Annotated in this window: 49 protein-coding genes and 1 tRNA gene (1 of these 50 cut by a window edge); 19 read left to right on the plus strand and 31 right to left on the minus strand. The window is 59.9% G+C overall.

Going from position 1 to position 57,189, the window contains the following annotated elements; translation table 11 throughout:
- Positions 1 to 140: 140 nt before the first annotated feature.
- The 9 genes from Q0X23_RS09210 to Q0X23_RS09250 all read right to left on the minus strand — a co-directional run bounded on the left by Q0X23_RS09210 (position 141) and on the right by Q0X23_RS09250 (position 13,349).
- Positions 141 to 1,094: a response regulator gene (locus tag Q0X23_RS09210; protein WP_297860011.1), complete on the minus strand. Its 954-nt coding sequence runs from the start codon at positions 1,092 to 1,094 to the stop codon at positions 141 to 143.
- Between the two features lie 176 nt (positions 1,095 to 1,270).
- The gene (locus tag Q0X23_RS09215; RefSeq protein ID WP_297860012.1) at positions 1,271 to 2,008 is read right to left on the minus strand and encodes a DUF4388 domain-containing protein; all 738 of its coding nucleotides are present in this window, start codon (positions 2,006 to 2,008) and stop codon (positions 1,271 to 1,273) included.
- A 96-nt stretch (positions 2,009 to 2,104) separates the two neighbouring features.
- Positions 2,105 to 4,873 carry a response regulator gene (locus tag Q0X23_RS09220; RefSeq protein WP_297860013.1) on the minus strand — a complete coding sequence of 923 codons (2,769 nt, stop codon included), beginning with the start codon at positions 4,871 to 4,873 and terminating at the stop codon, positions 2,105 to 2,107.
- 8 nt (positions 4,874 to 4,881) lie between these two features.
- Positions 4,882 to 7,200, minus strand: coding sequence for a methyl-accepting chemotaxis protein (locus tag Q0X23_RS09225; protein WP_297860014.1), 2,319 nt, complete (start codon positions 7,198 to 7,200; stop codon positions 4,882 to 4,884).
- Between the two features lie 14 nt (positions 7,201 to 7,214).
- Positions 7,215 to 9,482 (minus strand): methyl-accepting chemotaxis protein, encoded by a 2,268-nt coding sequence (locus Q0X23_RS09230; protein ID WP_297860015.1) that lies wholly within the window; start codon positions 9,480 to 9,482, stop codon positions 7,215 to 7,217.
- The gene (locus Q0X23_RS09235; RefSeq protein ID WP_297860016.1) at positions 9,479 to 10,234 is read right to left on the minus strand and encodes an MHYT domain-containing protein; all 756 of its coding nucleotides are present in this window, start codon (positions 10,232 to 10,234) and stop codon (positions 9,479 to 9,481) included. The genes Q0X23_RS09230 and Q0X23_RS09235 overlap by 4 nt, the downstream gene beginning before the upstream one ends.
- A gap of 12 nt (positions 10,235 to 10,246) precedes the next feature.
- Positions 10,247 to 10,717 (minus strand): chemotaxis protein CheW, encoded by a 471-nt coding sequence (locus Q0X23_RS09240; protein ID WP_297860017.1) that lies wholly within the window; start codon positions 10,715 to 10,717, stop codon positions 10,247 to 10,249.
- A 54-nt stretch (positions 10,718 to 10,771) separates the two neighbouring features.
- A complete protein-coding gene (locus tag Q0X23_RS09245) occupies positions 10,772 to 11,128 on the minus strand; it encodes a response regulator (protein ID WP_119342155.1) in 357 nt (118 codons plus the stop codon).
- Positions 11,129 to 11,702: 574 nt separating this feature from the next.
- Complete coding sequence (locus Q0X23_RS09250; protein ID WP_297860018.1) at positions 11,703 to 13,349, minus strand: dynamin family protein; 1,647 nt, start codon at positions 13,347 to 13,349, stop codon at positions 11,703 to 11,705.
- A 713-nt stretch (positions 13,350 to 14,062) separates the two neighbouring features.
- On the opposite strand from Q0X23_RS09250, the gene Q0X23_RS09255 reads away from it, so the two are divergent.
- Entirely contained in the window at positions 14,063 to 14,416 is a 354-nt protein-coding gene (locus Q0X23_RS09255) for a hypothetical protein (RefSeq protein ID WP_297860019.1), read from the plus strand.
- Between the two features lie 524 nt (positions 14,417 to 14,940).
- Here Q0X23_RS09255 and Q0X23_RS09260 read toward each other — a convergent pair.
- The 3 genes from Q0X23_RS09260 to Q0X23_RS09270 all read right to left on the minus strand — a co-directional run bounded on the left by Q0X23_RS09260 (position 14,941) and on the right by Q0X23_RS09270 (position 18,750).
- Entirely contained in the window at positions 14,941 to 16,866 is a 1,926-nt protein-coding gene (locus tag Q0X23_RS09260; RefSeq protein ID WP_297860020.1) for an AMP-binding protein, read from the minus strand.
- A gap of 305 nt (positions 16,867 to 17,171) precedes the next feature.
- Positions 17,172 to 18,032: a serine/threonine-protein kinase gene (locus Q0X23_RS09265; RefSeq protein WP_297860021.1), complete on the minus strand. Its 861-nt coding sequence runs from the start codon at positions 18,030 to 18,032 to the stop codon at positions 17,172 to 17,174.
- Between the two features lie 40 nt (positions 18,033 to 18,072).
- Positions 18,073 to 18,750: a metal-dependent hydrolase gene (locus Q0X23_RS09270; RefSeq protein WP_297860022.1), complete on the minus strand. Its 678-nt coding sequence runs from the start codon at positions 18,748 to 18,750 to the stop codon at positions 18,073 to 18,075.
- 141 nt (positions 18,751 to 18,891) lie between these two features.
- On the opposite strand from Q0X23_RS09270, the gene Q0X23_RS09275 reads away from it, so the two are divergent.
- Positions 18,892 to 19,521 carry a transposase family protein gene (locus Q0X23_RS09275; protein ID WP_297860023.1) on the plus strand — a complete coding sequence of 210 codons (630 nt, stop codon included), beginning with the start codon at positions 18,892 to 18,894 and terminating at the stop codon, positions 19,519 to 19,521.
- Complete coding sequence (locus Q0X23_RS09280; protein WP_297860024.1) at positions 19,413 to 20,012, plus strand: transposase; 600 nt, start codon at positions 19,413 to 19,415, stop codon at positions 20,010 to 20,012. The genes Q0X23_RS09275 and Q0X23_RS09280 overlap by 109 nt, the downstream gene beginning before the upstream one ends.
- 31 nt (positions 20,013 to 20,043) lie before the next feature.
- On the opposite strand, the gene Q0X23_RS09285 is transcribed toward Q0X23_RS09280, so the two are convergent.
- Positions 20,044 to 20,475 carry a DUF3809 family protein gene (locus tag Q0X23_RS09285; RefSeq protein ID WP_297860025.1) on the minus strand — a complete coding sequence of 144 codons (432 nt, stop codon included), beginning with the start codon at positions 20,473 to 20,475 and terminating at the stop codon, positions 20,044 to 20,046.
- Positions 20,475 to 20,678 carry a DUF3248 domain-containing protein gene (locus tag Q0X23_RS09290; RefSeq protein WP_297860026.1) on the minus strand — a complete coding sequence of 68 codons (204 nt, stop codon included), beginning with the start codon at positions 20,676 to 20,678 and terminating at the stop codon, positions 20,475 to 20,477. Before Q0X23_RS09290 ends, Q0X23_RS09285 begins: the two co-directional genes overlap by 1 nt.
- Before the next feature lie 68 nt (positions 20,679 to 20,746).
- On the opposite strand from Q0X23_RS09290, the gene Q0X23_RS09295 reads away from it, so the two are divergent.
- From Q0X23_RS09295 to Q0X23_RS09305, 3 genes are all read left to right on the plus strand, one after another.
- Positions 20,747 to 21,454, plus strand: a complete 708-nt coding sequence (locus Q0X23_RS09295) for an NTP transferase domain-containing protein (protein WP_297860027.1) — start codon at positions 20,747 to 20,749, stop codon at positions 21,452 to 21,454.
- A 224-nt stretch (positions 21,455 to 21,678) separates the two neighbouring features.
- Positions 21,679 to 22,218: a CBS domain-containing protein gene (locus Q0X23_RS09300; protein ID WP_297860028.1), complete on the plus strand. Its 540-nt coding sequence runs from the start codon at positions 21,679 to 21,681 to the stop codon at positions 22,216 to 22,218.
- 277 nt (positions 22,219 to 22,495) lie between these two features.
- A complete protein-coding gene (locus Q0X23_RS09305) occupies positions 22,496 to 23,602 on the plus strand; it encodes a type IV pilus twitching motility protein PilT (protein WP_119341466.1) in 1,107 nt (368 codons plus the stop codon).
- 2 nt (positions 23,603 to 23,604) lie between these two features.
- Here the strand turns inward: Q0X23_RS09305 and Q0X23_RS09310 are convergent, their stop codons facing one another.
- The 5 genes from Q0X23_RS09310 to Q0X23_RS09330 form a co-directional block, all read right to left on the minus strand.
- On the minus strand, positions 23,605 to 25,632 hold the full coding sequence (locus Q0X23_RS09310) for a M3 family metallopeptidase (protein ID WP_297860029.1): 2,028 nt from the start codon (positions 25,630 to 25,632) through the stop codon (positions 23,605 to 23,607).
- Positions 25,633 to 25,677: 45 nt separating this feature from the next.
- Positions 25,678 to 26,814 carry a DegT/DnrJ/EryC1/StrS aminotransferase family protein gene (locus tag Q0X23_RS09315; RefSeq protein WP_297860030.1) on the minus strand — a complete coding sequence of 379 codons (1,137 nt, stop codon included), beginning with the start codon at positions 26,812 to 26,814 and terminating at the stop codon, positions 25,678 to 25,680.
- Between the two features lie 82 nt (positions 26,815 to 26,896).
- Complete coding sequence (locus Q0X23_RS09320; protein ID WP_297860031.1) at positions 26,897 to 28,030, minus strand: LptF/LptG family permease; 1,134 nt, start codon at positions 28,028 to 28,030, stop codon at positions 26,897 to 26,899.
- On the minus strand, positions 28,027 to 29,613 hold the full coding sequence (locus Q0X23_RS09325) for a hypothetical protein (RefSeq protein WP_297860032.1): 1,587 nt from the start codon (positions 29,611 to 29,613) through the stop codon (positions 28,027 to 28,029). The genes Q0X23_RS09320 and Q0X23_RS09325 overlap by 4 nt, the downstream gene beginning before the upstream one ends.
- A gap of 114 nt (positions 29,614 to 29,727) precedes the next feature.
- Entirely contained in the window at positions 29,728 to 30,351 is a 624-nt protein-coding gene (locus Q0X23_RS09330) for a hypothetical protein (protein ID WP_297860033.1), read from the minus strand.
- 229 nt (positions 30,352 to 30,580) lie between these two features.
- On the opposite strand from Q0X23_RS09330, the gene Q0X23_RS09335 reads away from it, so the two are divergent.
- Entirely contained in the window at positions 30,581 to 31,663 is a 1,083-nt protein-coding gene (locus Q0X23_RS09335; RefSeq protein WP_297860034.1) for an N-acetylmuramoyl-L-alanine amidase, read from the plus strand.
- On the opposite strand, the gene Q0X23_RS09340 is transcribed toward Q0X23_RS09335, so the two are convergent.
- A complete protein-coding gene (locus tag Q0X23_RS09340; protein ID WP_297860035.1) occupies positions 31,632 to 32,330 on the minus strand; it encodes an HAD family phosphatase in 699 nt (232 codons plus the stop codon). The genes Q0X23_RS09335 and Q0X23_RS09340 overlap by 32 nt on opposite strands.
- Positions 32,331 to 32,503: 173 nt before the next feature.
- Between Q0X23_RS09340 and Q0X23_RS09345 the strand changes: the two genes are divergently transcribed.
- The 4 genes from Q0X23_RS09345 (at position 32,504) to Q0X23_RS09360 (ending at position 40,119) form a co-directional block, all read left to right on the plus strand.
- Complete coding sequence (locus tag Q0X23_RS09345) at positions 32,504 to 33,379, plus strand: phosphate/phosphite/phosphonate ABC transporter substrate-binding protein (protein ID WP_297860036.1); 876 nt, start codon at positions 32,504 to 32,506, stop codon at positions 33,377 to 33,379.
- Positions 33,380 to 33,493: 114 nt separating this feature from the next.
- On the plus strand, positions 33,494 to 34,252 hold the full coding sequence (phnC, locus tag Q0X23_RS09350) for a phosphonate ABC transporter ATP-binding protein (RefSeq protein WP_297860037.1): 759 nt from the start codon (positions 33,494 to 33,496) through the stop codon (positions 34,250 to 34,252).
- Positions 34,249 to 35,880 (plus strand): phosphonate ABC transporter, permease protein PhnE, encoded by a 1,632-nt coding sequence (gene phnE / locus Q0X23_RS09355; protein ID WP_297860038.1) that lies wholly within the window; start codon positions 34,249 to 34,251, stop codon positions 35,878 to 35,880. The genes phnC and phnE overlap by 4 nt, the downstream gene beginning before the upstream one ends.
- A 441-nt stretch (positions 35,881 to 36,321) precedes the next feature.
- On the plus strand, positions 36,322 to 40,119 hold the full coding sequence (locus Q0X23_RS09360; RefSeq protein WP_297860039.1) for an NPCBM/NEW2 domain-containing protein: 3,798 nt from the start codon (positions 36,322 to 36,324) through the stop codon (positions 40,117 to 40,119).
- Positions 40,120 to 40,126: 7 nt separating this feature from the next.
- Here the strand turns inward: Q0X23_RS09360 and Q0X23_RS09365 are convergent, their stop codons facing one another.
- The 6 genes from Q0X23_RS09365 to apaG form a co-directional block, all read right to left on the minus strand.
- Positions 40,127 to 41,074: an acetyl-CoA carboxylase carboxyltransferase subunit alpha gene (locus Q0X23_RS09365; protein ID WP_297860040.1), complete on the minus strand. Its 948-nt coding sequence runs from the start codon at positions 41,072 to 41,074 to the stop codon at positions 40,127 to 40,129.
- 83 nt (positions 41,075 to 41,157) lie between these two features.
- Positions 41,158 to 42,012 (minus strand): acetyl-CoA carboxylase, carboxyltransferase subunit beta, encoded by an 855-nt coding sequence (gene accD, locus Q0X23_RS09370; RefSeq protein WP_297860041.1) that lies wholly within the window; start codon positions 42,010 to 42,012, stop codon positions 41,158 to 41,160.
- Positions 42,013 to 42,109: 97 nt separating this feature from the next.
- Positions 42,110 to 43,084: a M23 family metallopeptidase gene (locus Q0X23_RS09375; RefSeq protein ID WP_297860042.1), complete on the minus strand. Its 975-nt coding sequence runs from the start codon at positions 43,082 to 43,084 to the stop codon at positions 42,110 to 42,112.
- A gap of 392 nt (positions 43,085 to 43,476) precedes the next feature.
- Positions 43,477 to 43,869, minus strand: coding sequence for a polymer-forming cytoskeletal protein (locus Q0X23_RS09380; protein ID WP_297860043.1), 393 nt, complete (start codon positions 43,867 to 43,869; stop codon positions 43,477 to 43,479).
- Between the two features lie 204 nt (positions 43,870 to 44,073).
- The gene (locus tag Q0X23_RS09385; protein WP_297860044.1) at positions 44,074 to 44,976 is read right to left on the minus strand and encodes a M23 family metallopeptidase; all 903 of its coding nucleotides are present in this window, start codon (positions 44,974 to 44,976) and stop codon (positions 44,074 to 44,076) included.
- 628 nt (positions 44,977 to 45,604) lie between these two features.
- Positions 45,605 to 46,003, minus strand: a complete 399-nt coding sequence (apaG, locus tag Q0X23_RS09390) for a Co2+/Mg2+ efflux protein ApaG (RefSeq protein WP_297860045.1) — start codon at positions 46,001 to 46,003, stop codon at positions 45,605 to 45,607.
- A 137-nt stretch (positions 46,004 to 46,140) separates the two neighbouring features.
- Here apaG and Q0X23_RS09395 point away from each other — a divergent pair, with 137 nt between their 5' ends.
- Positions 46,141 to 46,620: a hypothetical protein gene (locus tag Q0X23_RS09395; RefSeq protein WP_297860046.1), complete on the plus strand. Its 480-nt coding sequence runs from the start codon at positions 46,141 to 46,143 to the stop codon at positions 46,618 to 46,620.
- Positions 46,617 to 47,162 (plus strand): DinB family protein, encoded by a 546-nt coding sequence (locus Q0X23_RS09400; protein WP_297860047.1) that lies wholly within the window; start codon positions 46,617 to 46,619, stop codon positions 47,160 to 47,162. The genes Q0X23_RS09395 and Q0X23_RS09400 overlap by 4 nt, the downstream gene beginning before the upstream one ends.
- Here Q0X23_RS09400 and Q0X23_RS09405 read toward each other — a convergent pair.
- Positions 47,137 to 48,294, minus strand: coding sequence for a class I SAM-dependent rRNA methyltransferase (locus tag Q0X23_RS09405; RefSeq protein WP_297860048.1), 1,158 nt, complete (start codon positions 48,292 to 48,294; stop codon positions 47,137 to 47,139). The genes Q0X23_RS09400 and Q0X23_RS09405 overlap by 26 nt on opposite strands.
- A gap of 103 nt (positions 48,295 to 48,397) precedes the next feature.
- Between Q0X23_RS09405 and Q0X23_RS09410 the strand changes: the two genes are divergently transcribed.
- Positions 48,398 to 49,165: a nucleoside phosphorylase gene (locus Q0X23_RS09410; protein ID WP_297860049.1), complete on the plus strand. Its 768-nt coding sequence runs from the start codon at positions 48,398 to 48,400 to the stop codon at positions 49,163 to 49,165.
- A 430-nt stretch (positions 49,166 to 49,595) separates the two neighbouring features.
- Here Q0X23_RS09410 and Q0X23_RS09415 read toward each other — a convergent pair whose 3' ends face one another.
- Positions 49,596 to 50,567, minus strand: coding sequence for an L-threonylcarbamoyladenylate synthase (locus Q0X23_RS09415; RefSeq protein ID WP_297860050.1), 972 nt, complete (start codon positions 50,565 to 50,567; stop codon positions 49,596 to 49,598).
- Positions 50,568 to 51,023: 456 nt separating this feature from the next.
- On the opposite strand from Q0X23_RS09415, the gene ftsY reads away from it, so the two are divergent.
- From ftsY to Q0X23_RS09430, 3 genes are read left to right on the plus strand one after another with little or no spacing between them, the layout of a single operon-like run.
- Complete coding sequence (ftsY, locus tag Q0X23_RS09420) at positions 51,024 to 51,938, plus strand: signal recognition particle-docking protein FtsY (RefSeq protein ID WP_297860051.1); 915 nt, start codon at positions 51,024 to 51,026, stop codon at positions 51,936 to 51,938.
- A gap of 9 nt (positions 51,939 to 51,947) precedes the next feature.
- Positions 51,948 to 52,595, plus strand: coding sequence for a hypothetical protein (locus Q0X23_RS09425; protein WP_297860052.1), 648 nt, complete (start codon positions 51,948 to 51,950; stop codon positions 52,593 to 52,595).
- 5 nt (positions 52,596 to 52,600) lie between these two features.
- A complete protein-coding gene (locus Q0X23_RS09430) occupies positions 52,601 to 53,023 on the plus strand; it encodes a disulfide bond formation protein B (protein WP_297860053.1) in 423 nt (140 codons plus the stop codon).
- An 8-nt stretch (positions 53,024 to 53,031) separates the two neighbouring features.
- Here the strand turns inward: Q0X23_RS09430 and Q0X23_RS09435 are convergent, their stop codons facing one another.
- Positions 53,032 to 53,520, minus strand: coding sequence for a hypothetical protein (locus Q0X23_RS09435; protein WP_297860054.1), 489 nt, complete (start codon positions 53,518 to 53,520; stop codon positions 53,032 to 53,034).
- Positions 53,510 to 54,424: a 2-hydroxyacid dehydrogenase gene (locus Q0X23_RS09440; protein ID WP_297860055.1), complete on the minus strand. Its 915-nt coding sequence runs from the start codon at positions 54,422 to 54,424 to the stop codon at positions 53,510 to 53,512. Before Q0X23_RS09440 ends, Q0X23_RS09435 begins: the two co-directional genes overlap by 11 nt.
- Positions 54,425 to 54,531: 107 nt before the next feature.
- Here Q0X23_RS09440 and fni point away from each other — a divergent pair, with 107 nt between their 5' ends.
- Positions 54,532 to 55,557, plus strand: coding sequence for a type 2 isopentenyl-diphosphate Delta-isomerase (gene fni / locus Q0X23_RS09445; protein ID WP_297860056.1), 1,026 nt, complete (start codon positions 54,532 to 54,534; stop codon positions 55,555 to 55,557).
- A gap of 41 nt (positions 55,558 to 55,598) precedes the next feature.
- Here fni and Q0X23_RS09450 read toward each other — a convergent pair.
- Positions 55,599 to 55,675, minus strand: a tRNA-Met gene (locus Q0X23_RS09450).
- Between the two features lie 281 nt (positions 55,676 to 55,956).
- On the opposite strand from Q0X23_RS09450, the gene Q0X23_RS09455 reads away from it, so the two are divergent.
- Positions 55,957 to 57,189 carry the 5' portion of a tetratricopeptide repeat protein gene (locus Q0X23_RS09455; RefSeq protein WP_297860057.1) on the plus strand. The gene runs 210 nt beyond the window's last position, so the window shows 1,233 of its 1,443 coding nt (coding positions 1-1,233); the start codon lies at positions 55,957 to 55,959; the stop codon falls past the right edge of the window.

Genomic DNA, 57,189 nt, shown 5'->3' on the forward strand with positions numbered 1-57,189 from the left:
GATCCTCGCGCCAGCCTTCGTATTGGGGCGCAACGAAGAGAGTACCGAATACTCCAAATTCTGTCAACACCCCTGGGCAAGAACGAGCAACAAAATACGCAGGAGGTTTGAGGTCTCCTACGCGGATTATGGAATTTGCCTTACTCACCAAGCACGGCTTTGAGTTGCGGCATTTGTTTGAGTACCAGATAGCGAATGACACCCGTTCCGCCGGTGCCCCGTAGCAAGAGCACCAGTGAAGCCTTATCGCTGATACGGTTTACCATGACGGTTTTTCCAAGGTACTCGAGGCCGAGACTCTGGATAGAAGAGAGCTGGTATTTTTCACCCATAACGCTCGAGATAGAAAGCATGGTGTGGAGGTAAGTAGCCAGCAGGTCGGGCTCTTCAATAGTTTGGCCCGCCCAGGACAGCAATTGACCCGTATTGCTTATCACCAGAACACTTTCAACCTCGGGCTTGTCTAAAAAAGGCCGTAGCCCTTCCATCAGCGCTTGATGGGGGGGCTCTGCGTTGGCGGGCATGCTGGGCACAGGCGGAGTCGGTACAGGCGCTGCTTGGGGGAGGGTTGGGGGCTCAGCCTGGCTGGCTGTAATTGGTGCAGACGCGCTTGGAGCGGGGGTAGACGCAACAGGGGTTGGGGCTGGAGCTGCCATGAAAATGGGCGTTGCGGCTGGGCTGGGAGCTGGTGATGGCTCGCCGGTGGTAGGAGGTGCTTGCTTGGCGGCGCTTAGGGCACGCTCGATTTTGGGGAAAAGGTCGTCGGGGGTGAAGGGTTTGGAAACCACATCGAAGGCCCCCGCTTGTTGGGCTTGAGCCACCACGCCCTCGTTGATAATGCCCGAAATCAGGATAACCGGCACCCTTTTGGTGGACTCTCGCATCTTGAGCATCTGGCAGAGTTCAAAACCGCTCATGCCGGGCATGACCACATCGGCAATGACCAGGTGGGGTGTGTTGCGGCTGACCGCCTCGAGGCCTTGTTCGGCAGACTCGCTGGTCGTGACGACCAGGCCACGGGTGGACAACAGTTTCTCCAGCACTTTCCGTACGCTGGTACTGTCGTCAACAACTAGAACCTTGGCTCCTTGCATAACTACCTCAATGGTAGAACCATATGTGGTCTAAACTGGTGATGTGTGACCATTACCGCAAGAATGGGGTGAGAGCAACTAATCAGGCAGCCATTTCTTAAACCAAATCCAGGGGGCACTTTCCTTCCGGTGTGTGCCTGGGGGTCAACAAACGCACTGGATTAGGGTACGTGCACCTAATTGATGCCGTGTTGCCGATGATCCATCTCCACAGCCAGGGAAAGCAGGAGCTGATCGGTACTCTTGCGAATCGTGACGGGCTCCAGAAAGAAATCGGCTTCTGTCAGGGGTTCGAAGTGAAAATGACCTTTTTGTTGTTGCTCAGCTTGGAGCAACAGGTGTAATACTGCATCTTCGCCACTTTTTCCCATGTACTCGGCGTGGATGAGCTGGCCTTTGTTAAAGAGCCAACTGGCGCTGCTACCTTCGATCTCGACCTGCAAGCGCCCGGTTTTGGCCGATTTAGCCAGCCACTGGGCCAGCTCAAACAGGCTCATATCGCCCAACTGCCCCTGGATGCCGTGTTGTGCGACGGAATTGGCGGGTTCGGAGATGTAGGTCTTGCGGGTGAGCTCGAGGATCAGTTTATAAGCACTGCGTACTACCTCGGCCACCGGCGTATCGAGGGGCATGATCAGGTCGAGGTCGCTGGTTCTGGGTGAGGCGGTATCGTCGAGCAGGACAAAGGGCACCAGGTTGAGCTGGGGATCGGAGCGCACCATGTCGAAAAACTCCGCGCCGCTCAGATCGCTGAGCGAGGCGGTACTGACGATTACATCGGGCCGACTGCGCTCCAGGAGGGTCATGGCATAAAGGGCGCTGTCCTCAACCTGGACGTCAAACCCCGACAGGGAAAAACTGTCTTTGAGCGCGATGCCGCGCTCGGATTGACCGGTGAGGATCAGGGCTCTCATCAAAGAATCTCCTTTGTCAAGTCAGTGCTCCTGGTAATAGCTGTAAACGACTTTCCTGACGAACGGTTTTGTTGGGGATGCTGGATGGAGCTCCGGCTACACTCCCTGCAAAAACCTGTCTAATTCTACCTCGTCGGCGGGCTTGGTCAGGTAGGCATTTGCACCAAGCTCGACGGCCAGGTCGCGGTGTTTGGACGAGGCCCGGGTGGTCAGCACCGCTATGGGCAAGTGGGCGAGGTTGGGGCGTCGACGCACTTCTTCTAGCAATTCGAAGCCCGACATCCGGGGCATCTCGAGGTCGGTGACCACGGCCTGGAAGGGTTGCTGCTCCAGGAGCTCGAGGGCCTCCTGCCCGTCGGCTGCGGTAACCACCTGGTGTCCGGCCTTGCGCAGCATCTGTGCCACCACCTTGCGAACCGAGAGTGAGTCGTCCACCAACAGCACTGGCAACCGCCGGGTGGAGGCAGTCTCGATGCGGGTGTGGATGGGCATGGCGGTATCTAAGGAGAGAAGGCCGCTTGGACTCAAGACCAGGATGACCTCCCCGCTCGGTGCGATGGTCGCACCCATCAGGTGGGTTAACTCGGAAAGGGGCCCGCTAAGGGGTTTGACCAGGGCTTGTTGCAAGCCAATAAATCGCTCGACCGCCAGTGCGACCAGGGCCCCACCCCGACCTTCCACCACGGCCAGGTCGTACTCTTCCTGCGCTATGGGGGGTAAGCCCAGCAGCTTGCTGAGTGTTTTGATAGGAATGGGGCTGCCTTCGTAGATCACTTCCCGCTGGCCGGCAGGCGCGGTGAGCAGGGTCAAAAGGCTTTCGCGCGGAAGGGCGATCACCTGCCCTCCGGTCTGGAGCAACAGAATGTCCGAAACCACCAGGTTCTGCGGGACGCGCAGGCGGACGGTAGTACCCAGCCCATGGCGGGTTTCCACAGTCAGATCGCCGCGCAGACGACGGATGGTAGCCGCTACGGCATCCATGCCCACCCCGCGCCCGGCCACATCCGAGACCACCTCGGCGGTAGAGAGCCCGGAGATAAAGATAAGCTGAACGGCTTCCTCCGGGCGCAGGGCCTCCACCTGTTCTTGTGTAAGCAGGCCCCTTTCTACCGCTTTTTTCTTGACCGCCTCGAGGTCGATGCCCCGGCCATCGTCGCTGATTTCCAGCACCAGGGTGTTGCGCTGTTGCAAGGTGCGGATGGTCAGGGTCCCCTGGGCCTCCTTGCCTTTGGCCCGGCGTTCCTCCGGGCTCTCCAGCCCGTGAATGACCGCATTGTTGACCAGGTGGATGAGGGCTTCGGACAAGCCGTCCAGTAGCACCGAGTCAATTTCGACCTGCTCCCCCTGGAACTTTATCTGGACAGGTTTTGCACCGGCGATTTGTTGTATCTGGCGGGTAAGACGCTGGTAGAAGCGGCCAATGGGAATCAGGCGTGCGCGGTTAACTTCTTCGCGTAAGCTCTGGGAGAGCTTTTCGAATAACTCCGTTTCCTGGCGGAAAGCTTTGATCTGTTCACTCAAGCTGCTGCGAACCTCGGCCAAGTCGCTGGTCATCTCCTGGATGGAGCGGGCCAGGATGTTGAGGTCGTCGTAGCGGTCGAACTCGAGCTCGGAGAAAAGCTCCTGTACGGTTTTGCCCAGGGTGCTTTGGGCCTGGGGGGATTGGCCGGGGTTCTGGGCTTCCTGCGCCAGTGAAAGACGGGGGTTGAGGTAGCGATTTTCGAAGTCGGTGGTGGTACGTAAAAGTCGCTGCCGGGCTGTTTCCAGCAGGTTATCCATTTCCTCAAAGCGCTGGGCCAGCAATTCCAGGCGGGAGCGAGCCACCAGGGTTTCACCGGCCAGGTTGAGCAGGGCATCGAGGCGCTCGAGGCTCACCCGCACCGAAGCCGTGCTGCTGGGGCGGGCCCGCCGGGCAGGGGCTGTGGCCGCCGAAGTAGTGGCAGCAGGGGCTGCTTGCGCTTCAGGTCGAACTGGGGCTTCTCGACCCAGCAAAAGCGCCAGGTGGCTTTGTAGCTCAAAGAGCTGGTCGTTAAGGCTTTGGGCGGCCTGGGGGTCTTTGTCCTCGGCTACCCCAATCATCTTGCCCAGTACCTGCGCGCCTTCCAGCATCACCTGGGCTATTTCGTGGCTCCAGGTTCTCTGCCCCTCGCGTACCTCCACCATCAGGTCTTCAAGCTGGTGGGCCAGGGCACCGATGGGTTTGCAGCCCACCGAGTAAGCTGCGCCCTTTACCGTGTGCATGGCCCGAAACAGCGCCCGCAGGTGTTCGCCGCTCTCGTCACCGGACTGCAGGCTTGCCAGGATGTTGCCCACCTGGTCGAGGTTTTCCAGGGTTTCGGGGGCAAAAAACTCCCAGAACTCGGCGTTTTGCCTGTAGAACCCCTGTAACTCTTCCACCACCCCCGCCTTGGGGCTAGGCGGTAGTGGGACAGCTTCTTCGGTGGGTTCAGGGGTTTCTCGAACAAAGGCGTCGGGGTTGAGGGCGGTTAGCTCCTTGATCAGTTCGGCAGCCCCCAGCCGGCCTAGCTCGAGGCCTACCCGCCCTTCCTCGCCGTGGATGGCGATGTTTTCCAGTGCGGTAATCAGTACAGCCGTGACCTGGCCCATAAACTCGATGACTTTGGCCTGCTGCCCTTCGGTGTAATGGGGTGCGGCCTCCAGAATGCGCTCAGCCAGGGCCCCCAGGTTTGAAGTTTGGGGAAAACCATACAAGCCTGCCGAACCCTTGAGGCGGTGAGCCATCACCACCAGGGGCTCGTGACGACCTATGGCCAGGAACTCGGCGGCCTGCTCGAAGACCACCACAGTTTCCCAGGCCTCGTCGAGGAAACTTTGCAGCAGATCGGGTGTGGTCGTGGCGGACATACGGGCTCCTAGTCGGGCAGGCGGAAACGGCTCAGATTGCGGGCGAGCTCTTGTGCCAGCACGCGCATGGCCTCGGCGGACTGGCGGCCTTCCTGGCTTTCGGTTCTGGTTTGTTGGGCGGTGTGGGCAATTTTCTGCACAGCCTGATCTACCCGCTCCACCACCGATACCTGGCTCTGCGCCAGGCTCGAGATTTCCTGGGCCAGATTGGCGGACTGTGCGGCCAGCTGGGCGATTTCCTCGAGGCGACTCCCGGCGCTGTTGGCCACACCATAGCCGGTTTCTACCTCGCGCACCCCGTCTTGTACCAGCCCCACCACACGGGTAATGTCGCTTTGTACCTGCTGTACCAGATGGCTTACCCGGTTGGTCTCGCGGGCCGACTCCTCGGCCAGCTTGCGAATTTCGTCGGCCACAATGGCAAAGCGGCGACCAGCCACGCCTGCGCCCGCTGCCTCGAAGGAAGCGTTGAGGGCCAAAAGGTTGGTTTGCGAGGCGAAGTCCTCGAGCACTTTGGTAATGCTCTCGATCTCGGCTGAGCGCTGGGCCAGTGCGGTAATGCTCTCCGCGATGAGCTGCATTTCCGTACGAATGTCGCTCATGCCCGCAAGGGTCTGGGTCACTGCCTGACGGCCAAGCTGGGCCGACTCGAGGGTCTGGCGGGCGGCCTGAGCGGTGATGCCTGCGCTCTCAGCCATTTGGCGAATGCTGGAGGTCACGACCTGGGTCTGGTTTTGCACCTGACTCACTTCTTGGGCCTGCAAAAGCGCGCCCGAGGCAATGGAAGAAGTGAGCTGATCCATCTGAGCTGCGGTTTCGTTAACCGAGTCGGCGGCTTGCTTCACACCCTTGAGCAAGTAAGCAATTTCCTCCAGGGTGAGGTTGACCGCATCTACCACGTTGCCCAGCACATCATTGCTGACCTCGCCGCGCTTGGTCAGGTCGCCCTGGGCAATCTCGGAGGCAATGTCCAGGAAACGCCGTACGTTTTGCTGGAGTTGCAGCCCCCGCTGGCGTTCTTCCTCTTGTTGCTTCATCAGGCTTCGCAGGGTAAGGATAGACTGGTTAAGAGTCTTACCCACCAGCCCCAGTTCGTCGTTGGAGCGTATGTGTACGAGTGAGGAAAGATTACCTTCGCCCAGATGTGAGGCAGTTTTGGTTAGTTCGCGAACAGGCGCCAGGATGGAGTTGAGCACCCCCACAATCAGCCACAGAGCCAGTACCAGGGTCGAGACCACGATGAACAAGCTGAGTACCTGGTTGTTGACCAGCTGCCCCAAACGCTGATCGAGAACCACATTGAGCTGGGACAAACCCGCGTTGTTAACAGCAAAATAGGCATCGACAGGGCGGCTGAGTTGTTCGAAATATAGTGTGGGCCCCAAGGCAAACTGCTTGCTCAGCACTTCCCGCCGGGTCAGATCGGCCGCCGATTCGGTGATGGCCCGGGCCGAGTTCACACGTTCACTCAGGGTATTTCCCAGAATAGGATTGGCGGTCAGGGCATTTTGAACTGTCCGCTCTAAAGGGGCTGTAAGCGAGGCAATCTCGCCTAAGTTGGTGCCCCGGTTTGCCAGAGTGGCCAACAGGCCGCTCAAGCGCTTTTCTTGCTCAGGGGATAGCGCTTTGGATTGCAACGCGGTTGTGCCCAGGCCCTGGATTTGACTCAGCGCTTCCATCACCGGAGGTAGACGATAAACCACCGCGTCTACAAGCCAGTAACTTTGTTTGGTTGGATCGAGAAGGAGGTTAGAGCCGGAGGCAATCCTTTCGTTGAGGCTGAAGACCTGCTGTATCAGACGGGTATGCTCTATAAAGCTGCGATTTGTGCTTTGATTTACAGCCTGGAGGGTGTTCCAGTTGACTTTGAGCGTCTCCAGATCCTTGTCTAGACCGAAGGGATCGCCCTCCGCGCGGTTGATTTGTTGTAAGAGGGAAAGGCTGCGTTGTACTTCTTCGGCTTTCTTGCTGCGCTCTATGGCCAAATCCTGATTGCCCGACAGTACCGCAGCGCTCATTCCACGATGCTCGGCCAGGGCCTTAATCACACTGCTGGTGTACTGTAAGAAAAGCACGCCCTGCTTTTCCGCTCGCACAAAATTGATGTCGCTCTGCTGCTCGGAAACCAGTGAGAAGAGCAGATAAAAGATGGGGAAGAGCAAGGGGATCACCAGCAGGGCCAGCTTGTAGGAGACGCGAAGGTTGCCGAAAAACCCCGTGCTGGGGGCCTCGAGGGTTTCGGCATCCACGCGTACCTTTCGGCTCTGGGCCCCCAGGAGCCCCACTTGCTTAATCTCCACCTCTCGGAAGTCGCGCTGTAAAGCCATACAAGTTCCCCTGCTTATGCTGGCAGCCGGAAGCGGGTGAGGCTCTGGCTCAGCTGCTGCGCCAGAACCCGCAGTTCCTCGGCGGTCTGGCGGCCTTTGCGGCTTTCCTCGTCGGTTTGCAGGGCAGTGTTGTAAATATCCTGCACCACATTCGTCACTTCCTCTACCCGGCTCACCTGTTCCTGGGCCACTTCAGCTACGCGGCGTGCGGCCTCGGCGGATTGCTGGGCTAAGGCTGCGATTTGCTCGAGCTTGCTGCCAGCTTCGGTAGCGATGCGATAGCCCTGTTCCACCTCGCGGGTACCGCCTTCTACCGAGATCACTACGCCTTGAATCTCGGTCTGAATCCCCTTAACCAGAAGGCTGACACGCTGGGCTGCACGGGCCGAATCCTCGGCCAGCTTGCGTACCTGATCGGCCACCACCGCGAAGCGGGCACCGGCCTCACCGGCCCCGGCCGCCTCGATGGCAGCGTTCAGGGCCAGCAGGTTGGTTTGCTTGGCAATACGTCCAATGGTGTCCACCACCTCGGAAATCTCCAGAGAGCGGTCTGAAAGACCCTTGATGCTCTTGGAGATGCTCTGCACCTCGCGGCGAATGTTTTGCATGCCGCTCAGGGTGTTTTGCACCGCATCCTTACCTTCCAGTGCGGCTTCTTTGGCCTGCATAACCAGACCAGTGCCCTGCACGATTTGACCGGCCATGCTGCGAATAGTTTCGGTGGCATCGAGGGCTTCGATGCGTGCCCTGGCCGAAAGCTCGGCCTGCGATTCGGCTTTTTCCAGCACGCTTCCCGAGCTCAGGGCCATCTGCAAGGCACCCTGGTTTACCATCTCGGTCGCATTCTGTACCTGCTTGAGCAGGTAGGCGATCTCCTCAACCGTCAGGTTCACTGCGTCTACCACGTTGCCCAGCACGTCCTCGGTCACACGCCCGCGCTTGGTCAGGTCGCCTTGGGCAATGTCCATGGCCACGTTCAGGAAGGCCCCGATGTTTTCTTGCAGGAGCTGGCTTTGCCGGAGTTGTTCGGCGTCCGCTTCGGCTTTGGCCTTGAGCTGCGCGGTGGTTTCGTTGAAGGTGCGGGCCAGCGAACCGAGTTCGTCGGAGGATTGAACGGGTATCTGCACCCCAAGGTCGCCTTTGCGCAAGCGAAGCGAGGCGCTAAACAACTGCCCTAGTGGTCGAGTAATCGAGCGGGCTACCGCCCCAACCAGGCCAAAAGTAAGGGCCAGGAACAGAGCGAAGAGTACAAAGGTGATGAGCTGACCCCGTTGAAGTAAGAAAATGCGCTCTTCAAGACGGTTATCTAACTGGACAAGTGCCGCAAAGCCAAATTGGGTGAGAATATCTATGGCGGCACCTAAGGCTTGGTTGTAATCCTTGGCCGAGAAGCTCAGGCGTGTGGGCGAGACAATTTCGTTGATGGCCAGGACATAGGCTTCTCGAACCAGTCCCTCGGTCTGGCTGAGGGGCCCCGACAAGACCCTGGCGATCCTGGCGTCTTTTTCTGCTGCAAATGCGATCTGCTGTTTCAGCTCGAGGAGGTTCTGGCCAATCTTTACGGCCAGAGCGTTCACCTCGGCACGCTCATATGCGTTGGCAGTGCCTTTCTTGAGGATATTGAGGCCCAGGTTGTGCAGGCGGGCCAGATCTTCTCGCATGGCAGGGATGAGATTGACGGTGGAGGTGACGAGGTAATAGGTGTTGAGTTCAGGGTCGAGGATTAGTTGAGAGTTGTTGGCAACCCGAACAATCAGTTGTTGGATTTCGGCTAATAATGCGCCATGCTCTTCGAAATTGCTGACAGAGTCCAGGCCGATGGCTTGATCCTTGAGCCGGGTCCAGCTTCTCTTCAGGCTGGCAATTTGATCGCTGACAGCCATTTGGCCTTTGAGCTTTTGGTCAAGCTGGCTCAACGCCTCGAGGGCAGCGTCAACCTCGGCAGCTTTGCTGGAGATTTCCTCTTTAGAACCCTGCCCCACGAGGAACCGGTCTACGTTTCGGCGGTGCTGACCGATTTTCACCATGCTCTCGTAGAGTGCGGTGACGTACTGAGCACCGTCCGCCTCGTTCCAGGCGGAGTTGATACGGTATTGCTGGGCGTTGTGTACAGAAATGACCATTAGCGAAACCGGAATCAAGAATGCAACGCTGATAAGCAGCAGTTTTTGCCAGATTTTGAGCGAACCGAGCAGGCCCCCTACCTGCATCATCTGGGTAGGGGCTGCTGGGGTGGGGCGACGGGCCGGGCGTACGGCGGTTTTGGGGGTACGGCGGGTCATGCTTCAGCCTCCTGGGCTTTTTCTGCGGAGGTCTCGAGCAGCGAGGTCAGGAACATCGGCAGCCCCACGACCGCTACGGCCAGCAGCAAGAAGAGGTTGAGCGAAAGCAGGCTTCCACTGGCCACCATGCTGTGAATTTCTTCAGTGCCCGTTGCGGTAAAACGGGCTGCCAGCATGGCAGTGTAGTGCATGAAGGGGATGGCCGAGCCGGTGATGATGGCGGTGATCAGGTGGCGAAAAGGAACCAGATTAAATGCCGGGCTGGTGAGCGTCCAGATGCCAAAGGTACCCAGTGCGACTGCCACCAAAACCGAGAGCGCGACCATGGGAAGGTCGAAGGTCAGCCTGGCATCCAGGCGCATGGCGAACATACCCACGTAGTGCATCACACCGATGCCCGCACCCAGAAAAAACCCTGCACCCAGCACCTGGGTAAAGCTGACCTTAGATTTGCTGACCAACTGGAAGGCCGCCGCAGCGCCAAAAATAGCGAAGAACACCGAGGCCAGGGTAAGGAGGGGGTCGTAGGCTACCAGCATGTCGAGCTGTAAGGCGGTCATGGCAGTGAAGTGCATGGCCCAGACCCCCAGCCCAAAGGTGGCGGCGCCCATCCAGAGCCAGCCCCCACCGGTGACCCCTTGTCGCAGGCGGTTGATGACGGCCAGTGCGGCATAGGATGTAAAAATGGCAATCAGGAACGAAGCGCCCACCAGCAGGGGGTCGTGGTTCATGGGAAGATGTGTTTGTTCCATTAGGACAACTCCTTAGGCTTGAGGCAGGGGCCTGTTGAGGGTGTCGGGGGCCTGTGCCTGTGAAGATATCTGTACACAGAGCTGCGCGAAGAGATTGCGCACCTCGAGGATTTGCACGGTTTTGCCGTCCTCATCCAGAACTGCACTAAAAAGCGGATTGGGGCTGGGGGCAATCCAGGCGCCGCTCAGGTTGGTGCGCAGCCCCACCACCTCGTCAATCATGAAAGCCAGGGGTTGCCCTTCGAACTCGAGCAAGGCCGCAATACCTGAACCTGCGGGCGTGATTTGCAAAATGTGACTCAAGTCGAATACCGACACAATCTGGCCCTGGTTGCTCAAGAGCCCCAGCAAGGGTGGGGGGGCCAGCGGGACGGGAGCGGGCTGGGTCACTTCCAGAACCTCTTTGAAGGTTTTTGGTTCCACCCCCAGAAAAGTGTTGCCCAAGCGCAGCACCCAAATTTTGTCAACAGTGGTATTGATCATAGCCTGGCCCTTATGCCTTATCGGGTAGATCCGAATGGCTGGCTTACACTCCGCTTAGAGCAGTTCCTGGACTGCTTTGCGCAGGGCTTCGGGGGTGTAGGGCTTGGTCAGATAGCCATTGGCACCCTGGCGCTTGCCCCACTCAATATCGGTAGGCTCGCCCTTGGAACTAATGACCAGTACCGGGATGTGTTTGGTGGCCTCACTCCGGCGCAGGGAGCGCAGCACCTCGTAGCCATTGCGGCCCGGCATGACCACATCCAGCAACACCGCATCAGGCTTTTCGGCTTCGATGCGCTGCTCGACATTCTCGCTGCCCTGGTATAGCACCACCTGGTGGTACTGCGAAAGCGAGTGTTCAATGAGCTTCAGGTCGGCCAGGGAGTCGTCTACTGCGATCAGTTTTGCCATATTTTCCCTCCATCTTTGCGTGCGGAGAAGGTATGTCTGCCGAGAGGTATTTCCGCCCGCAATGTAATCTCAAGTTACGCGAAGCGTTACGCACACCCCGTGATGAATGCACACCGCAGTGGCACCCAGGCGTTACGTGCGGATACCCCCAAATGGGGGGTGGCTGTGGTGCAGGCTAGTGCAGGACGAGAATACGGCCTGTAGAACTTAATTTGCGCGGAACCCTATACAAGCACCCTCATATGGCTGGATTCAGCTTATACCGGATTCAAAAAGATAATCATCCAAACCAAAGATCCCCCAGAGGCTAACTTTTTGAATCCTAGAGCACACCCCTCCCGAACGGTCGGCGAAGAAAGCGTCTGCCTTCCAAAGGGGCTTACGCCCTCCGCAACGCGGATAACTTCCAAGGGGCGGTATCGCCCTCCGCAACGCGGATAACTTCCAAGGGGCGGTATCGCCCTCCGCAACGCGGATAACTTCGGCCCGGTTAGTTCACCGCCATCCGGCGCCTAACTAACCGAATCTGGTATAACATGGCCAACCCGAAGACACCATCTTGGATTTTACGGTATCAGCCCATCCGACGGCGCAGCTCGAGGGCCTCTTGTCTCAGTGCGTCGGTTTGCTGCATTTGGGCTAATGTAGTATCGCGGCTAGACTCCAGCCGGGCGCAAGGTGTGCGGTACAGGCTATTGAAGCGTTCACGGGTGCGCTGCATCTCGGTGTCCAGGGTCTCGCTCAAAGCCCGCTCGAGGGTGCTGCGTAACTCCGCCAACCGTTCGCGCAGGCGGGCTTTGGCGGTCTCTTTGCGACGGGGCAGGATGGAGGTAGCCAAAATGGCGCCAAACACCGTGGCGAAAATGCCCAAAATATCGAAGGCAATTTTTTGCGCCACCAGCAGGATGGTCAGGCCCAGCCCCATCACCCCCACTTCGGCCAGGGCGGTGCCGCGCAGGCTCTCCTGGATGAAGTCGCGCAACTGAATGGCCTCGGCCTCGGCATCGAAGGAGCGCAGGGCTTCTTCCAGGTTGCCTGCAATGGCGCGCTCTTCTGAACCGACCTGCTCGGTTTGCCGCAGGCCAGGTGCCTCACGCAATAGCGAGAGGGCATCCTCGAGCAGTTCGCGATCGCGCTTGGCCAGCCAGTTCATGGCCTCGAGTACCCGGCGCTCTATATCCTGGTTAGCCCCTTTGACCACATCGTCAATAAAGCTCTGCTTGAGTTTGCTGGATTGCAGCAACTCGAGAAATTTGGAGAAACGCACTTTTTCGTCCAGCCAGCGTTCACCCCTGCTGCGCACCTCGTCAATGGCTTGCAGCGCCAGTGCAACCTGTCCGCTAAAGTCGCGGCGGGTGCGTTCTTCATGTCGCCTGAGCAGGTTATCCAGCTCGCGGCAGGTAGCCAGCTGCTTCTCGGCTTCTTTGAGCTTATTTTCCAGGGCAGGTCTGGCTTCCTCGCAGAGCCGCGCCAATACCCCTAAGGGCGAGCCCAGCTTGAGGAGAGCAGCCTCGCGGGTAAGCACCTGCCGGATGTGGGCCTCGAGTTCAGGAATATGGCTTTGCGCCGCGTTGCCTTGCCGTGCCCGCCGTGCCGATACCGAAAAGATGGGAGGGATGTGTCCGAGGGTCTGATCGGCGCCTTTTTGCACGAACTCGAGCACCTGCCGCAACTCGGCCTCGGTGAGCAGGTCGATCTTGTTGATGACAAGCGCCACTTTCTTCCCCCAGGATCGAATGAAATTGAGAAAGTCGGCCTCGGACTGGGTGAAGGGACGGTCGGCGCTGGTAACGAACAAAATCAGGTCGGCGCGGGGGAGAAATTTCTCTGTCAAAACCTGATGGTGTTGCAAGATGGCGTTGGTGCCGGGGGTATCGACCAGCCGCACATCCTTGAGAAGCGGGTGCGGCAACAGAATGAGCACCAGCTCGGGGGACTGCGGCTCGAGTTTGGGTTCGGGGCCGTAGCCAATCAGGTTGATGCGGTCGGTGGTGGGCGTGACCCCCTCCTTCAAAAAATCGCCCCCCAGGAGCGCGTTGAGCAACGACGATTTGCCGCTATTGAACTCGCCAGCAACTACCAACAAGAAAGGGCCCTCCAGATCCAGCAAGGCTTGCTTGAGGGGCTCGGTTTCGATCCCCACTCGAGCCAATGCATCCAGCCCTCTGGCCAGCAACGCACGCACATCTTGGGCCAGGGCCAATGTTTTGGAATCCAACATGCTCAGTATTCTATCGTAGGGTTTTGTAAACGCCTCATGTCATTGCACTCTCCTGGGCTCATGTCAGCAGATCAGGTGGCGGAGAGTAACTTCCATGCATTAGCAGTAACACCCATGGACTCGCTTGATTGCCGCGTAGGATTCTACGATTTGGACAGAACATTTCAGCACCGATGCTTTTGACTCGAGTTGAGCGGCGCAGCTTCGAGCCAACGAGGCAACAGTCGGCATAGACGACTTTGTTTTGCAATCCTTCCTGTACCTGCGCTTGATTGAGGTGAAGGGGTGATGAAAATTTCGCGATGCGTTTATCTCGACAGATACTGGACGAGTAGTGATTTATAACTGTGGAACCTCGAGCATCCCCAAATACCGACAACTCAAATTCACTAGATGCCGGCGCAATTGATTAAGATATTCTCGCGGAAAATTTAACATCAAGAAAATGCGATGCGAAAGGCAAAAAAACGACTTTTTCGACTTCTATCGGCTGAATTGAAAATTCACCCAGAGGTTGTACTTGACATGCGAAAACTACACAACATGTAGTATAGTAATTGGCAGTGGAGAAACAATCTAACAGCAACGCTCGTCCACATTTCGCACAATGCCTGAATCCTGGGTATGTGCAATGGGCGAATCATCCGCTGGATGGCGCATGATTCGAGGGTCTCTGCTGGGATGGCTCCACTCTAATCTAAGGAGGAATCTACATGACTGAACAACCAAAACCTGCACCTGCCAAAAAGCCCGCTGCCAAGAAAGCTGCTGCTAAGCCCGCAGCCAAGAAGCCTGCCGCTAAGGCTGCTGCAAAACCTGCACCTGCCAAAAAGCCCGCTGCCAAGAAAGCTGCTGCTAAGCCTGCAGCCAAGAAGCCTGCTGCGAAAGCCGCTGCCAAGCCTGCTGCCAAGGCCGCTGCGAAACCCGCCGCCAAGGCTGCCCCTAAAAAAGCCGCTGCCAAGCCTGCCGCTGCGAAACCCGCCGCCAAGGCTGCTCCTAAAAAAGCCGCTGCCAAGCCTGCTGCTGCGAAAAAGGCTGCTCCCAAGAAGGCGGCTGCCAAGAAGTAAATCGCTAAATTTTTGTAACCGACTCCGCACAGGAGTCGGTTATTTTTTTTGACCTCGAGAACTCTTCAACCGAAGATTGGCGCTTCTACAACATATTGTTCACCGAATCCAAAATTCGGCGCATGTATGGGTAACACACTTTTGATCGTGGTGTTATACCAGATTCGGTTAGTTCGGCGCCGGATGGCGGCGAACTAACCCGACCGAAGTTATCCGCGTAGCGGAGGGCGATACCGCCCCTTGGAAGTTATCCGCGTAGCGGAGGGCGATACCGCCCCTTGGAAGGGAGACGCTTTCTTCGCCGACCGTAAGGGAGGGGTGTGCTCTAGGATTCAAAAAGATAGCCTCTGGTGGTCTTTGGTTTGAATGATTATCTTTTTGAATCCGGTATTAGAAAGGTAGCGAGGCATTTGAACAACTCAAGCAGGGTGCGGTTTGCACAGGTGCTTCTAGAAGGATGTTTCCTTGCCGTCTCGCCCAGGGTGATGGGCAGACGCGATTTACGTTCTTGAAGCGATGCAGCATTAGCTGGAGGATTTCTGAATGGCCTCTACTGCTTGAGGGTTCTCGAGGGCCGATAAGTCGCCGGGGTTTTGTCCCAAATAAGCAGCTCGAATCACCCGACGCATCACTTTGGCGTTGCGGGTTTTGGGTAGGTCGGGGACGAAAAGAATTTTTTCTGGCTTGAGGGCCTTGCCTAGGCGATTGGAGATAGTTTCGCTGATGGATTTCTCCATTTCACTGCTGGGGGTATTCTCTTGTCGCAACACCACAAACACCACGGCGGCCTCACCCTTGACGGGGTGGGGAATGCCAATGGCGGCGGCTTCCTTCACCGCTGGATGCTCGACGGCAGCACTCTCGTATTCGGCAGGGCCGACCCTTTTGCCAGCAATTTTGAGGGTGTCGTCGCTGCGCCCTTGGATCATCCAGTGACCCTCCCGATCCAAAATGGCCCAGTCGCCGTGCACCCAGATATTCTCGAAACGACTCCAGTAGGTGTCCAGGTAGCGCTCGGGAGCCTTCCAGAAACCTTTGGTCTGCCCGGGCCAGGGCCCCATCACCGCCAGCTCGCCTACCTCGTCCCGCACGGGCTGTCCGGTACTGTCCAGTACTTCAGCATGAATCCCAGGCACGGCGGTGTTGAACCCCATGGGCTTGATGGGCCGCCAGGCCGTGCAGCCCAGGATACCCCCACCAATTTCGGTGCCGCCGGAGTAGTTGATGATGGGGACGCGACGCTGGCCAACAGTTTTGAAGAACCAGAGATAAGGCTCCAGGTTCCAGGGCTCGCCGGTGGAGCCCAGCATCCTTAGCTTGGACAAATCGTGTTTGAGAACGTGTTCGTCACCCGAGGGCATCAAGGCCCGCACCAGGGTGGGGGAGAGGCCCAGGTGCGTGACCCCGTGCCGCTCGCAGAGGGCCCACAACCGGCTCGCATCTGGGTAGTCGGGGGCCCCTTCGTAGAGCAGCACCGTACCGCCGATGGTCAGTGCACCCAGGATGGCCCAGGGTCCCATCATCCAGCCCATATCGGTAAACCAGAACAGGGTCTCGTGCTTTCGCAGGTCGAAGAGATGGGCCATGTCCTGAGCGGCTTTGATGGGAAAACCGGCATGGTAATGCACGGTGCCCTTGGGTTTGCCGGTGGTGCCGGAGGTGTAGATCAGCATGAAGGGATCCATGCTGTCCATGGGTTCATAAGGGGCCCTCGAGGGCTGTTGGGGAACGATTCGATCCCAGGCCACCTCGTTGGGCGCTAGCTCTACGTTCCCAAAGCGGCGTACTACCAGGAGCTTTTCCACGCTGGGCGAAAGGGCGGCGGCAGTGCGGGCGTTGCCCAGCAGCTCGACCCGGCTCCCCCGACGGTAGAAGCCATCGGCGGTGATAATCAGCCTGGCCTCGGCATCCTGAAGGCGGGTGGCGGCTGCCTCGGCGGCATAGCCCGAGAAGATGGGTACAAAAATCGCGCCGATCTGGGCCACGGCCAGGGCACTGATGGCGGTCTCGGGGAGCATGGGCAGGAAGAGGCCCACCCGGTCTCCTTTACCGATACCCAGTTCTTTTAGCGCATGGGCAGCCTGGGCTACGCTGGCCTCGAGCTCGCCATAACTCAACCTCACAACAGCGCCGTCTTCCCCTTCCCAAACAAGGGCCGGGTCGTGGGGCCGGGTTCTGGCATGGTGAAGGGTGTTATAGGCCAGGTTGAGCTGCCCCCCCACAAACCATCGAGGCCACTGTGGGCCCTGCGAAACATCGAGTACTTCTCGATACGGAACCAACCACTTAATGCCCAGAAGTTGTAGGGTGGCTTCCCAGAAGGCCTCGGGCTGCTCGATGCTAAAGCGGTATAGCGCTTCGTAGCTAGCCAGCTTCAGGTGCTTCAGCATGGCTTCGACGTGACTGCCGTGTTTGTAATTGTCAGATGGGAACCAGATGGGTTCGCTCATAGCGGGCCTCCGTACGCCTTTCTACAGTTTATTGCGAGGAGGAAGGCGACATTGCAACTGGAGTATGTAGATTGCTTTTTAGGGCGGCTCCCACAAATACTCGGTATGGGGGATTTGCCAGTACAGGTGCGGCTACCCTCTCTCGCTACAGGCAGAGGAAGAGCGTTCAACAATAAAAGCCTTTTATTCAGCGCGTTATTTAGGAGGCCTGTCCCGAGCAAGAGCGCGGTCAGGATGCTCTCAAGGTAGACGACGTTCGAATCAGACGGTGGGGGCCGGTTGATCGGGCTCCTTGAGGCCCAAGTCTAGCGTTTGCGAAACAAGCCGAACAACCCTTTGCCCTTGGGGGGTTTGTCCTCCCCGGTGGTTTTGTTGTTGGGTTCGGCCTGGGGGGTGCCGCGTACCACTTGCAGAAAGGCTTTGGGGGTGGCGCGGATGGCAGGGTCTTTGGTCAGGAGGTTGCGCACGATCCGGTCCAGATGAGGGGGAAGGTTGGTCGGCGGAGGTAGCTTATGCAGGTGGGCATAAGAGAGTTCTTCCAGGTTTTCGCCCACAAAGGGCCGTTTGCCCACCAGCAGCTCGAAGGCCATCACTCCAAATGAATAGGCGTCCGAGGCAGGGGTTGCGGGCTCGCCCAGGAATAGTTCAGGGGCCATGTAGAAGGGGCTTCCGGCCCGCTCCAGGGGCTTGGGGTTTTCGCGGGTTTTGGCCACCCCAAAGTCGCCCAGTTTGAATAGCAGACCGTCAATGAAAATGTTGGAGGGCTTAACATCCTGGTGGATGATGCCGCGGTCGTGGAGGTAGATGAGGGCCTGGGCAATTTGACACAGGCACTCGAGGGCCACCTCGTGGCTCAGGGGGCCTTTTTTGAGGCTATCCTCGAGGGTGCCTTCCTCGAAATACTCCAGCGCTAAAAAAGCCCCTTCCCCTTCGGGCCGGCCCGAAAGCCCGCGCACCAGGTTGGCGTGGTTGAGCGTCAGCGACAGCGCCACTTCCTGGGCAAAGCGCTCGGTAAGGGCCCGGTCGGTGCGCACTTCGCGGCGGGGTACCTTGAGGGCTACCTTGGTGCCGTCGGGGGCGTGGGCCAGGTACACCTGTGACGACCGTCCCAGGCCCAGGAGCATCTCGAGCTTGTAGTGTTGGCGGGTCAGTCGGCGATAGTCCATGCGGTTTCCAGGTACGCTTGGTATTTCAACACAGGTTGCGTTACGAAAGGGTTATGTGCTCCCCTGGCTGGAGAGCCTTTCCACCTACCCCCAGCAGGCCTGCCCGCTGGACAAAGGCCGCGCCATCCTGAGCAATGGGAGGGAAGGTGTTGTAGTGCACAGGTAAAACTTGCTTGGCACGGATCAGCTCGAGGGCTTTCAAGGCATCGTCGGGCCCCATGGTGAAGTGGTCGCCGATGGGCAGAATGGCCAGATCCACACTATACGGGGCCACCAGCGCCATATCGCTGAAGAAAGCTGTGTCGCCGGCGTTGTAGATTCGCTTGCCAGCCAGTTCCAGCACGAAGCCCTGGGCCAGCCCGCCGTAGGTTCCGTCCGGGAACGACGAGGAATGCCAGGCCGGAAACCACTTCAGCCAGCCGCCCTTAAACTTGTGGGTGCCGCCCAGGTTCATACCCACGCCCTTGCCTCCCTGCTTTTCGGCGTAGCTCACGATTTCATAGTTGGAGACAATGGGGGCTCCGGTGCGCTGGCTAAGAGCCACGCTGTCGCCATAGTGGTCGCCGTGGGCGTGGGTCAGCACAATCAGGGTGGCCTCCACCTGGTCAGCACTCAGGGCCGCCTTGGGGTTACCGGTGAGGAAAGGATCCACCACAATGCGGGTGGTGCCGTCGCTAAAGAGAAGGGCTGAGTGTCCCAGATAGCGTACTTCGACCACGGTTCCACCTCCAAGTGCTACCAGTATAAGCTGCTGGCGGGTTTCAGTTGTACCTCTCTAGGCTTTGCGTAGGCTTTTATCATATGCAGTATGAACGAGCCAAGAGAAGCGAAAGGTATACCCAGCCCAATACCGTACTTGATGGAAGTACCCGACTTGAGAGCACATAACCGTAGGTATGACTGGCGAATGCTGTTCATGCTGGTGCTGATGGGTTTGGGGAGTGGTCGAACGAATATTCTGGCCATAGCCCAGTGGATCGAAGATCAACGGGACTGGCTGCTGGTGATGGGATTTGGTCGAGGAAAAACAGGCCGGGCACTGCCCGCTCAGGCGACTCTTTATCGGTTCTTGTGGGCCTTGGAGAAAGAAGCAGAGGCTTTGGAAAGGGCCTTGAAGGCCTGGGTAAAGGATGTGTTGAAGGTGTTGGGTCAAGGCGGTGGGCTCAAAGAGTTGGGTTTGTTGGAGATCAGCCTGGATGGTAAACACCTCAAGGGCAGTGCCAGGGGCGGGGTGGGGGATAAGGCCATCGTATTGGTCTCAGCCTATCTGAGCCGGTTGGGTCTAAGCCTGTTGCAAAGCAAAGCTGTGGGAGATGAGGCGGTAGCCGGACAGCAGTTGATGATGCAGTTGGGGGCTGACTTGTCGGAGATCAGCATCCCTTGGGTGTTGACGGGGGATGCCGCCCATACGGAGAGCCAGACCGCCAAAGCCATCTTGCAAAAGGGGGGCACTACTTCCTCGCGCTCAAGAATAACCAGGCCGAGTTGAAGGATTGGGCTGAACATTTGATGCGATACCCCGTTGACGATGAACACGCGTACCATCAGGTACGCAGTGGCTCGCTGTGGGTTTGGCGGGTCCGCTCCACCGCTCAAATCCCGGTCGAGAAAGATTTATCCTTTCCTGGTCTACAACAAATCGTTCAAATCTATCGCCACAAGACCCACAAACGCACCGGTGCCATCTCCGAAGAGACTCACCTTGCCGTCACCAACCTAAGCCCTACTCAAGCGGATGCCGCTACCCTGGCCCTCATCAGCCGTAACCATTGGGCTATCGAGAACAAGCTCCACCACAAACGGGACTCCGTCCTTGCTGAAGATGCTTGTCGCACCCGCAAAGCTGCCCAAGCCCTGGCGGCTTTGCGCAACCTCCTCCTGGGCTTCCTTCACCAACTCAGCAGACCCGTCCTTCGCAGCGTTCGCAGCTTTTCCGTCCAACCCATGCTACTGTTTCGCTGGCTCAATGGTTGTATATGATAAAAGCCTGGGCTTTGCGAGGACATGAGCTTCAGACCTGCGCCAACCGCGCCAAGACCCGCTCCACATTGCGCTCGAAAGCAGCCTCGGCCAGGCGTCCCAAAGCCCGCCCCCCCCATTTTTCTCCCTGGGGCAAGGTGGCATGGATGCGCAGGGTAAGCCGGTAGTCAATCCCTCCCGCAACCACCTCACCAAAGCCCTCGAGCTCGGCCCAGAAGGCCGGTGGATCGGGGAGGGGCAGGGCCTCCAGTTGGGCTGCAAGGCCCTCTGGATGAATACGGCTATGGAAGGGAAAATGGATTTCCCCAAACAGGGGGGCCTCGGCCACCAGATAGCCCCGCAGGCTGGTGTCCTGGCGGGTCAGCTCACCAAAAGGGGGCTTGCCGGCGAACACCCGCTCGGGCATGAGCAGATGTTCGGGGGGTTCGGGCAAGTGCAGGCTGAAAGATTTTTCCAGGACCATCAGTTAACCCACTCAATCCGAAATTTTCCAGCCTGTGCGAGCTGTTCGATTTCCTCGTCGGTTACATTTCGCAGGCGGGCCAGGTGGCCAAACTCGGGGGCCGCCGAGGCCAGCCCCACCCGCACGACCAGCACCTCCTCGCCTTCGGCCTTGCCGATGCGCCAGACCAGATGATTCCCCAGCCGCTCGAGCAGGTCGTCCATAGCCTATAGCGTATCGGGTGGTGGGGGTTGGGTAAAGAGAGCGGGGTGACCAAGGGTAAACTGAGCGGGTGGAAGCGATTGTGTTGGCCGGGGGCAGCCCCCAAGACCCCCTGGCCCAAAAGTTTGCTGTAGCCAGCAAAACCCTGGTGCCCCATCGGGGCCGTCCGCTGGTGGAGTACACCCTCGAGGCTCTGATGCAGGCTGGGCTGGAGGTGATTCTGGTGGGCCCTCCGGCCCCCTTGAATCCGCCACCTAAGGTATCCCTGCCCGACCAAGGCAGCCTGATAGCCAACCTCGAGGCCGGCCTCCGCGCCGCCCAGGGCGAGAAAGTGCTGGTTGCAACCGGCGATATGCCCTTTTTGAACGTGGAAGCCGTGCGCTGGGTGCTGGAACATGCGCCCCAGGCGGGTTTTGTATATACCATTATTGCCAAGCCCACCATCGAGCAACGCTTTCCCAGCATGCGCCGCACCTACGCCCGTGTGCGCGAGGGCTCTTTCACGGGGGGCAACATCGTTATTATTGACAAAAAGCTCTTTTTTACCGCCCTTCCTTTGCTCAAGCGGGCCCTGGAACTGCGCAAAAAGCCCCTGGCCCTGGCCCAGATGATCGGCTTCGGAACCCTTCTAAAGGTGCTACTGGGCCAGGCCGAGATTGAGGGGCTCGAGGCCCGGGTCTCGCAGATCATCGGGTTTCCGGCCAGGGCGCTCATCACCCCCTATGCCGAAGTGGGGGTAGATATAGACAAGGAAGAGGATTTACGGTGGTTGGGGTAACGCCGATTGAGTCTGGTGCCCAGAAAATGAAGCGGTAAACCAGAAATATGCTTGGCTCATGCGACGTGCTCAGTGCTGCCCTGGGCATATGTCTATACATCGATACCTGCGGCACTTTCGGGCTTCAGCGTTAGGCTTACGGCCTGGCTTTCAGCTACCGGAAAGCAGCGATGCCGGATGTGCTGGCCTGTAGCTCCCTGAGAGCGGTGTAGACTGGAAATCAGATGCGAACGGTTCGTGATTTACGCCTGGCGGGTTTGATTGCTTATCTTGCTGCCCTGATTGCAGGGCTGGTTGTTTCGGGGCTCATACACTGGGCTTTGGGTGGGCGCGGACAGTTTGGCTGGGAGGGTTTCAACTTTTTTGGCATCCTCGAGGGCCTTTCCTTCCTGCTGGTTTTCACCCTGAGCCTCTGGATCGCCAAGCGAGCGGTCAAGGTAACCACTACTACCCTTCTCTCAGCCGGAATTTTTGCCCCTACCTCGGCCCGCAAACTGGCCAGGCCGGTACCGGTCATTCATGCCCTTCAATCCTTCGAGGGCAACATCGCGGTGCTGCTCGAGGCCGGGCATCCGGTAGGCGTCATTGGCATCGCCGACTCGCTGGTACCCTGGGACGAGGCCCCGGTGGTGCCTGGCGAGACCGCAGCCAGCGAACTAAGCTCGATATTCCGCCAGCACCAGATTGTCTTCGTGGCTGATGGAGACAAAGTCCATGGCATGATTACGCGCGAGCGCTACTTCAAATATTTGGGAGCAAAATAGCTTTTCTTGCTTGATCTGCCTGTCCGACGTCCGCTCGGCTGGATAACGGTCGTGCGAGATGAAAAGCACGGTTCCGGCAAATTCTTGAGCTTTGCTAGTGGCAAAAGTCGAGTAACTGGCCCAAAGAAAACGCAGCTTATCACGCTCTAACTGCAAAATGTGACCGGTTGCGAATTAGAAGTAACCCAGAACCCATAACTAGATAGAGAGCCAAAGCGGTATATGAACATACCTTGCCGTTGGCTTGACGTATCCTAGTTGGTAACTGGAGAGACGCATGACCAAAGCCCCGGATATTGTAGATTTGCTCAACCTGGCTGTAGACCGAAGCGCCTCGGACCTGGTTATTACGGTGGGTCTTCCGCCCATGGTCAAAATTGACGGTGAGTTTCATCCCACCGAGTATGAGCCCCTGACCCCACAGGAAACCCGTCGCTTGACCTATGCCCTGATGGACGAAAAGCAGCAACGGGTCTTCGAGGAAGAGAAGGAGCTCGACTTCTCCTTCAGCCTGCCGGGTAAAGGCCGCTTTCGCGTCAATATCTTCTTGCAGCGCGGTAGTGTGGGCGGGGTGTTGCGGGTGGTGCCTTCCAACGTCAAGAGCTTCGAAGAATTGGGCCTGCCCAAAAATGTGGCTGACATCGCTATGAACCCACGGGGTCTGGTGCTGGTGACCGGGCCTACGGGCTCGGGGAAGTCCACCACCCTGGCTTCGATGATCGACTACATCAACGAGCGTAAGCGCTGCCACATTGTCACCATCGAAGACCCTATCGAGTTCTTCCACCGCCATAAATCCTCCATCATCAACCAGCGTGAAATCGGCTCCGATACCCATGGTTTCGATAAAGCCCTGCGTTCGGTGCTGCGCCAGGCCCCGGATGTGATTCTGGTAGGCGAGATGCGGGACTATGAAACCATCTCAGCAGCCATTACTGCTGCCGAGACCGGCCACCTGGTCATGGGAACCTTGCACACCAACAGCGCACCCGAGACCATCGACCGTATCATCGATGTGTTTCCAGAGTCTCAGCAGGAGCAGGTGCGGGTACAGCTTTCCAACAACCTGGTGGCCGTCCTGACCCAGCAGCTTCTGCCCAAGGCTTTCGGGGGAGGGCGTGTTCTGGCCTACGAACTCATGATTGCGACGCCGGCGGTGCGGGCGCTCATCCGTGAAGGCAAGAGCCACCAGCTAGTTAGCGTGATTCAGACTGGCGGGCAGTATGGCATGATTACCATGGATGCCTACCTGGCCGACCTGTTTAAGCGCAAGCTGATTACCTATGAAATGGGGCAATCGCGCTCGGTAGACCCTAAGGAGTTTGCCCGTCTGGCGGGTGCGGGCAGCGCTGCGTCCTCGGCCGTAGGAGCGCGTCGGCCGTAAATTCAGTCCAGCAACCCTGAACGGGCCAGCAGGGCCTTGGGGTCGGGGTCGCGCCCCAGGAAGCGGCGGAAGAGCTCGGCGGGGTCTACGGCGTTGCCTTTGCTCAGAATGTGGGCAATGAAGTCCTCGCCGGTCTGGCGGCTGAAGATGCCCTCGGACTTAAAACGCGAGAAAGCGTCGGCATCGAGCACCTCTGACCATTTGTAGGAGTAGTAGCCAGCGGCATAGCCCACCGGATGACCAAAAAGATGGGCAAACCCAGCCACAAAAGCATAGTCCTGGGGAAGCGGGGCCGGCATGAAGGGTTGCATAACCTGCCGGGCGTACTGCATCACGTCGCCATCGCCTGGGCTGTAGTGCACGTGTAAAGAGAGGTCAAGCATTCCGAAGGCCAGCTGGCGCATGCCCAGGTTGGCGGCCCAGTAGTTGCGGGCCTGCATCATCTTTTCAAACAGCGCATCGGGGATGGGTTCGCCGGTCTGGTAGTGGCGGGCGAAGAGGTCGAGGGCCTCGCGCTCCCAGCACCAGTTCTCCATGATCTGGCTGGGCAGCTCTACAAAGTCGCGGGCGACCTGAGTGCCAGCCAGGCTCCGCGCCTCGACGCTCGAGAGAGCCAGGTGAAGCAGGTGGCCAAACTCGTGGAAGACGGTTTCGACCTCGCGGTGGGTGAGCAGGGCGGGCTGGTCGCCTACCGGGGGCGTCAGGTTGCCGCACATCAGGCCCAGGTGGGGCTCGGTGGTCTCGCCGATGCGCACGCCCCGGATGAGCGAGTTCATCCAGGCCCCACCGCGCTTGTTTTCGCGGGGGTGCCAGTCGGTGAAGAATCGGCAGATGCGCTTTCCGTCTCGGTAAATCTCGTAGGTCTTAACCTCGGGGTGCCAGGTATCCACCCCGTTAACCTCGCGCACCTCGAGGCCAAACACCCGCCGGACGATTTCGAACAGCCCAGCGAGTACCTGGGGCAAGGCAAAATAAGGGCGCAGTTCTTCTTCGTCGAAGTCGTAGAGGGCCTTGCGCTGCTTCTCGGCGTAGTAGGCGATGTCCCAGGGTTCCAGCGGGGGTGCCTGGGGGCCCTCGAGCTCACGGCGAAAGGCCTCGAGGGCCGCCAACTCCCTGGTGAAGTAGGGCTCGTAAGCTGCCTTCAGGTCGTGCTCGAATTGCAGGGCTCGTTCGGCTTTGCCGGCCATGCGGTTTTCCAGCACGAAGTCGGCAAAGTTGGCATAGCCCAGGAGGGCGGCTTTTTCGCGGCGCAGGGCCAGGATTTCATCTATCAGGGGCCGGTTGTCGCGCCCCGGCTCGGTGGCGCGGGTGTAGTAGGCCAGGTAGACCTGCTTGCGGATCTCGGCATTGTCCAGGTAGGTTTGTACCGCCAGGAAGCTGGGCTGTTGCAGGGTAAAGCGGTAGCCGTCGCGCCCTTTAGAGCGGGCGCTCTGGCGGGCGGCCTCGAGGGCGCTTGGAGGCAGACCCGCGATCTGGGTTTCGTCCAGGTAGAGTTCCCAATCGGCGGTGGAGTCGGTAAGGTTTTGCTCGAACTGGGTGGTGATTTCCGAAAGCCGGGTGTTGAGGACCTCGAGGCGGGCCTTCTTTTCTGCCGGAAGGTCGGCCCCCTGGCGGCGAAACTCGTCTAAGCGCAGCTTCAAGAACCGCGCCCAGTCGGGGCTCAGGGTCTGGGCTTCTGGTGAAGCGGCCAGGTCTTTGAGGGCCTGATAAAGCTCGGTTGAGAGCTGCACCCGGGTACTAAAGGCGGTGATGGGCGGGATGATGGCGTTGTAGGCGGCGCGTAGTTCGGGGCTCGAGACCACGCTCTCGAGGTGGGCCACCAGCGTAAAAGCATAGCCGAGCCTCTCGCCCAGCCGGTCCAGGGCCAGCAGGGTATTCTCGAAGGTGCGCGGCCCCTCTACCCTCAGAATGGCCCGAAACTCTTCTTCAGCCTGGGCCAGGAGGGTTTGGACGGCGGGTTCGATGTGCTCAGGGCGGATTTCGCTAAAAGGAATGTCGTAGCGAATCTCCAGCAGGGGGTTCTTCGACATAACAACTCAGTATAAGCGGGGGTGGCGTGGGCAAATGTGCAGTAATTAGGCGTAACTTTGCACAGCCCGAATTACCGCTTCAACCTCGGCCTCGGCTAAGAAAGGGTGCATGGGCAGGCTCAGCACCTCGCGGGCGGCGGCCTCGGCAGCGGGGAGGGCACCTGCGGGGGCCAGACCGCGGTAGGCCGGTTGCAGGTGTGCCGGAACCGGGTAGTGGACGCTGCTGCCGATGCCCTGGTCTTTTAGATAAGCGGCCAGCCGGTCGCGCTCGAGGTGGCGCACGGTGTACTGGTGATAGATGTGCAGGGCGTAGGGCATTTCGCAGGGAACCAGCACCTTGTCCCGAAGTCCCTGGTTGTACATCTGGGCGATTTGTCGGCGGCGGGTGTTCCAGGCTTCCAGGTAGGGCAGTTTCACCCGCAGTATGGCTGCTTGCAAGGCGTCGAGCCTCGAGGTGTACCCCGCAGGCCGCACATGGTGGTAGCGCACCCTGGAGCCGTGGGCGGCCAATAGGCGCGCTTCTTCGGCAATGGAGTCGCTGTGGGTGGCGATAAAACCCCCGTCGCCATAGGCCCCCAGGTTTTTGCTGGGATAAAGGCTAAAGGCTCCGGCATCGCCCAGGGTGCCGGCCTGGGGGTTGGAGCAGTTGCAGGCATGGTCTGCCGGGTGCTGGCAGCCAGAAGCGCAGTAGCGGGCCCCGATGGCCTGCGCGGCGTCTTCTAGTATCCGCAGGCCGTGTTTTTGCGCAAAATCTCGGATTTCTTTCATGGGCGCGACCTGCCCGTACAGGTGCACCGGCAAGATGGCCCGGGTGCGCGGCGTGAGGGCTTCCTCGAGGAGCGCCGGGTTCAGGTTGAAGTTTTGGGGGTCGATGTCTACCAGAACGGGCCTGGCCCCAGCGTGCAGGATGGCCTCGAGGGTGGCAATAAAGGTAAATGGGGTGGTGATGACCTCGTCCCCTGGCCCAATGCCCATGGCCTTTAGGGCAATGTAAAGCGCATCCGTGCCAGAGCCGCACGTTACCACATGGGGCACCTTCAGATAGCCTGCTAGCTCGCTTTCCAGGGCGGCTACCTCGGGGCCCCCCACAAACCAGCCGGAGGTGAGCACCCGTTCAATAGCTGCATCAATGGATGGTTTGAGCTCGAGGTACTCCCGTTTGAGATCTAGAATCGAGATCATGCAGTACACCTTAGGTTTAGCTTAGTGTAAGGGGCTTCTTTATGCATGGGTAGCGAAACCTCAGCCAAAGCGAAGGCCCATTTCAACGATAGATGCCCTTCCCCAGCCAGAAACCCACCACCAAACCCAGCAGGTTCGCGCCCCAGGCCCCAGCTTCGGGGGGCAGGGGGCCCGTGAGGGCCAGTACCTTGCCGGTGCTAAAGGCCACGTAGTAGGCAATGGTGAGCACCAGGGCCAGCGCCAGCGCGGTGCCGGGGCTGGTGGCCCGCCGCACCGCTACCGGTAGGGCGAGCACCAGCACCATCAGGTTGGCCAGGGCCAGGGCAATGGTGGAGTGCCACTGGGCTTTGGCTTCGCGCAACTCGCGGAGTGGGGTGCGGGGGTCTCGGAGTTTGCGCCACCACTCCGAAAGCGAGACCGGCGTCTCGAAGCCGCCCCCGGCGTACTGGGCTTCCAGGTCTTCGCGGCTGCGGGAAAGCCGTACCGAGAGTTCCGCACCCGGCTGGCCGATGTTCTGGGCCCGAAACACCCCCCGCAAGCCAGCTTCGGCCTGCTCGAGGGTGCTGAAGTCAGGGAGGGGCAACTGGGCAAAGTCCAGGGTGAAGACCTTGTAATCGCGGAACACGATCGTGGAGCCCTGCAAGCGGGCGGTTTGAGCCAGAATTACAGTCATGACCGGGCCCTGCCAGCGCTCGAGGCGCACCTGCTGCAGCTCGTCCTTAGCTGCATCGAAGCCATCGTAGCGCAGGGTGTACTCGCCCACCGAAAGCTCCCGCCCCACCAGGTTGAACTGTGGGGTGCGCTCCGGAATTAGCTCGTTCCAGTACACCAGCGCCGTAGCTCGGTTGGCCCAGGGCACCACCCATTCTGAAAGCATGAGCGAAAGCCCACTCATGAAGAGCCCCCCCAGCAAAAACAGCCGGGCGGTGCGAAGCACCGAAATGCCACCGGCCTGCATGACCATCAGCTCGTTTTCCCGCGCCAGCCGCCCAAAGGCCAGCATCACGGCCAACAATCCAGCGATGGGCAGGGCTTGCACGGCGGCGTAGGGCACCTGTAAGGCCAGCCATTTGAGGATGCTGGTCAGTTCGGCGGTGCCCATCCACTGGGCCCTGGGCAGGACGTTGCTGATGAGCCCAAAGCCCACATACAACACCAGCCCGAACAAAAAGATGGGCACGGCCTCGCGCAAAATGTAACGATCCAGGTGGGTCATCGGATTTCCAGCCCAAAAGTAAGTTTGCCGTTGGCCACCTCGTCGGGATGTTGAGCCAGGCGGATTTCCTGATAGCCCAGCCGCCAGACGAAGCAGCAGTCAGCGTAGCGCAGTTCCAAACCCCAGCGGCTTACGCCCTGGCGCAGGAAATCATACCCGAGGAAAGGCGTCAGGTTGAGGTCGTAGGTACACGAGAGTGGAACCGGCGTGAAGCCCACCACCAGTTCCCGGCGCTCCCAGTCGTCGCGTCCGTTGCTCAGGGTTTTGCCCACGCAGTTCCAGCAGGCGTGAAGCTGGGCCCATACCTCGCCGTAGTCCTGCACGAGGCCAATCCGCAGGCTGGCCTCGGTCTGGGCCTTGAGGAAGTCGTGCTCGGCTTCCAGGCCGAGTCCTCTGTAGCGCAGGCTGCCCGAGAGCTTCTGGGTGGCCTCGCGGCGCTCGAGCCAGAAGCGCCCCGGGGTGGACTCGATGGCCCAGGTATAGCCTACCTGCAGGATGAAATCGCCCTCGTAGCGGCCCTCGGCGTATCCGCCGTAGGCCAGATACTGCTGGGGCTGGTTGTAGAAACCCAGCACCCCGAAAGGCTCGAGGCGGAAGCGAAAGGGCCCCTCCTGCACCTCGAGGTTGTAGCGCAGCTCAGCACCGGCAGCCAGACCTTGCGTCTGGCTGGTGGGGGTGCCGTCGGGCCAGTCCTGGGCCATCCAGCCGTAAGGAGTTAGGGTAAAGCGATCCAGGGCAAAAGCCTGCTTCAGGCCAAAAGCATAGCGCCCTTTTTCGCTATCGTGCACAAAAAATAAAGGGCCATCCACCACCTCGCCCCGGCTGGCCACGCCGCTGGATTTGCTATCGAGTTGCAGGCTGACCCGGCGGTTTTTTTCCTGGGCGGCCAGGCCCAGCCGCAGGATGGGGTCGGGGCTGCCGAGGCGCAGACCCAGCAGGGTCAGCCGGGTGGAGAACTTGCCCGAACGACCCCCCGCATCGGGCAGGGGAAACTCGCTCAGGCCCACATTCAAGCCCTGATCGAAGTCGAAACGAACCGGCAGGGCCAGGGGGGCTTCGGTGCCCGCTGGGGTGAGCCCCAGGTTCTCACCCAAGGGCTGGTTGGGATCGAGCCGAAGCTCGCTGAAGCGGGCCAGGCCAAACGCATACACCTCGAGCCGGCTATCCTCCAGCACCACCTCGCCGGTCTGGGTGTCGAAGTACAGGGTTTCGGACAAAAGCCGCAGGTCATCGCCACACCTGCAGGTCGTGGCCCGAATCCCGCTGGCCCGCAAGACCTGGCCTTTGATGTGGCTCTCTTCCGCCCAGAAGCGGTAGCGGGGGGTTTCTACCTCGATTTGCTGGGCAGTTAGCTCGCCACTGGCCTGGTCGTAGCGCAGGCTGGGGGCTTGCAACAACAAACCTTTGGTCTGCAAACAGGCTCCGTCGCTGAAGAGGGCTACCTCGCCATCAAATTCAAGGTTTCCTCCCCCCGCCAGCCCCTCGGGGGTCTCGAGGGTGTAGGGCTGCTCCGCACAGGGGACTGGGCTGGTCGGAGAGGCCCAGGCCAGGGCGCTGAACAGCAGGGCTAAGGGGAGAAGCAAAGGGGAGAGGGCGCAGGGGAGAGGGGGTTTCGCTGCCCCCGGGCCCACTGCGCCTGTACCTGTCGTGGGCCCCACACCCGGAGCCCTGTACCCTTCTCTCCCCATCCACACGCCCTACAGTTTATCGGCGTAGGGGCGCAGGCGGTTCAAGATTTCGGCCGGCACGCGGGTGCTGGCCCGTACCTTGCCGTTGGCAGAGTTCAGCAGCAGGGTGCTATCGGGCCGGTTGCCGCGCAGGGTGGTGGCACCATCGCGGAACGTAAAAACCCCCAGCACCAGGGCCTGGTTGTTGGCGGTGTCCACCACCAGGGTACTGGCCTCGAGCACGGGGTCGCTCGAGCGCACCTCACCTTTGAGCACCAGCACGTCCTCTTTGAGCAGCAAGCCCTGCTGGGCCGTGAGGGCCTTGAACTCTTTGGAGCTAAAGCGCACCCCGTTCATGCGCAGGGTGTCGGGCTTTTGCAGGTACTCGAGGCTTGCAGCGGCAAATTCGCCCTCCCTGGCCTTGAGGGTGGCTCCCTGGGCCTTGATAAAGTCGCCATCGCGGTACTGGATGTAGCGGGCTTCCAGCACCAGCCCGCTCTTGTTGTCGCTGATGGTGCCGCCGGTCGGCAAAGTATAGACGCCGGTGCCCACATCGAGCTCCGAGTTGCCCCGGGGCCTCACCTCGAAGCCGGCGAACCTCGAGGCCAATCCCACCAGCGATAGAAGAATGAACAGAACCAGCCAACGCTTCATCCCCACAATCCTAGAGCCTGGGGCATGAAGCGAATGAGCAAACCATCAACACGACCACCAGGCCTGACGAAACCACGACAAAGCCCAAAAACCGAAGTCCGATAGCTGCAAGTAGCCCGCACACTGGCCAAAAGCAAACTGTTCATCGGTGGTTGAGGTTTAGGAGCCTACTCAGGCCAGGGTCAAATTTTCAAAAAAAGCCTCTCCATTTCGGCTATACTCCAAACAGATGCGCTTATTGGCCTTCCTGATCGTAATTCTGGCCCCCGTTTTGGCCTTTCCCCGGCTGGGCCTGCACGAAGGCTACACCCGCTTAGTCTTCGACCTCGAGGCCAACGCGCAGCACCAGGTTACACAAACACCCGACACCCTGACCCTGCGCTTTAGCGGTATTAGCGTGGGGGCTGCCGATGAAGACGTTAGTTCGCCCCAGGTGGCATCCTATCAGGTGGTGCCTGGGCCGGGCGGTGCGACGGTGTTTGTACGCCTGCGCCCAAACGTAGAGGTTAAGACCTCTGTGCTGAATGATGGAAATCGGCGACGACTGGTGGTGGACGTGGTGGAGGTGGCGCGGCCCACCCCAAATTCACCCCAAGCCTCGAGCCGCCCAGAACCCCCCAAGCCCCGCACCCAGCCCAAGATTGTGGTGATTGACCCCGGACACGGCGGCATAGACCCCGGCGCGGTGGGTTTTGTCGTAGAAAAGGAGGTCACCCTAGACCTGGCCCTGCGCTTGCGGCAACTGCTGCAAAAAGAGGGCGTCGAGGTGGTGCTTACCCGCAGCAGCGATACCCACCTCTCCCCCGACAAGGCCACCGACTTAGGCCTGCGGGCCGATATGGCCCACTCCAAGCGCAACCTGTTCATCTCCATTCATGTCAATAGCGCCCCCAACGTGGCCCAGGGCATCGAGACCTACTACTTTGGTCATACCCTGGAGCCCAGCTTGCTGGCCCAGGTGATCCGCGAAAACGGTGGCGGTGAGCTGGGCCGCCGCCTGACCCGCGAGGCCCAGAGTGTGGGCGAGCGCCTGGTACGCGATCTGATTGCCCAGTCAAACCTTAAATTCTCGCGCCAACTGGCCCATCTGGTGCAGGGGGGCATGCTCCAGGCCACCGGCGCGGTAGACCGGGGGGTGCGCCAGGCGCCGTTCTATGTCATCCGCAATGCGCGCATTCCGGCCATTCTGGTAGAGGTGGGCTTTGCCAACCACCCCGAGGAAGGCCGTCGGCTCCAGACCAGCGCGTACCGACAGGCCCTGGCGACGGCCATGGCCCGGGCTATCCTGCGCTTTCTAAATAACGGGGAGTAGACCTGGGTTGCTTGCCCCGCGCGATGCGCAGCAAATCCCACAGCGCCAGGTCGCTCAGGCTGGAAAGCAGCAGGTCGGCCTGGCCCAGGTTCAGGTGCCGGGTGATGGCGTTGGGAACCGCCACCGTAAAGGCTCCGGCTGACTTGGCCGCCCGCACCCCGTTCAGGGAGTCCTCGAGCACCAGGGTCTCTTGAGGCAGCACCCCGAGCCCTTCGGCAGCCCGTAAAAATAGGGCCGGGTCGGGCTTGGTCAGGGCCACATCTTCTTTGGTTCGAATCACCTGAAAATAACCCAGCAACCCCAGCCGCTCGAGGTGTCCTTCCACCCAGGCCCGCCTCGAGCTGCTGGCTACCGCCAGCTTCAGGCCCATGGCCTGGGCGGCCTCGAGGTAGTCCAGCACCCCCGGCAGGGGTTCTAGCGTCTGATTGAGGGCTTGTTTGCGCTGCTTAACCCAGCCTTCGATGCCTTTCTTGTCCAGTGTTGTTCCCAGCAGCTTCTCCAGGTGGCCCGCAGGGTCGAAGGGAATCGAGTTGTTGCCAATAAAGGGGAGCCAGTAGTCCAGGGAAAGCTCGGCCCCGTGTTGCTGGTAGACCTCCTGCCAGGCCTGGAACTCGGTGCTCTCGGTGTCGAGTATGGTGCCGTCGAAGTCGAAGATAAGGGCTTGCATCTGTGCGATTGTACTTCTTTCGTAAGGCTTGCTGGAGAACTCGAGTAACCCCAAAAACAACCTCGCTCGAGGACAATTGTTTCAGATATGATTAGCCCACAAACTAAATCCAGGCCAAATAAAACTTTGACCTGATTCAATTCTGACAGAAGCTGGTGTAGGCTAAGCGGCGTATGAAACGCAGCTTGCTTTTCCTTCTGGCCATACTGGCCTTTGGCTTGTCGGTTGGTTTTGCGCAGAACCCGGTTAAGGTGCGCATCGGCTTCAACCCTACCCAGAACTCCGACCAGCTCCGCCCGGCGGCCCAGGCCATCGCGGACTACCTCGAGCGCCGTTTCCAGGGGGCCATCGAGGTCGAAATCTTCATCCCCACCGAGTACCGGGGCCTCATCGAGGCCATGCGCGGTGGTAACCTCGACTTTGCTTTCTTTCCCCCCGACGGCTACGTGATTGCCAACCAGGATGTGGGGGCCCAGGTGCTTCTTAAGAGCGTGCGCGGCACCAGCCCCTTCTACTGGAGCGCCATCGTGGTTCGCAAGGACTCCGGTATCAAAAACCTTCAGGGGCTCGATGGCAAAAGCATCGCCTGGGTAGATAAGAACTCGGCGGCGGGCTATGTCTTCCCGCGTGCGGCGGTGGTGGGGGCTGGCCTAGATCCGGATAAGCTCTTTGCCAAGCAGACCTTTGCGGGCCGCCACGATGCTTGCGTGCTGGCTGTGCTAAACAAATCGGTAGATGCCTGCGCCACCTTTGCCAACGATACGCGCAACAAGAGCGGGGCCTGGACGCAGTTCCTCAAGCCCGAGGAGGCCGCCCAACTAACCGCTATCTTCTACTCCAAGCCCATCCCTGGCGATACCTTCTCGGTCTCCAAGCAGTTTTACAGCAAGAACCCCACCCTTTCGCGCGGTATTGCAGCAGCTTTGCAGGGCATCCGTACACCCGAGAATAAGCTACTGTTCAACCTCTACCGCATCGATTACATGATTCCTGCCCAGGACTCCGACTACGACGTGGTACGTCAAGCCCGTAAAGTGGCCGGTCAGTAGGCCCAGAAATTCATCGAAGCGCCAGCGCCCCCAGGTTTACGCTGGGGGCTTATGATTTGATGACATGGAACCGATGTGGAAAGTGATGAAAGTGATGTTTGATGGGGAGGACGCATGATTGAAGTTCGCAACCTCAACCAAACCTTCTACACGGCCAAAGGGCCCCTGAAGGTGCTCATGGATATCAACCTGGAGATTCCCCGAGGCGACTTCGTGGCCGTTATTGGGCGCTCGGGGGCAGGCAAGAGCACCTTCTTGCGCACCCTGAATGGGCTGCTGATTCCCACCACCGGCTCGGTGGTGGTGAACGGCACCGACATTACCAAGCTGCCTAAGCGTGAGCTGCAAAAGTACCGCCGCACGGTGGGCTTTATCTTTCAGCAGTTCAACTTAGTCAACCGCCTGAGCACCCTGGACAACGTGTTGCATGGCCGCCTGGGCTACCTCCCGACCTGGCGCGGCTTGCTGGGCCTGTATGGCGAGACCGATTACCGCATCGCCCGGCAACAGTTGGAGCGCGTGGATCTGGCGGCCAAGGAAAACGCTCGAGTCGACTCGCTCTCGGGGGGGCAGCAACAGCGGGTGGCCATTGCCCGGGCCATGGCCCAGCAACCTACCCTGATGCTGGCCGACGAACCCGCCGCCAACCTCGATCCGGTGCTCTCGGAGGAAGTGATGCGCACCCTCAGGCGCTTCAACGAGCAGGACGGTGTGACGGTGGTGATTAACATCCATGCCCTCGACCTGGCCCTCAAGTACGCCAAGCGCATCGTGGCTTTCAAGCGGGGACGGGTGGTCTATGATGGCTCGCCTGCACAGCTTTCCGAAGAAGCGGTGGACGACCTCTACGAACGCAAGGAGATGCTGGCATGACCGAGTTGCTCCTCTACGCCTTTTTTGGGATGCTGCTGGCGGCGCTGGCCGGCCTGGCCAAGGGTTCCATGCGGCGCTGGGTAATTGGTGCCGGGCTGGCTTTGCTGGTGGTCTTTGCAGCCTTCCCCTTTAGCCGGGCCCGGGGCTTTTTGAGCCGCGATACCATAGACCCTACCCTGCTGGCCCTGGTTCCCCTTTTTCCGCTGTTGCTCATGATTCCCCTGGGGGTGCTGCTGGCGCTGGTGCTGGCCCGCCGAGGTGGGCAGGCGGCGGGGCTGGGCGGGGTATTGGGCGGTGCAGCGGCCCTTGTTGCTGCCGCTGGGTGGTATGTCCAGCCTGTGCAGATCGCTAAACTCTATCCGGTCGAGGGCCTGATTGAACTGCTTTTGGCCCTGGGGGTGGCGGGCTCGGTGGCCCTGCTGTCCTATAGCCGCCCAAACCAGCGGGTTCCCATCCTGATAGGGGCGATGGTGGCTGGGGTGCTGGCCTTCTGGTGGTTTCATGCGCCCCAGGGGGGTGGAGCCTACCTCCCCAAGAGCCTGGGCTATTACAAACTGCTCCTTCCCACGCCCCCAGACACCCAGCAACAGATTGCCGATGCCTACAACCGGGCGCTGCCCGAACTCAACGCCATCCGCAAGGAACTGGGCCAGGACGAGCTAAAACCCATTCGGGGCCTGGCCGACCTGCAAGGGGCCATTCCTCAGCAGGCCTCGAGCGAAGGCTACCGCCTGGTGCAGCCGGCCACCACCCAGTACGGGGCTTTTGCGGTCTTCTTCCTGGCAGGGCTAATGTTGGGAGCGGGGCTGATGCAACTGCGCAACGCCAGCCTGCAAGAACCCGACGACTTCCGCGCTGGCATCCTGATTGCCCTGGTAGCGAGCTTTCTGATTCCGGCCTTTGACGCCACCGAGTTCGACCTGAACAAGCTGGTGGTGGGCTGGCCTTTCTTGCAGCAGTTTGCCGACAAAGCCTGGCCGCCTCTGCTGGCCGACCCTGGTACGGAGCGCTATCCCTTGCAAGAGGTCTTGAGCCAGATTGCAGTCACGGTGCAGATGGCCCTGGTGGGCACCTTTTTGGCCGCGGTCTTTGCCATGCCCCTCTCGTTCCTGGCGGCGCGCAATGTGACCTCCGGTACGCCCCTGATGCGCTCGGTGTTCTATGTAACCCGCCTTTTTTTGAACGTGCTGCGGGGGGTTCCCACTCTGATTATTGCCCTGATTCTGGTGGCGGCAGTGGGCCTGGGGCCTTTTGCCGGGGTGATGGCCATTGCCATCCACTCCCTCACCGAACTGGGCAAGCTATACTCGGAGGCCATCGAGAACGCCGACAAGGGGCCAGTGGAGGCCCTCGAGTCCACCGGCGCCTCGGGTGTGAATGTGGTACGCTGGGCCATTTTGCCCCAGGTCTTGCCGCTGTTTGTGTCCTACACGGTCTACAACTTCGAGATCAACTTCCGCTCCTCGCTGGTGCTGGGGCTGGTGGGGGCCGGCGGAATCGGCTACTTCATCAACGAGAAGATGGCCTCGGGGCAGTACGACCAGATGATCGTGGGGGTGATTGCGATTGTGATTGTGGTGAATATTATCGACTTTGCTTCTTCGTGGCTGCGTAGCCGGTTGGTCTGATCGCGATTCCCTACATCACATCCTTAACTGAGGGTAAGCAAGCCTTGTCGGTGCGATGAAGCCGCAAGCCGATGAAGCAATCCAGAAGGAGAGTTCAAGGAAGAGGGCCTGGGATTGGTGCAGGGCTCGCCGATTGATGGAGCTTTGGGCGCAGGCTTCTAGCGCCCGCAGAACAGGTCATACCAGATTCGGTTAGTTCGCCGCCATCTGGCGGCGAACTAACCGAATTTGCTATAAATCGTTTCTTGCCCACCAGTCGGGAATAACGAAAGAAATAACGGGGCGAATGTCCCGAATTCAGCTAAAATAAATTAGACACGCATTACATCAAGCTAAATCTTTGATAAATACATGGCAGCCCATTTAGATAAATGACACAGCCGGGAAGCGGCCGGGGGTTTGGATATGATGTCGTATTGGAACAACAAACTTTGGCTTTTGATGTTGGGGGTGGTTCTGGCGGCGTGCTCGAGCCCTGGTTCCAACGTCCCTCAACCCTACCGATTAGGGCCCAAGCTCTGGGAAGACCGCAACCTGAGCATCATGGCTGCCCCTACGGGCAATGTATTCCTGAGCGACTTGAACTGGGTAACCGCCACCAACGGCTGGGGGCCGGTGGAGCGTGACCAGAGCAATGGCGAGACGGTGGCAGGTGATGGTCGTACCCTCACCCTCAACGGGGTGACCTATGCTAAAGGATTGGGTGCACACGCCAGTTCGGAGATTGTATACAGCCTGGAGGCCAACTGTAGCCGGTTTCAAGCCGTGGTGGGCCTGGATGATGAGATAGATACCCAGACCCAGTGGGGCTCGGTGGTGTTTCAGGTATTCGCCGATGGTGTGAGCCTGTTCAACTCTGGGGTAATGCGGGGCAATAGCCCAAGCCAAGCAATTGATGTAGACGTGACCGGGCGACAGCAACTGCGCCTGGTTATCAGCGATGGGGGAGACAACGTCTACTACGATCACGCCAACTGGGCCAATGCCCGGCTGGTGTGCGCGGGAAGCACCGGCCTCCTCAACCCGACCGGTTTTACAGCTTCGGCTACCTCGCCTACCAGCATTGCGCTAAGTTGGAACCCCTCTAGCGGAGCCACCGGCTATATCCTCGAGCGCCGCACCCCCAGCACCAGCTTTACCCAGATTGCCACCCCCACCGCCACCACCTTTACCGATACAGACTTGACGGCCAGCACCACCTACACCTACCGGGTAAAAGCGACCAACGGCACAGAAATTACCACCGGGGTCGAGACCAGTACCACCACCCCTGCCGCTAACCCCCAGCAAACCCCCTATGGCCGCAGCACCCCCTGGCCAGTTCCCGGTCTGATTCAGTTCGAAGACTTCGATGCGGGCGGTCAGGGTATCTCTTTCTCCGATAGCGACACCCTCAATCGGGGCGGGAGTTACCGCGATACCCCGGTAGACGTGCTGGCCGGTACGGGGTGGGGCCTGGTGGGCTGGACTGCGGCGGGCGAGTGGCTCGAGTACACCGTGGCCGTGGCCCAGACCGGCAACTACGACCTGCGGGTGCGGGTCAATAACCGGATGGCCGGAGCCCGGTTCCGGGTTCTGGTAGACGATCAGGATGTGACCGGCTTGTTGGACGTGCCGGCGACGGGCGACTGGAATACCTACAACACCGTCACCCGCGCCGCCATTCCCCTGACTGCCGGCACCCGGGTGGTGCGATTTTCCTTTGAGGCGGTTTCAGCCACCGACTTTGCTGCCGGAAACTACGACTGGTTTGAGTGGGTTGCTGGCTCGAGCCAGCCCCAACCCCCGGCCAATCCCTCCACCTTTACGGCCAACGCCACCTCGGCCTCGAGCGTGGTGCTGAACTGGAGTGCGGTCACGGGGGCGACTAGCTATGCCCTGGATCGCCGGGTGGGAACGGGCAGCTACAGCGTACTGGCCAGCAACCTTACGGCCCTTACCTACACCGACAACACCGTCACGGCCAACACCACCTACACCTACCGGGTGCGGGCCGTCAATGCCGCCGGTAGCAGCGGGGGTGTGGAGCAACAGGTGACCACTCCGGCAGCCGCCACAGGCGGGAATGGCCTTTCGGGGCGTTACTACGACAACATAGACTTTACCGGCACCAGCTTCACCCGCACCGATGCCACCATCAACTTCAACTGGGGTACGGGCTCTCCTGATCCCCGGATTGGCCCGGATACCTTCAGCGTGCGTTGGACAGGTCAGCTCGAGGCCCGCTTCAGTGAAACCTATACTTTCATCACCCGCACCGACGATGGGGTGCGTTTGTGGGTCAACAACCAACTCCTCATTGATAGATGGGTGAACCAGTCTCCCACCGAACGCAGTGGAACGATTACTTTGGTTGCTGGACAACGCTACACTGTTCGAATGGAATATTACGAGAGTGGGGTTGGGGCGGTAGCCCAACTCTTCTGGAGCAGTCCCAGCCAGCCCAGAGAAATCATTCCCCAGCGCTACTTGTACTCTGATAGCAACCAGCCCGACCCCGTTGCAGCCCCAACCGACCTGATTGCCGTAGGGCTTTCGGCAGGTAGCGTCTACCTGGACTGGTCGGCTGTGAGCGGGGCGAGCAGCTACATTGTGGAGCGGCGCACCGGTAGCTCGGGTTCTTTTGTACAGGTGGGGTCGCCGACGGCCTCGAGCTTTGTGGACAACGGCCTCTCGGCCAGCACAACCTATAGCTATCAGGTCGTTGCGTTGGTGAACGGGGTTCGGGGTTCAGCCGCCAGTGCCAGTGTGACCACACCGCCCATCGAAGCCCCGATCAACGGAGGCAGCACTGCCAGTACCCGGGGGGTCTTTGGCCCGGTGCGCGACTTCCCGCTGGTGGCGACCCATGCGGCACTCTTGCCCGACGGCAAGGTGATTGCCTGGTACAGCTACGACCGCATTGGGGTCTACCGCGATATGCAGGATGCCAATGCGGCCTTCCACCAGAGCTCCATCGTGACCCTGTGGGATCCGGTCACAAACACCTTCGAGGAGGTTAACAACAACACCACCGACCTCTTCTGCGCGGGCTGGGCCGTCATGCAGGATGGGCGCCTGCTGGTAGCCGGGGGCAACCTGGGCACGCCCAACGGCAGCCTGCACACCAACATCTTCGACCCGGTCTCCAAAACCTGGACTCGAGGCCCCAACATGCGGGCCGGACGCTGGTATCCAAGTGTCACGCCATTGCCCAACGGCGAACTGCTCATTACCGGCGGCCAGACCGAGACCGGGGCCAACAACACCCTGCACGAAGTCTGGCAGACCAACGGCACCTTGCGCCAGCTTACTGGGGCGACTACCAACGGGCGCGATTTCGAGCACTACTTCCCCTGGATGCATGTCGCACCCAACGGCCTGGTCTTCCACGCAGGCTGGAACAACACCATGTCTTACCTCAATACAGCCGGTGCCGGCTCGTGGAGTAGCCAGACCTGGGTTCGTCAGGGCCCGGGCCGCTATTACGGCTCGTCGGTGATGTATACACCCGGTCGCATCATAACCATTGGCGGGGGCGGAACGGCCACCGCAACCACTACCCTGATCGAGCTTGGCGGAACCGGTGTAACCTCGGTGGCGGGCCCCTCGATGGCCTTTGCCCGCACCCACCTTAACGCTACCTTGCTGGCGAACGGTCGAGTTTTCGTCAATGGTGGCAATAGAGGCCCCCTCTTCGACGACTCGAGCTCGGTTTTCGACAGCGAGATCTGGAATCCCGCCAGCAACACCTGGACGACAACAGCTCGGGCCCAGCGTCCGCGCAACTACCATGCGGTAGCCTTGCTGTTGCCCGATGCCACCGTTTGGACCGCCGGGAGCGGTGGTTGTGGGGCCGAATGCCAGCCGGGTAGCGGGAGCGCCAGGGCCGGGGTGAATCAACTCAACTACGAGATTTACTACCCGCCGTATCTTTTCAACAGCAGCGGTTCACTGGCAGCGCGCCCCACCATCAGCAGTATGCCGAGCAGTATTCGTTATGGCCAGAGCTTTTCCATCGTGACCCCCGATGCGGCCAATATTCAATCGGTCACGTTGTTGGGCCTGGGTGCTTCTACCCACGCCTTCAACTACACCCAGCGGTTCCTGGCCCTCCCGATTCAGTCCAGGGACGCCTCCAGCCTAACGGTAGCTGCACCTGCCAGCGCCAACCTGGCCCCTCCTACTTACTATATGGTATTCATCATCAACCAAAGTGGCGTGCCTTCGGTGGCGCGAATCGTGCGGGTCGAACCATAAGCAGGGCTCAGGTCTGGTAGCGCCCCAGGCCCCTGAAGCGCCGGTAACGGTCTTCGAAAAGTTCTTCGGGGCCCAGCCTCGAGAGCTCTTCCAGGGTGGCCACCAGGGCTTGCTGGATACTCGCCAGGGTGGCGGCAGGGTTGCGGTGGGCGCCTCCGCCTGGTTCGGGGATGATTCGGTCTACGATACCCAGGCTCAGCAGGTCGGGAGCTGTGAGCTTGAGGGCTTCGGCAGCTTTGGCGGCTTCCTTGGCGTCGCGCCAAAGGATGGCCGCGCAGGATTCAGGCGAGATTACGGAGTACCAGGCATTTTCCAGGATGAGCACCCGGTTGCCCACTCCAATGGCCAGTGCCCCACCCGAGCCGCCCTCGCCAAGAATGACGGCAATGGCCGGTACCCGCAGCCGAGCCATGCGCTGGATGCTCTGGGCAATTACCCAGGCCTGGCCACGTTCTTCAGCAGAAATGCCCGGATAGGCCCCAGGGGTATCAATAAAGGCGATGAAGGGACGGCCAAAGCGGTCGGCCAGATCCATCAGGCGCATGGCCTTGCGGTAGCCCTCGGGGTGGGGCATGGCAAAGTTGCGCTTGATGTTTTCCTTGGTGTCGCGGCCCTTTTGGTGGCCCACCACTACCACCGAGGTACCCTCGAGCCGGGCCAGCCCCCCCACCACCGCGGCGTCCTCGCCAAAGGTGCGGTCGCCATAAAGCTCCACGAACTCGGTCATGGTGCCCTCGATCACATCGAGGGTGGTGGGGCGGCCCGGGGCGCGGGCCAGTTGCACCCGCTCCCAACGGGACAGGTTTTCAAAAGTATCCGATTTGAGCTGGGCCAGGCGCTCCCGCAGAACCTGCAACTCGCCCGAGAGGTCTACCCCGCTGCTGGCAGCGAAGCCCTCGAGCTCGGCAATTTTGGCCTCGAGCTCTTCAATGGGCTTCTCAAACTCAAGCGGCATGGACGCTCCCTTTAGGAGTGACGGGTATCGGCCACCCCGGCCCGAGCGCAAAAGCCCAACCCCCGAACCCCGACCCCTGGCCCCTACCCGGCATGGCTCACCGTCCTGGGGTGCAATAGTTTCAGAACCCGTGCCACGGTTTCCTTGAGCCGGCGGCGGTCTACCACCTGGTCAACCATGCCGTGCTTGAGCAGAAACTCGGCGCGCTGGAAGCCTTCGGGCAAGTCCTGGCGGATGGTCTGCTTGATGACCCGGGGCCCGGCAAAGCCGATCAGGGCGCCGGGCTCGGCCAAAATCACATCGGCAATAGCAGCAAAGCTGGCCGTTACCCCCCCGGTGGTGGGGTCGGTGAGGATCGAGACATAGGGCAGCTTGCGGGCCCAGAGCCGATCGAGGGCCAGGGTGGTCTTGGCCATCTGCATCAGGGAGAGGGCGGCTTCCTGCATCCGCGCCCCGCCCGAGACCGAGACAATTACCACCGCCCGGTTTTCCTGGGCGGCCAGCTCGATGCCGCGGGTAATCTCCTCGCCCACCACGCTGCCCATCGAACCGCCAGCAAAGGCATAGTCCATCACCAGCAGCACACTCTCCACACCGCCAATGGTGCACCGCCCACCCACAATGGCGTCGGGGCGCCCGGCTTCTTTTTGGTAGCGCTCGAGGCGCTTTGGATAGGGCTCGGTATCCACAAAGCCCAGGGGGTCGGTGGGTTTGAGGCCGGTGATCTGCTCGAAGCTGCCCGCATCGGCCAGCATCTCGATGCGCTTGTCGGCGGACAGCCGCAGGTGATGCTCGCACTTGGGGCAGACGTGCAGGTTAGTCTCGAGGTCTTTCTTGTAAATTTGCGCGTCGCACTTGGGGCACTTGACCCACAGCTCAGGGATGTCCCTGGCCTCCCCTTGTGCCCGGCGACGGCGGAAAAGCCGCTCTAAGGCCATAACGCCCTATCTTATACCCCAGAATGAGAATCGTACGAAACCCCCCTTGCTTGAACGAGGTTCAAACTTTTTACCGAAAAATCGCGCCGTGCAAAAACTACCGGCTAGAGGCAATACCTACGTAAGGCATGGGATCCACTGCTACCCCGTAGCGGTAGACTGTGTAGTGCAGGTGTGGCCCGGTGGAGCGCCCAGTGGAGCCCACTGCCCCAATCAAGCTGCTTTGCTCGACCTGCTGACCTTTTTCCACATACGTTGAGGAGAGATGACCATAAAGGGTGTGCAGGCCGTTGCCGTGGTCAATCAGCACCATCAGCCCGAAGATGGGGTTCCAGCCCATCTCGCTCACCCTACCGGCGGCCGTGGCATAAACCGGGGTGCCCTCGGGAGCAGCCAGATCGACCCCGTTGTGGAATTCGTAGGCCCCACCGCCAAAAGGGTTGGAACGGTAGCCGAAGGTGGAGGTAAGGCGGGTCTCGGCCAGCAAGGGCAGACCGCTGGGCGTAAATTGTGTCGGGTCGGGGGTGTGGGTTTGGGGCGCGCGGGCTAGGGCAGGGGGGGAGCGCCGAAGAATGCGCCCTGGGCGGGGGTCGGGGGGGAGGGGGTTGTTGAGGGCCAGGGCGGTGGCCTCGAGCTCCGCAGCAAACCCTTCTACCTGCGAGCGTAAGCTGAGCAGCAGCTCGCCCAGCTCAATGGGTTCGCCCGCGCCCCTAGGAGCATTTTCCGGCCTGGGTGGGGGCTGGTTGGGCTGGACGGGTTCAGGAACCAGGCGAACCCTGGGCAGGCCCGCCTTGACCCGCAAACGGTTGATCTCGGCCTCTAACACCTGGAGGCTTTGTTGTAACTGCACGGCTTCAGTGCTGTAAGCTTCGTTGCGGCTTTTTTCGGCCTCGAGTTCTAGAGTGAGCTTGCGGGACTGGGCCTCGAGCCGGGCTAGTTGTTCGCGCCCGCTCGAGCTACGCTCCCACAAAAAAAGTACCGCTGCAATCAGCAGTACCGGCAACAGGGCCACCCCCCAGAGCGGTACTGTAAGGGTAACGCTCGAGGCGAGGGGGTGGGGCTCTTTGGCCATAACCCTACCAGCCTACTGCGGAAGAGGGCGGGGCCAGGTGATTCCTGACCAAGTGAAGCTCAACCGCAGTCCAGCCACAATAAGTAATACCAGATTCGGTTAGTTCGGCGCCGGATGGCAGCGAACTAACAGGGCCGAAGTTATCCGCGTAGCGGAGGGCGATACCGCCCCTTGGAAGTTATCCGCGTAGCGGAGGGCGTAAGCCCCTTTGGAAGGGAGACGCTTTCTTCGCCGACCAACAGGGAGGGGTGTGCTCTAGGATTCAAAAAAAAGCCTCTGGGGGATCTTTGGTTTAGATGATTATCTTTTTGAATCCGGTATAAGGCCAGTAGAGGTCGACGCTCGGGGGGCCCCACGGATCTCAGCAACGCTCAGCTTTTGGCCCTCGACTTTCAGCTATTACCGGCTTTGGTGCTCTGGGGTAAAGCCCTGGGTTCACCGGTTTGGCTGCGGCCGACGAATACTGCGCCCGCCTCTACATCGAGCGACATGGCCCGCACGTCGCCCTCCACGCGTGCGCTTTTGGTGATGTGCAGTTTGCCACTGGCGATGACCTGGGCATTGATCTGACCATGCACGATGATGTTGTTGGCCTTGACCTGCTCGCCTTCGATGTGGGCGTTGCTGCCGACCTCGAGGTCGCCCTCGACAACTATCGAACCCTTGATCTTCCCGTCGATGCGGGCGCTGCCTCCCGCCTTCAGGTTGCCCTCAATCTCGCTGCCCTCGCTCACGTAGGTGAGCGCCGCCGGGTTGGTTTTACGTCCTCCGCCTAACACCGCCATAGTCTACACCCCTGCTTTCACTTTCATATGCGAACTTTTCACTTTCAAGCGAGCCCTTGCAGACCAACCCCCAGATCATACCCTGCGGAATCGGTCTATAGAGCGCGTACATCTCCGGGCGGACAAGCGAACCAAATTATCGCTCGAAAATTGTGCCCAGTAGATAGTTATCACAAAAGCCTTGACCTTTATCGTGCATGATGATCAGTCCAGATACGCGGTGGGATTCACTTCACCTCCGTTGCGGAAGATTGTGTAGTGCAGGTGCGGGCCGGTGGAACGACCGGTCGAGCCTACCAACCCCACCAGGTCGCCGCGCTCGAGGCTTTGTCCCACCTGTACCGAAATTGAGGACAGGTGGCCATACAGGGTGCGGTAGCCGTAGCCGTGATCCACCACCACGGCCAGACCAAAAGGCCCTTTCCAGCCAGCCTCAATCACCTCTCCGGCTCCCGTGACCCGCACGGCGGTGCCGTAGGCGGCAGGGAAATCTATGCCATTGTGAAACTCGAACCCCCAGCCGAAAGGGTTGCGACGGTAGCCAAAGTACGAGGTGATGCGGGTTTGTCCCCGAAGGGGGTAGCCATAGGGCATGGCCGCTTCCCGCTGGAGGGTTTCGGTGAGAGCGGGAGAGACTTCGCTCAGCTTGCTGGTAAAGGCCGCCGTCTGCTGGCTGGCATACTTGAGAACGTCCTCGAGCTCCGCCGGTACCGAGGCGCCGCCGCGCCCTCCGCCTTCGTTGCGGGTGGGCAGGAGCCTGATTTTGGGCATTCCGGCGCGTTCGCGCAGGGTGTTGATCTCGCTTTCCAGTACCTGCAACTGCTTGAGGATGCTCTGGGCATCCTGACTCAGGGCATTGTTGCGGGTGCGCTCGGTGGCAAGCTGATTGTTGAGCTTGCGGGCCTGATCCGACAAACTAACCAGCTGAATCTGCAAACTGCGCATCTCGGCCGTGCGCTGCCATAGCCATAGATTAAGCCCGCTCCAAGCCACCAGCACCAACAGCACCGCCGCGGGAATCCATACCGGCAGGGATAGGGTTTTGGGGGCAGCGCCAGTTCGGGCCAACCACAAGGTGTAACGCACGGGGTGACGGCGAATCGGCATCGGGGTTATAACTAACGCAAAGGCGTAACAAAAGTCAAGGGAGCTTTAATCCGTTACACTAAAGCTCTCATGTGAATCCCTCTGTGAATTTGCCTTGTAATTGCTAGAATTTCATAACTCCCGGCCATGCCAAAATGAGAATTAGCTAGCGATGGGTGGGCGTTACATGAAAAGGGGTATTTTGTAGCGCATATTTCAATTTTGATCCAACCAGGTCAAGGTATTCCCGATAGGCGTTGTGCCCGGAATAATGCCGGATTCGGTTGATTCGTTGCCGTTCGGTAACGAATCAACGGGGCCAAACTCATCCGCGCAGCGGAGGGCGATACCGCCCTGGAGAGCAAGACGTTTTTCGCCGACCGACCGGGAGGGCCGCTCTAGGATTCAACAAGGACAACTTTTGGGGCTTTTGGTTTTGTATAGTTTCTTTTTGAATCCGGTATAAAACGCGGGGGCTTGAAGTTGGAGCGCTGCTGGTCGGTGCGGCAGCGGTTCCGGCTGTGAGGGTCGGCTAGCAAGTAGGTGGGCTTGAGGAAGTAGAGCAGTGCCCCGGCCACCACCCATCTTAACCCTCCAACCAGGGGGGTGTCGTCCATCAATTCCCGCGATGCCCTCCTTAGACCGCACATCAGTTGAGCGTCCGCGGGCCTGCCTCAGGAAGCCTCAGCGCAAAGGCCGGTATCTCGACACGAAACAGCTCGCCTAGGGTGTTCTGGAAGGTGTAGTACCCCTGCATGGAACCCGGTGGGTGGGCAATCGGGCAAAAGCTATTGTATCGGTAGCTTTGCCCCGGCTCGAGGATGGGTTTTTCGCCCACCACCCCCTCGCCCTGCACGTGTCCCACCTCGCCGTTGCCCTCATGGATGAACCATTCACGGCTCAAAAGTTGTACGGTCTCGTGGCCGCGGTTTTCCAGGGTAATGAAGTAGACGAACACATGCTGCCCCGGCCTCGAGTGCTGCTCGGCATACACCACCTCCACGTGAACGTGGATGTTGTCGCGGATGGGTAAGTTTACTTCCTGCACACCACCAGCATAAGCGGCCCGCAATTTATAAGCGATAACCTCTCCTTCAGAGGGTGGATTGTACACCACGATTTATTCTGCTATCTTCAGAAAAGTTGGGCAAATTTATAGTCTTTTTTTGCCGTCGGGAGGTTTGGATGGAGTATTCAGAGCAGGAAAAGTTTGTCCATGCGGGCTTGACCAAAGCCTTGCTGAGCGGCCTCGAGATGGCCTTCGAGGGCGATGAGACGAACCAGAGCTACGGCTGGTACAACGGGCTTTTGTTCAGCCTCGAGCCCCTTAGCGCTGTTCAGGCTGGTCAATCCATTACCGAGGGGGGTAGCACCATTGCAGCCCACGCCGACCATGCCCTGCTGACCCTACGCGTGGTGCTGGCCATGTTCAATAACCAGCGCATCGAGGCCGACTGGCAATCATCGTGGAAGCTGCGGCAGTTAAGCGAGGCCGAGTGGAACCATCTCAAGTCCGAACTGCGACAACAGTACCAGGCGACCCGGGCGCTCATCCAGGAAAAACCCTTCTGGCGCGAGGCAGAGCTCACGCAGATGATCCACCATATTGCCCATACCGCCTACCACGCCTCGGCGATTCGGCAGATTTTGCGGAGTGCCCCTTGATCCGGCTCGAGACCTACCTGGCCACCCATTTGCGCTATACGGTTTGGGCTACCAGACGAACCCTGGCTGCTGTTGGGGGGTTATCTAAAGAGGAATACTTGCACAGCCTGGCGGCAGGGTGTGCGAGTGTGCGCGATATTTTGGAGCAGATGTTCCGCGCCGATTGGGATTGGTACGAACTGCTGGCCGGAGAGCCCTCTGGCCTGAGCGAGCCTCCCGATCCCGAATATTACATCGAGTTTGGTCACTTGGAAACCGACTACCACGTGATTCTGGCCCGCTACGAGCAGCTTGCCAGTTTCCTCCACGACCCCGAACTGGCCACCTACTTTGCCCAGAGCCAGGTCTACGTGCCCTGGTTAGGGGCCCGGTTGCCCAAGTGGCAAGGTGTCTTGGGTGCTGTTAATCAGGCGGCCCATTTCCGGGGGCAGTTGTTTGGTCTGATGCGCCAGCCGGGGCACCAGAGCGCTCAAACTGCGCTTGCCGACTATTTTGCGGAACTCGGATGGCCCCTCTCTAGAGCGGATCGTCCTGAAAAATGACCGTCTTGAGGTAAAGCGACTCCGGCACGTGCAGGCTCCAGGGGTGGTCGGGGGGATTGTAGTGGATGGCATGAACCCGCAGGCGACGGCCTTCATCGGCGGCGGCTCGGCGGGTTACCTCGAGCAGCTCGTCCACCCCCAGATAGTAAGCGCAGCTCGAGAGCCACAGCCACCCCTTAGAATCCAAAATCCGCAGGGCAGGCCGCAATAAATCTACCAGGAGCCGCTTGACCCTGGGCAGTTCATCGGGCTTCTTGACCAGGGTGGGGGGGTCGAGCAGTACGTGTTGGAAGGGTGGAGTTTTGCTTCGGGTCAGGCTTTCCAACACTTCCAGGGCGTCTCCCTGGCGAATATCTACCCGTAGCCCCAGCCTGGAGGCAGTGCGATCCAGCACCCCCAGGGCCTCCAGGTCTTTGTCTATCGCCAGGGCGTAGGCCCCTTTGCGGGCCGCCCGCAGCGCGAAGGCTCCTGCGTAGCTGTACACATCCAGTACGCGCTGGCCCGGCTCTACCATGTGCTCGAGCAACCTGCGGTTCTCGCGCTGGTCCAGGTAATAGCCGGTCTTTTGCGCCAGGGCAATGGGGATCTGGAAGACCAGCCCATCCTCGTCTACTTCCAACACCTGCGGCACTTCTCCGTAAATAACGCCAATCTTCTCAGGCAGCCCCTCCTGCCGACGGCTGTCCATGTCGGAGCGTTCGTAGATGCCCACTGGCTCCACCACCTCAATTAGGGCGGGCAGCCAGGTTTCCCGCAGAACCTCCATGGCTCGGTTACGCACCTGCACTACCAATATTTCCCCAAAACGATCCACCACCAGCCCCGGCAAACCATCGGCCTCGGCGTGTACCAGACGGTGAAAATCGCCCATCCGAGCCCGTTTTTCTTTGGCCTGCGCAAAGCGGTGCAGAAAGAATTTCTTGTCCAGCGGCCCATCCTCAAAGCGGTAGACCCGCAGGGCCACACGGCTCCTGGGGTCGTAGTAGCCCACGCCCAGGAGGTCATTATGAATTGAAAACACCTGTACCACGCCCGGTCTGTCCGGAGCTGACTCCAGTTCATCGGCGAATAGCCCTGGATAGAAATTGCGTACCTTCTTTTCCTTGCCTGCTTTGGCGACGACGCAGTCCACGCCATGAGCATAAAGAAAAATGTCTATCTTGGGGTCGGATCGAGTCTTGTTTGGTAAAAAAATTGTTTGGGCTAAACCAGCGCAGGAATGCCATAATAAGTAAATGGCAGCCTTTTACCACATCGGCTTTGGGCCTGAAGACTTGGGCGACACCCCTCCCACCCTGGCCATCCTGAGCGGCGATCCCAACCGCGCCACCCTGATCGCTCGAGCCAAGCTGAGCCAGGTCAGGATCCTCTCGGAAAACCGGGGACTAAATAGCTACCTGGGGTTCTTGCCCAACGGGCGACCTGTTCTCTCGGCTACCAGCGGCATGGGCGCCCCGAGTCTGAGCATCGTAGTAAACGAGCTCGTGCAGGTCGGTATCCGCACCATCATTCGCGTAGGCACCAGCGGCTCCATTCAAGACGATGTGTTGCCGGGCAGTGTGGTCATATCCAAGGCCGCCCTGTGCCGACAGGGGGCCGCGAACGATATTGCACCGCCCGAGTATCCTGCGAGCGCCGACCCTTTTCTCACGGTGGCGCTGGTAGAGGCTGCCAGGCGGCTAGGCGTTGACCATGCCATGGGGATTACCGCCTCGGTGGATACCTTTTACGAAGGGCAGGAGCGCACCGCTTCGGCCAACCCCCACCTGCTACGGACGCTACAGGGCATTACTGAAGAGTATCGCAACCTGAGGATCCTGAACTACGAGATGGAGGCCGGAACCCTGTTCAAGATGGGGAATGTATATGGGTTCGCCGCGGCTTGCATCTGCGGCATTATTGCCCAGCGCACCCGGGCCGAACAGCCCATCCTGGAGGCCAAGGATCAGGCCGTGCAAAGAGCCATTGATGTGGCCATGATGGTAGCAGAACAGTTTGCCTAAGGCGGTTTCAGGAAATAACCTTGGGATGAGATGAGCACTAATACCAGATTCGGTTAGTTCGGCGCCGGATGGCAGCGAACTAACAGGGCCGAAGTTATCCGCGTAGCGGAGGGCGATACCGCCCCTTGGAAGTTATCCGCGTAGCGGAGGGCGTAAGCCCCCTTGGAAGTTATCCGCGTAGCGGAGGGCGTAAGCCCCCTTGGAAGGGAGACGCTTTCTTCGCCGACCGTTCGGGAGGGGAGTGCTCTAGGATTCAAAAAGATAGCCTCTGGGGGATCTTTGGTTTGGATGATTATCTTTTTGAATCCGGTATACCTACCCATCAATATAAAGCTTTAGTGAGATCCAAAATGCAAATTTTGAACCGGGAGTCTGCTATTTCCGTCCCGGACAAAGTAATTTCTTTTCGCTATGGATGGAGTGCCCTCTGCTAGGGCTCTGAGGATGTCTGGCTTGTGCTGGAAGCCCGCCGCAAGCGATCCATAATGGCCCGGCCCAACCCCTCCTCGGGCACCGGCTCGGCATAGATGGCCTCCAAACCCAGCCGGTCAAGCTGGTGCAGAGCCTCAAATAAATGGGCCGCCGCTTCCAGCATGTTGCCCGTTGGCGACAGTACCTTGACCACCTTGAAACCCTTGGGCACATCCCGGAAGGCCAGATAACCGCTTTGCTTGCGGGCTTCCTGGGGAATGCTTTCTGGAGGGGCTATACGAATGGGCGTGCGTGGTGCATAGTGCTGGGGCAACTGGCCGGGAACCAGGGGTTTTTGAGTTTCGCCTACCTGTAACTCGAGCGAGCCTACCATCTCCTCGAGGGCTTCAACCGTTATCGCACCGTAACGCAGCAGGACGGGCCTTTCCGCTAACAAAACGATGGTGGATTCCACGCCATAGGCTGTCCTTCCGCCGTCTAGAATGAGGTCTACCCGCTTCCCCAACATGCGCTCGACATGCTCGGCCCGGGTCGGGCTCAGGTAGCCAAACGGGTTGGCGCTGGGCGCGGCGATGGGCACCCCGGCACGCCGTATCAGTTCCAGGGCTACCGGATGAGCGGGCATTCGCACCGCCACCGTGGGCAGCCCCGAGGTCACAATGCCCGGAACCCGCTCCGACCTGGGCAGCACCAGCGTGAGGGGGCCCGGCCAGAAGCGCGCCATCAACTTTTCGGCCATTGCCGGAACCTCCCGCACCACCTGCTGTAGCATCGCCCGATCCGAGACATGAACGATGAGCGGATCAAAGCCGGGACGCTCTTTGGCTGCAAAGATTTTGGCCGCAGCTGTCGCATCCAGGGCATTGGCCCCCAGGCCATATACGGTCTCGGTGGGAAAGGCCACCAGGCCGCCACTGCGGATAATCTGAGCGGCTCGCTCGAGGTTTTCGGGGGTGGGGGGCACAACCATACAACCCCGACATGATAGCAGAGCAATCTGGTATTGGCAGTTTCCGGGCGCTTCCATTGTGGGTCGGCTATTGCGCGCGACTCGACGTGCCTGTGGATACTACGTTTTTGTGCATAGCATAGATGAAATCAGAAAGGGTGGTGCGCAGGGGGAAGCCTGGCAGCAGTTGGTAGACTTCCTGCAACGCAACCTCGAGCAGCGGCCACGTTCTGAGGCGGAGCCTCTCCTGACCACCTGCTGACCGCTATGGCAATCCCACACCGGGGAACCTGCTCGAGGTCACCCTGGCCCACCGGAACCATCGCTCTTCTCGTGTACACCAGCACTGAGCTCGACCCCTACCAAGGAGGCCAAACCTATGAGGGGCATCTACCGGGTTGCTCAACCCTATCCAGTGGAACGACTTGGTGACTCCTGCCCGGTAAACGTTCAACGCTCGGCGGTACACTATCCTTTATGAGCTGGTTTCAGCGCCTCAAAGAGGGCCTTAGTAAGACCCGTGACAACCTGATCAAATCTGTTCCCTGGAGCCAAAGCCCCGAGGAGGTGCTGGAGGAACTCGAGTTCGCCCTTATTTCTGCCGATGTGGGCGTCGAGGCCACCCAGGAGGTACTGGAGGAGGTGCGACAGTCGGGTAAAAAAGACCTGCGAGAAGCCCTCAAACAAGCCCTCACGGTGCAGCTCGAGCCCGACCGCTTCCGGGCCAAAATCCGCAAGGCTGGCTTCAACCCAAACGCCAAAAAATCCGTTGTAGAGCCTCAAGGAAAGGTCATCCTGATGGTGGGGGTGAACGGGGTGGGCAAGACCACCACCATTGCCAAGCTGGGCCAGTATTACCAAACCAAGGGCAAGAGTGTGATGTTCTGCGCGGGCGATACCTTCCGCGCGGCAGGTGGGGCCCAGCTGGGCCTGTGGGGCGAGCGGCTGGGCATCCCGGTCATCCAGGGCCCCGAAGGCTCCGACCCCGCCGCCCTGGCCTTCGATGCGGCCTCGGCCCGCAAGGCCCGGGGCCTTGATCTGCTGCTGGTAGACACCGCCGGCCGCCTGCACACCAAGCACAACCTGATGGAGGAGCTGGCCAAGGTTAAGCGCTCCATTGCCAAGGCCGACCCCGGTGAGCCAGGTGAAGTCTGGCTGGTGCTGGATGCCGTCACGGGCCAGAACGGCCTCGAGCAGGCTAAAAAATTCAACGAGACCGCAGGCCTGACCGGGGTTATCGTGACCAAGCTCGACGGCACCGCCAAGGGGGGCGTACTGGTGCCCATCGTGCGCGAGCTGGGCGTGCCCATCAAGTTTATCGGCGTGGGCGAGAAGGCCGACGACCTGCAACCCTTCGACGCCGGGGAGTTTGTCGAGGCCTTGCTGGGTTGAGTACATAAGGTGACACCAATCAACCTCCACGAGCTATATCGCCTCCTGGCCTCCGGTGCGCACGCCGGCGAGGTGGCGGGCATTCCCTACCTGCTTCAACCCAACTTTCCCCTGCTGCTCAGTAACACCGCCTTTGGCTACACTGAGGCCGCAAGAACTGAGCTCGAGGCCCGTTTTCGGGCCATCGGTGCGCCGCCCGCCTTCACCGTGCCGGAGGGTCAGGACGCCTCCGCGCTTTTGGCCCAGGGTTACCGGCCCTCGGCCATTTTCGAATTCTGCCAGTCCGAGTCCAGCCCCCGTGCCTACTGGACGGAACAGGTGCCCTGGTCGGAAGCCTGGAGCATCTCGCGTATCCTCACCGAGGCTTACCGCACCCCCGAGTGGCGGTTTCCCTTCTCCCATGCAGTGGGCAAGCTGCTCCAGAACCCCCACAGTCAGGCCTTTGTGGCTTATCTGTATGGCGAGGCCGTGGGTGCCATCCTCACCTACCAGGAGGTGGGGCTTCTGGCAGGGGTCGTGCCCAGGCGGCTGGACAGCGGGGTTGGAGCTGCGTTGATAGGGCGCATCCACCCCAGGCCTTTCATACGTCTGGCCGGAACCGGGGCCGAACTGCCCGGGCAGGTTCAGAGCCGTTTCGTCCGCTTCGCTTTAGAATGAGTCCGATGCAGACCCCGTCTTCTTCGCTCGACCGCAACGCGCTGCTGCTGGCTTTGGCCTGGCTGGTCGCACTGGTTGCGACGCTGGGTAGCCTCTACTACTCTGAGGTACGCAACTTTATTCCCTGCACCCTCTGCTGGTACCAGCGTATTGCCATGTACCCGCTGGTTTTCCTGCTGGGCATGGCTACCTGGCGCAACGACGCTGGCATTCGACCCTATGCCCTCACCCTATCGCTGCTGGGGCTGTTCTGGAGCAGCTATCACCTTCTGGAGCTATGGGTTCCAGGGTTGGCGCCCAATGTTTGCAAGGGTCCGATTCCCTGTAACGTCGAGTACGTGCCCAGCTTTCCCATTCCGCTTCAGGCGTGGATAGCCTTTTTGCTCATCTCGATCGCGCTTTTTTGGGTGCGCCCGCCCCGGCGGTAGGGGTGGGGTCAGGCCCATTTGCGTACCCAACGTGGCAGCCACAGGGTGCAAAACAAAGCTGCTAAAAACGGCAGGGTAAATGTAAGCGCCAAGGTAGGGTCGCCGAATCCAAGCAGTGCTCCCAAGCCCATCAGTAGCAAGGTCAAGAAGGCAAAGGCCCGGTATCCGGCAAGTTGTAGGCGCTGGAGTAGCTCGCTCAGACGGGCAAACCCTCGAGCCTTTGGCAGGCTGCTTTGGGTCATGGCTTTGGTCAGGCCCAGCATGCCATACCAGGCCAGCAGCAGCATGACCGAAATTACCAGCAACGCATCGCGCCAGGTGCCTACTGTTTGTACCGATAGCACATACACCGCCTGAATCGCTACGGTAAACCCGACATTGATGGCGCTTTGCACGCGGTTTTGGGCTTTGCTCAGGCTCACCTCTGCCGAGACCCACAGCGCCATGGCCCAGGCCCCCACCGCAAACACCAGGGCCAGCAGCAGATCAATAACCATCCTGCACCACGTTTTGCAAGGGTTCTCCCCGCATGTATCGCGCCACCTGCTCGCGCACCAGCCGGAAGCCCCGCTCGTATAGTTTGGGGGTAGAGCCAGCCATGTGGGGGGTCAAGAACACCTCCGGCAAAGACCACAGCGGATGCCCTTCGGGCAGGGGTTCGGGGTCGGTGACATCGGTAACCAGCCGTACCTGCTTAGCCCGGATGGCCTCCACCAGGGCTTCCTGGTCTACGGTTTTGCCCCGCCCTGCGTTGACGAACAGTGCCCCCGGCTTCATCTGGGCAAACTGGGCCGCCCCAATCAGTTTGTCGGTCTGTGGGGTGTGTGGCAGCAGATTCACAACCACGTCGGCTTGGGGCAGCAAAGCCAGTAAATCCGCCCAGGTATGTACCCCTTCGCGGGCGGTGCGGGCTACCCGGATAAACTCCACCTCGAAAGGAGCCAGGCGCTTTTCGGTGGCGCGGGCAATGGAGCCATACCCCAAAAACAGCACCGTGGAGCCCTCGAGGTCGTCCACCCAGCGGTAGGCCCAGCGCTGTTCCCGCTGGGCATCGCGGAACTCGGGGAAGCGTTTGATGGCGCTCAGGATGGCAGCCACAATCCACTCCGAGACCGGAACGTCGTGCACGCCGGCCGCATCGCACAGCACCACGCCCGGGGGCAGGTGGGGCAGAATCCAGTCCACCCCAGCGGTCAGGGTCTGTACGACCTTCAGGTGCTTTAGGTGGGGCAGCTCGGCAAAAAAGCGCCGGGCCCCGCCGCCGTAAGGTGCGACTGCAAACTCGGTCTGAAGGGCTTTTTGCGATAAGGGTCCTTCTTTAGGCAAAAAAGCCACCTCGACCCCTAGCGGCAGTCCCTGCAAAAACCGGGGTTCAATCGCTTCGGAAACCAGCAGAATCATCGAAGGTTACTATATCGCGGCCTGCCGTGTTTTTCAGGCTTCGGAAGGTTATAGCACGAAAGCCGCAGAAAGGCCCTTCACCCCGGCCCTGTACAATCGCTCTAGCCGTGAACGATACACCCGATCCCGATATTCAAATACGCAAGCGCAAGCACCTCGAGGTCTGCCTGGGGGAGCCGGTGGAGTATACCCGCCTCACCACTGGGTTCGAGCGCTACCGCCTGCGCTACCGGGCGCTGCCCGAGCTGGCCTTGCAGGATGTAGACCTGACCACCTCTTTTCTGGGTAAAACCCTAAAAGCTCCTTTTTTGATTGGGGCCATGACCGGTGGCGAGGCATACGGGGGGCAGATTAACCGGGCGCTGGCCCAGGCCGCGGAACAACTGGGGGTGGGCCTGATGCTGGGCAGCCAGCGGGTCATGCTCGAGCGCCCTCAGGCCCGGGCCAGCTTTCAGGTGCGCGAAGTGGCCCCCAGCACGCTGCTGGTGGGCAATCTGGGGCTGGTACAGCTCAACAAAGGGTATGGCCTTTGGCACCTTCAGCAAGCCGTTGAGCTTGTGCAAGCCGACGCCATCGCCCTGCACATTAATCCCCTACAAGAGGCCCTGCAAACCGGAGGAGATACCGACTTTGCGGGGCTGTTGGGGAAGTTATCCGCCCTGCTGCCACAGATACCCTTTCCGGTCATCCTCAAGGAAGTGGGGCACGGCACCGGGCGCGAGGTGGCCGAATGCTTGGCCCCTTTGCCTTTTGCGGCCCTGGATGTGGCTGGCGCAGGTGGTACGAGCTGGGCCAGGGTAGAAGAGCTTGTACACCACGGGCGCATCCTGCACCCCGAGCTGGTGGAGGTGGGCATCCCCACCGCAGAGGCCCTGGTGGAGTGCCGGAGTGTTTTGCCCCACAAGCCCCTGATTGCCTCGGGGGGCATTCGCACCGGCACCGACGCCGCCAAGGCCCTGGCCCTGGGAGCGCAGATGGTGGCGGTGGCCCGACCCCTGCTCGAGCCGGCCCTCCAGGGCCCAGAAGCGGCGGTGGCATGGATTCAGGACTTTCTGCACGAAATGCGGGTCGCCCTCTTCGCCATTGGCGCCCGCACACCCGCCGAGGCCCTGGGGCGCATCGAGAAGGTCTGACGGTAAAGAAATTGGGCCCCGGTTTTCCGGAGCCCTCTGGCTGGTTGCGGGGATAGGATTTGAACCTATGACCTTCGGGTTATGAGCCCGACGAGCTACCAGACTGCTCCACCCCGCGACGGTGGCTGCATGTGACAGCTTTTACATATTAGCGGCGGAGACCTGTTTGGTCAAGGTGCTTGTTTGCAATACGCTAAAAACGTCAGCAAGGAAGGGCTCCTAGGACGCGTCCATCGGTATGCTGAATGCTGAGCGATAGGCTTATTTCTTTGCAACCACCTACAGATTTAGGGTTAGAATCTTGTAAAGATTGGGCTTGACAAGTGCATTTGCCGCTTGTGCATTTTCTTCACGTGCTACAATGGGCGGCAAGATGAGGATTAACCTGAAGGAGACGCTATGAAACAACTTTTTTGCGCGGCGCTTCTGATTCTTTCGCTGGGCTGGGCGCAGCAAAGTCAGCCGGCCCCTGCTGTTCAGCAGACGCTGCAACAGGCCCAGGCGGCCCTCGAGGCGGGGCGCCTCAACGAGGCCGTGCAGGGCTTTGAGGCGGTCATTGCCCGGGACTTCTCCAATTACAGCGCTCATTTTGGGCTGGGTCTGGCCCTGTACCGCCTGGGCGACCTTCGGGGAGCCGCCTTCGAGTTCACCCAGCTCACTGCTCTTGACCCCAATCGTTTTGAAGGGTGGTTCAACCTGGGCGTAGTGCGCGACCGCCAGGGCCAGGCCGCCGAGGCTGCCCAGGCTTTTGCCAGGGCGGTCGAGGTGGGCGAGAAAGCCAGTCTGAGCGCCGCTGACCTTAAATCTGCATACATCGGCCAGGTTAAGGCCCTGCGCACCCAAGGCCAGCACGAGGCCGCTGCGGCTGCCGCCCGCAAGGGCCTGGAAAAAGTCTCCGGGGACGCCGAGCTGACCTCTTTGTTGGCCGATAGCCTGGTTAGGGCCAACAAGCCCCTGGAAGCCCTACCGGTGCTATACCAGATCCTGGGCAACGACCCCGCCAATGTGCAGGCCATCTCGCAAATTGCCGACATCTACGTAGCCCAGGGGTTGCCCCTGCGGGCGCTGCGCGAGATTGACCGGGGGCTCGAGGCTGCCAAAGACAACTCGGCGCGGGCCCAACTGCTGCTCAAAAAGTCCACCCTGCAACAAGGCCGTGAGCAACAGGCTTCGCTGCAAGAAGCTGCTCGGCTTGACCCCAAGCTGTGGGCGGCTCACTACAACCTGGGGGTCGCTCGCTTGCGCGACGGAAATGCTCGAGGGGCCTTGGAGTCCTTTCAGAATGCCTATGCCCAGAACCCCGATGAGCCCAAAGTGCTGTTGGGACTGGCCACTGCCTATGACCGCCTGGGCCAGGCTGCCGAGTCGGGCCGCTTTGCCGCTATGGCCGCCAAGGCCAGCCAGGGGGCGGACAGGGTAGATGCTTTGTTCCTGCAGGGTAAATCTTCGTATGCCTTGCGACGCTACGCCGAGGCAGTCGAAACCCTCTCCCAGGTTACCCAGCAAAAAGCCGATAACGCCGAAGCCTGGTTCTTCCTGGGGGTTTCGCAGTTCAACCTGAAGGATTACGCGGCTGCTGTCGAGTCGCTGGAAAAAGCCCAGGCCCTGGCGCCCAGTGCCTCCACAGCAGCC

Source organism: Meiothermus sp. (assembly GCF_026004115.1).
Lineage (GTDB): Bacteria > Deinococcota > Deinococci > Deinococcales > Thermaceae > Meiothermus.

Bases quoted from the DNA above. Each gene is read 5' to 3' on its own strand.
- Q0X23_RS09215 (WP_297860012.1), bottom strand. From the start codon at position 2,008: ATGAGAGCCCTGATCCTCACCGGTCAATCCGAGCGCGGCATCGCGCTC.
- Q0X23_RS09245 (WP_119342155.1), bottom strand. From the start codon at position 11,128: ATGGCAAAACTGATCGCAGTAGACGACTCCCTGGCCGACCTGAAGCTC.
- Q0X23_RS09230 (WP_297860015.1), bottom strand. From the start codon at position 9,482: ATGACCCGCCGTACCCCCAAAACCGCCGTACGCCCGGCCCGTCGCCCC.
- Q0X23_RS09300 (WP_297860028.1), top strand. From the start codon at position 21,679: ATGCGAACGGTTCGTGATTTACGCCTGGCGGGTTTGATTGCTTATCTT.
- Q0X23_RS09225 (WP_297860014.1), bottom strand. From the start codon at position 7,200: ATGGCTTTACAGCGCGACTTCCGAGAGGTGGAGATTAAGCAAGTGGGG.
- ftsY (WP_297860051.1), top strand. From the start codon at position 51,024: ATGAGCTGGTTTCAGCGCCTCAAAGAGGGCCTTAGTAAGACCCGTGAC.
- Q0X23_RS09220 (WP_297860013.1), bottom strand. From the start codon at position 4,873: ATGTCCGCCACGACCACACCCGATCTGCTGCAAAGTTTCCTCGACGAG.
- Q0X23_RS09320 (WP_297860031.1), bottom strand. From the start codon at position 28,030: ATGACCCACCTGGATCGTTACATTTTGCGCGAGGCCGTGCCCATCTTT.
- Q0X23_RS09310 (WP_297860029.1), bottom strand. From the start codon at position 25,632: ATGTCGAAGAACCCCCTGCTGGAGATTCGCTACGACATTCCTTTTAGC.
- Q0X23_RS09290 (WP_297860026.1), bottom strand. From the start codon at position 20,678: ATGGACGACCTGCTCGAGCGGCTGGGGAATCATCTGGTCTGGCGCATC.
- Q0X23_RS09335 (WP_297860034.1), top strand. From the start codon at position 30,581: ATGCGCTTATTGGCCTTCCTGATCGTAATTCTGGCCCCCGTTTTGGCC.
- Q0X23_RS09250 (WP_297860018.1), bottom strand. From the start codon at position 13,349: ATGTTGGATTCCAAAACATTGGCCCTGGCCCAAGATGTGCGTGCGTTG.
- phnC (WP_297860037.1), top strand. From the start codon at position 33,494: ATGATTGAAGTTCGCAACCTCAACCAAACCTTCTACACGGCCAAAGGG.
- Q0X23_RS09305 (WP_119341466.1), top strand. From the start codon at position 22,496: ATGACCAAAGCCCCGGATATTGTAGATTTGCTCAACCTGGCTGTAGAC.
- Q0X23_RS09340 (WP_297860035.1), bottom strand. From the start codon at position 32,330: ATGCAAGCCCTTATCTTCGACTTCGACGGCACCATACTCGACACCGAG.
- phnE (WP_297860038.1), top strand. From the start codon at position 34,249: ATGACCGAGTTGCTCCTCTACGCCTTTTTTGGGATGCTGCTGGCGGCG.
- Q0X23_RS09395 (WP_297860046.1), top strand. From the start codon at position 46,141: ATGGAGTATTCAGAGCAGGAAAAGTTTGTCCATGCGGGCTTGACCAAA.
- Q0X23_RS09375 (WP_297860042.1), bottom strand. From the start codon at position 43,084: ATGGCCAAAGAGCCCCACCCCCTCGCCTCGAGCGTTACCCTTACAGTA.
- Q0X23_RS09360 (WP_297860039.1), top strand. From the start codon at position 36,322: ATGTTGGGGGTGGTTCTGGCGGCGTGCTCGAGCCCTGGTTCCAACGTC.
- Q0X23_RS09345 (WP_297860036.1), top strand. From the start codon at position 32,504: ATGAAACGCAGCTTGCTTTTCCTTCTGGCCATACTGGCCTTTGGCTTG.
- Q0X23_RS09255 (WP_297860019.1), top strand. From the start codon at position 14,063: ATGACTGAACAACCAAAACCTGCACCTGCCAAAAAGCCCGCTGCCAAG.
- Q0X23_RS09210 (WP_297860011.1), bottom strand. From the start codon at position 1,094: ATGCAAGGAGCCAAGGTTCTAGTTGTTGACGACAGTACCAGCGTACGG.
- Q0X23_RS09315 (WP_297860030.1), bottom strand. From the start codon at position 26,814: ATGATCTCGATTCTAGATCTCAAACGGGAGTACCTCGAGCTCAAACCA.
- Q0X23_RS09380 (WP_297860043.1), bottom strand. From the start codon at position 43,869: ATGGCGGTGTTAGGCGGAGGACGTAAAACCAACCCGGCGGCGCTCACC.
- Q0X23_RS09365 (WP_297860040.1), bottom strand. From the start codon at position 41,074: ATGCCGCTTGAGTTTGAGAAGCCCATTGAAGAGCTCGAGGCCAAAATT.
- Q0X23_RS09385 (WP_297860044.1), bottom strand. From the start codon at position 44,976: ATGCCGATTCGCCGTCACCCCGTGCGTTACACCTTGTGGTTGGCCCGA.
- Q0X23_RS09260 (WP_297860020.1), bottom strand. From the start codon at position 16,866: ATGAGCGAACCCATCTGGTTCCCATCTGACAATTACAAACACGGCAGT.
- Q0X23_RS09435 (WP_297860054.1), bottom strand. From the start codon at position 53,520: ATGGTTATTGATCTGCTGCTGGCCCTGGTGTTTGCGGTGGGGGCCTGG.
- Q0X23_RS09265 (WP_297860021.1), bottom strand. From the start codon at position 18,032: ATGGACTATCGCCGACTGACCCGCCAACACTACAAGCTCGAGATGCTC.
- Q0X23_RS09415 (WP_297860050.1), bottom strand. From the start codon at position 50,567: ATGGTTGTGCCCCCCACCCCCGAAAACCTCGAGCGAGCCGCTCAGATT.
- Q0X23_RS09240 (WP_297860017.1), bottom strand. From the start codon at position 10,717: ATGATCAATACCACTGTTGACAAAATTTGGGTGCTGCGCTTGGGCAAC.
- Q0X23_RS09275 (WP_297860023.1), top strand. From the start codon at position 18,892: ATGGAAGTACCCGACTTGAGAGCACATAACCGTAGGTATGACTGGCGA.
- Q0X23_RS09410 (WP_297860049.1), top strand. From the start codon at position 48,398: ATGGCAGCCTTTTACCACATCGGCTTTGGGCCTGAAGACTTGGGCGAC.
- Q0X23_RS09440 (WP_297860055.1), bottom strand. From the start codon at position 54,424: ATGATTCTGCTGGTTTCCGAAGCGATTGAACCCCGGTTTTTGCAGGGA.
- accD (WP_297860041.1), bottom strand. From the start codon at position 42,012: ATGGCCTTAGAGCGGCTTTTCCGCCGTCGCCGGGCACAAGGGGAGGCC.
- Q0X23_RS09430 (WP_297860053.1), top strand. From the start codon at position 52,601: ATGCAGACCCCGTCTTCTTCGCTCGACCGCAACGCGCTGCTGCTGGCT.
- Q0X23_RS09235 (WP_297860016.1), bottom strand. From the start codon at position 10,234: ATGGAACAAACACATCTTCCCATGAACCACGACCCCCTGCTGGTGGGC.
- Q0X23_RS09285 (WP_297860025.1), bottom strand. From the start codon at position 20,475: ATGGTCCTGGAAAAATCTTTCAGCCTGCACTTGCCCGAACCCCCCGAA.
- Q0X23_RS09330 (WP_297860033.1), bottom strand. From the start codon at position 30,351: ATGAAGCGTTGGCTGGTTCTGTTCATTCTTCTATCGCTGGTGGGATTG.